The organism is Streptomyces sp. NPDC104106 (assembly GCF_055584345.1).
Map to the genome: position 1 here is coordinate 1 of NZ_JBVJMF010000018.1, position 55,446 is coordinate 55,446.

The following is a 55,446-nucleotide window of genomic DNA, read 5'->3' on the forward strand; positions in this document are numbered from 1 at the left end:
GGGGGGGGGGGGGGGGGGGGGGGTGGGGGGGGGGGGGGGGGGGCGGGGGGGGGGGGGGGGGGGGCGGGGGGGGGGGGGGGGGGGGGGGGGGGTGGGGGGGGGGGGGGGGGGGGGGGGGGGGGGGGGGGCCGGCGGCCCCCCCCCCCCCCCCCCCGCCGGCGATCAGGTCAGCGGCGGTGAATCCACTGGCGGACCAGCACAGACCCGTGAGCGGTCGTCAGAAAGAAGGCGATGATGGGCAGTACACGCGGTGGCAGAGCGCCCGGGATCGCGAGCAGGGGAAGGCAGATCGCGGCGATGGGCAGGCTCCCGCGGAGCATGACAGCCTTGACATGCCATTGCGGGGTTTGGACCGGGTAAGGCGGCGGGATGATACGGTCGCGACTCGTTTTCCACGCAAGCGCATGTGCGCCTGCAGGAAGACGGGTTCGGCGTCGGCGAAGTGGCATCAAGGGATCTCCCTCGCTTGGGCTGGCGTTGAGAGCGACAAGACCCCGGCGCGCGGGCTACCAACCATTGGTGCCGGGGTCTTGGCCGTCCGGCAGAAGGTGCCGGGAGCAGGACGCTACTACCTTGCGCAGCGATCCGGTGCCAGAAAGTAGCGTCGTGGGTATGGGTGCCCACCACCACGCGGATGGTCAGGCCCAGAAAACCACATGCACGAATGGCAACAACCGATCAAAACCGGTCGCCGGAACGGGACATGACGGGTGAATCGGCAAATCCGGGTGCGCCCGCGCGGACTTCCGCGTCCCTCGGTGCACCCGCCGCGCGCCCCCTGCCCGGCCCCTGAAGATCCACAAGCGTGTCAACAAAAACCAGGCGGATCCCGACGCGTGTGCGCCACCCCGAGCGTGCCGACGAGCTACGGATGGGGCGCCCTCGCCTTCTGTGGTCCGCGGGACGCCTACCCGGTCGGGTGAAGCCCAGCCCGATCAAGAACCTCTTCCGGCGCCGGAGCGTGGTGCCGGGCATGGGACCGATCAACGAGACACACGTGGCGGAGCCAGGACTGGCCGTGGTCGAGATCGCTGCGGCCGACGATGCGACGGCCTTCGCTCTCCAAGAGGCGATCGCCGCGCGGTGGGCCACCTCGCCGGCGGACCGTATGACACGGGAGCCCGGCGAACCTGGCGTACGGCTGCGCTGCTACCTCGACCTGCGCCAGGAACTCAGCTCATAGGAACTGCCACGCCTGTCGACGATCGTTGTCTCGGACGTGGCCTGTGATGGTGTCGAGTGCGGGGAGGCGGCCCCGATCTGTCAGCTGTGCTCTTGGTAGCGGTAGTTGTAGTAGTCCTTGCCGCCTACGAGGACAGAGGTGACGAACCTCGGCAGGCCGTCGGAGTCCCGCTCGACCTCCTGGGAGGTCTGCCGGGTGAAGCCCAGCGACACCCCGGGGATCACCGGGTACTCGGGCTGTGACCGGTCGACCGTCCAGCCCCGCTCTGCGGCACGGCGGAAGAGGTCCTCGGCAGGGGTGGTGAATACCTCGTCCCCCTCGAGCAGGACGCGTGTGGTGGACGTGCGGCCCTCACCGGGCCACCACAGCTCGATCGCGGTCACATGGACTCCGCCCTCGGCCAGGGCCTGGACGCCGACGTGGTCGAGGGTCCAGGACGCCTTTGCCGAGTTGCGGCTCGGGCGCCTGAGCACTTTGGGCTCGCCCCAGTCGGGCACCGCGGCGAGCGCTTCGTCGAGCGTCATGCCCAGAAGGATCGGCGCGACTCCGCGCGGCGGGTCGAGTACCAGATCCATCGCCATCCCTCAATCTTTCACGGCGTCGTCATTTCAGGATGTCGTAGTTTATCGTCCAGCCCTTCTTCGTCAGCATGGCCTGGAACTTCTTGTTGTTCTTCAGGCTGTCGACCATGTCCTTGATGTGGGTGTCGTACTTGTCGCCGTACAGCTCACGGATCTCGTCGATGTCCATCTTCATGGCCTGGTCCCAGCGCCCGGCGTCGATCAGCTTCCGCTGTCTCGCGCGCCACTCCTCGCTCTCCTTGCTGGAGCCCGTGCTCGTCAGTTCGCGGTGGTCCTCGGCGTCCATGCGGATCGCGGGTCCCATGCCGGCGCCGCCGCTCTTGCTTGTCCGGAACCCGGGCATGTCCAGGTGGGCGTAGGACGCCTTGGCGGGGATGTGGTTGATCTCCTGGTCGACGGGGTTGATGCGCTTTTTGTCGTCGTCCAGGAGGTTCGCGGGCTTCAACCCGCTGTACCAGCCGCCGTTTTCCGTGCATCCCTTGGCGATCAGGCCCTCGGGGTCCATCCGGGTGTGCGGGTTGGTGACGTACGCGACCGGGTTGGGCGCCGGCCCCAGGCCGAGCGGGTCAGGGCTTGCGTAGCGGGCGGTGTCGGGGTCGTAGTGGCGCTGGTAGTTGTAGTAGAAGCCGGTCTCGGCGTCGTCGTACTGGCCGGGAAGACGCAGTGGGGTGTAGGCCGCCGCGTCCCGGTTCCAGCTGGTGGTGCCCCAAACGGTGGATCGGCCGCGCCAGGCGATCGCGCCCTGTTCGTCGACGAGTTCGCTTGGTGCGCCCACCAGGTCTGTGACGATCGCGAAGAAGCGTGCGTCGACCTCACTCTGTGGATGGTGCCCGGGGCTGGTGCGGCGCTCGAGCTGGGTCAGCGGGCGGTGGCCTTCGTAGTCCCAGGTGGTGGTGATGTGGTGGGCTGTGTCCGTCTGCTCGGCCAGCCGCGTGCCGTCCCAGGCAAAGTGGATGGACTGCACGACGGTGCGCCCGTCGTCGGCCATGCGGTGCTTGGCCGTGCGCCGCCCGAGCGGGTCGTAGGAGTACGTCCACCGGGTGCCGTCGGGGGTGACGCAGGCGATGAGGCGGTTCTCCTCGTCCCAGGTGTAGCGCCAGGTGTCCGGCTTCTTCGACAGCCGTGTTTTCTGGCGCAGTGTGGTGCGTCCCGCTGCGTCGTACTCGTAGCGGATCCGTCCGGCGGTCAGGACGCGTGTGCCCTCGTAGGTGCGTTCTCCGCGGGCCTCGGTGCGCGCGGCCTGATCGGGCCACTGGGCATGGGCCTCGTTGCCGGCGCTGTCGTATGAGTACGCCTCGGACCAGTTCTGTGCTGTGACGCGCAGGGGGCGGCCGACCGAGTCGAGGTCGAAGCTGCGGCTCGTACCGCTCAGTTCGTCGAAGATCCGCTCCAGGCAGCCGTCGGCCCGGTAGTCGTAGGTCCGGGCCCGCAGGGTCCGGCCGCCGGCGGTCAGCAGCTGTGAGGTCAGCCGGCCCATGTCGTTCCACCCTGAGGTGAGGGTGACCGGTGCCTCGGCGGGTCCGAAGCTGCGGGTTAGCTCCTTGCCCCACGCATCGTAGGTGAAGGTCAGGGCATGGCCCTCGCTGAGCAGGCCCGTGCGGTTGCCCACCGCGTCATAGGTGGAGCGCGTCACGGCGCCGGTGGGCGTGGTGCGTGTGGTGCGCCGTCCGGCGGCGTCGTAGGCGAAGCGGGTGGTGCACCCGTCGACGGTCTCGGCGATGACCCTGCCCACGACGTCGCGCTCCAGGGTCAGCGTGGAGGTGGGCGATATCAGCGAGCTGACGCGGCCGGCCGCGTCGTAGGTGTAGCGGGTGTGCCGGCCTGCCACGTCCTTGGCGATGACGCGGCCCATCACGTCGTACTCGCTGGTGATCCGGGCGCCGAGTGGTGTCGTGCGTGCGGTGGGTCGGCCCACCGGGTCGAATTCGTATGTGACCGTGCGTCCGTCGAAGTCGGACTCGGAGGTCAGATTGCCGGCCGCGTCATAGGTGTAATTCCAGGTCATGCCCTGTGGGTTGAGGACTTTTGTCAGGCGCAGCTCGGTGTCGTAGGCGAATGAGTATCGGGCGCCGTCCGCGCCGGTGCGGGCGGAGAGAAGGTCGAAGTGCGTGTACTCGAAGCGGGTGACGGCACCGCTGGGTCCGGTGTGGGACGTGCAGTTGCCCTCGGCGTCCCAGGTCCAGCGTTCCTCGGACGCGTCGGGGGCCACGCGGCGGGCAAGCCAGCCCTGGGGCAGCCACTCCAGGAGGGTGGTGGCGCCACCGGGGGCGGTGGCACGGACGGGGCGGCCGAAGGCGTCGCGTTCCACGGACGCGGTGTGGCCGTAGGGGTCGGTGCGGGTCAGCACGAGGCCTGCCGCATCGTTGGTGAGGTGCTCGGTCGCGCCGGTCGGATCGGTCAGGGTGAGCAGTGCGCCGCGGGCGTCGTAGGAGAAGTGTGTCTCGGTGCCGTCCGGTGCCGTGATCCGGGTGCGGTTGCCGCGCTCGTCGAAGGACTGGTGCCAGGTCGTGCCGTCGGTCCCCGTGACCTGTTCTGGCAGGTTGAGTTCGTTGTAGCGGGTCGTCGCCTCGGTGCCGTCGGGGAACTGGATCCGGGTCAGGTTGCCCCGATCGTCCCAGGTGAAACAGGCGGTGTCACCGAGCTGGTCGGTGCGCTCCAGCAGGTTGTCGTGGCGGTCCCACACGAAGTGGACGGTGTGGCCGAGCGGGTCGGTCTCGGAGACGGTCTGCCCGAGGGCGTTGAGCCCGGTGACGGTGACCGCGCCGGTCGAGTCGGTGAACCGGGTGACGCGCTCGGCGGTGTCGTAGGCGAATTGTGAGGACAGCGTCCCGTCGGGACCGATCGTCTCCACGACCCGGCCCGCTGCGTCGTACACGTACGCGTAGGTGTGGCCGTTGCGGTCGGTCCACGACGTCACCCGGTGCTCGTTGTCGTAGGTGAAACGCAGTGGAACGGTGTCGGAGAAGGACGTGACCTCGCTCAGATCGCCGTCGTCGTAGCCGAAGGAGGCGACTTTGACCGGGCCGTTCGCGGTGCGCAGCTCCAGGGCCGCGACGCGGCCGCTCGCCCGGTCCCAGGTGGCCCGCACGTCGTAGCCTCCGTAGTGGACGACGGCGCTGGGCAAACCCTCGTCGTCGCGGACGATCTGTACGGTGTTGCCGTTGCGGTCCTCGATCTCGTTGAGCCAGTACAGACCGCCGGAGGTGTAGGGGCTGCCGACGAAGCGGCGTATGTAGCCCGAGTACGGGTCGGTGGTGGCGTAGGTGACCTCACCCAGCGCGTTGCGATCGGCATAGGTGAGTGGAACGCGCTCGCCTTCGACCGGCTCGACCGGATCGTCCAAGGAGGTCGGCACTCGGGGATAGACGAGAATCGAACCGTCCTCGCGAGCCCAGATCGCACCGGCGCCCGTCAGTTCCAGGCGCTCGTCGAGCGTCGAGGCCCAGCTCGGCCCGAAGCAATGCCCGTAGCGGTAACCGGAGATGTGGGTGCGCCGCAGCACCAAAGGCAGCACGCCCGGCAGACCCAGGTCGCTTTGGGACAGCACCATCTCGCCACTCGCGACATCGACGGGGTCGGTCTTGCAACGGCGCCGGGTCAGGGCAACGGCCTTCCCGCGCGCATTGGCCAGCGCGTCCTTGAGGGATCCGGGTCGGCGCTTGCCCAGGCCGGCCAGGCGGGTGCCTACGCCGTCATCTCCTGCGCCATTCCTGCCGCCGTTGATGGCGTTGATCCGGTCGCGGACATCGAGGTCTATGCCCTCGTGCAGGCGGGAAGTGGCCTTCACCCGGCCCGGAATGGTCTCGGTGATGTGCGTGGAGATCCTTTTCAGGGCCTTCTCCGAGCCCTTGATCGCACCGTGCAGTACGTCGTCGAAGACCCGTGTGAAGGGGTCGCGGCCTTTGCTACGGCCGAACGCCCCCCTGACCCGCCCCAAAGGTGAGGACGCGGCGGTGTGCATCTCGCTGCCGTGCAGGAATACCCTGCCCGCGCCGTGCTCGAACTCAACGTGGTCGATCTTGGTGGTGTCGCCCGCGTCACTGCCTGGGACACCCGCGCCGCCGGCCGAGGCGAGCTGCATCCCACCGTGCCCGCCCTTGCCACCATGCCCGGCGCCACTGCCTGCAGCGGGCGGCAGTGAGAAGGCATCCTTGGTCAGGTCGAGGACCATGTCCTCGACCATCGCCTCCAGTTTGGCGTTGACCGGCTCGGTGACCTTCGCGATCACCTCGTCGACGATTCGGCCCACCGCCTCGTCGAGGATCCGCTTGACGACCTGCCGCATCGCCGTGATCTCGGCCGCGCCGAGCACCGCCGACAGGCCGCCGGTTACCCACGCGAGCCCGATGGACAGACCCGCGGAACCGGCCATGAGTGCCAGCTCGGCCTCCGCCTTCGTCTTCATCCAGAAGATGATCTCGGCGAGGCCGTCGCACGCGTCCGCGAACAAGCGGGCCAGTTCGGGGAGTTTCTCCAGGTGACTGGCCTTGACCTGGTTCCAGTGCTTCTCCATCGCATCGACGGCCCAGCCCTGGGACGAGGACAGGATCCGGGACACAGCCCTGTGCGCGTCCGCGCCGTGGCCCTCGAACTTGTCCGCGAACTCCCTCATGGCATCGGCCATTTCGCGGTAGTCGTCCTCGTCCACGTTCGGGAACCTGATCCCGATGAAGTCCAGGACCTCATCGAGCCATCCCGGAATCGTGTAACCCATCCCCGTACCTCTCCCCCGTGTTCACTCCGAGTCCACGGGCATACAGCCACCGCGTTCGCGATCATGAACCCTAATGGACGACAGAGACAGCAAGACACCGCAAAGCAAGCCAGCCTTGGCGGGGCGTCCACGTCCACGCGCCTGCCGCCGCGGACTTCAACGGGGCCCGTTGCACAACTGCTCCCCCACACCGCACTTGCCAGAAGAGTGATCGCCCCGACGAGCCTGAGCGACCTGCGCCCGGAGCTGAAGGCGTGCCACGCCTTCCTCGACGCCGGCGACACCTCGTGGTCCCCTCGCTCGATCGCTACGGCCGCAGCCTCCAGGACCTCATCAACACGGTCGCCGAACTCCGCACACGCGAGATCGGCTTCACCTCGCTGCACGAGAACCTGGACACCCCCCGGCGGACGGCTCGTCTTCCACGTCTTCGCCGCCCTCGCGGAGTTCATCCGCGAACTCATCGTCCAAGGCACCCTCGAGGGCCTGAGCGTAGCGGTCGGTAAGGCCGGGGATCTCGGCGAACGCGTCGACACTGCGGACCTCAATGAGGTCGAGCGGCGGCCAGTTCCTCCTCCTCGACCACAGCGGTACGGGACGGCACGACGCCGGCCGCGGGGCGGACCTCGTCGCTCCAGCGCAAAGCGCTGAGTGCCAAGACGCCGTTCAGGGGGCGAAGCATGCCGAGCCGCTCACGGTCGCCCCGAACCGCGTACTTGACGATCGCGACCTGAGAACGGCGGGCGAGTGCCTGCACGAGCAGTACAGACGGCCGCACGGTAGCGGCCGACGCGGTGGACGCAGCGAGGTAGTACGAGGCGGCGCCGACCCGGAGCGGGTCGATCGCCTCGGTGGGGAGCGTGCCGAGCAGCTCGATCGCGTGGGCGGTGGCCAGTGGCAGATGGTCGAGGTCGGCGTCGGTGACCGGCACGATGCCGGCGGGCGTCTCGTAGCCACGGCCGATGTCCTGGTCGGCGACCACGCGGTCCTCCAGCTCACACACCTTCCGGCAGCGGATCCTGCCGTAGCAACCGCCGGAGACGTGGACCAGGTGCAGCGGCGTTCCGCCGCGCTTGACGGCGCTGACCAGGCTGACAGGCACCGTGAGCAAGCCGAACACGATGTGGCCGCTCCAGATGACGGGACCGGGCATACTCCTGCCCTCCCCCTCGTGACCTGCAATTTCATGCTAGGCGCGCGGTGCACGGGTGTCCTCCTGGAGGCGTGCACGTCCCTCGACCACCACGAGGGCCGGGCTGCCATTCCGTCCTTGTCCTCCCTCCTGGGCGGGCTGCTCGTGCCGTAGCCGACATACATGCGCTCGCGGTGCCGGGGCAGGGCGTCGCGCCGGTGCTCGGACTCTGCGGGATCAACGCGGCCGCGCCAGCAATCGCCGCGCACAGCACAGTTGCGACATCACGCCAACCCGCCCTGGAACGCGACCCGTTGGAGCCGACCGCGACCCGGAACTGTCCTCACTGCCAGCAGCCGGTCACCATCGTCGCGCTGCTGGCGACCCCGGAAGCCGCCCGCCCTTCTGTCCCCGCGGCCATCCCCGACATCGTTCCGCTGCGAAGGACTCCATGACGTCCACCGACGGTCACTGATCAATGGGCCCGCCGACCTGACGGTCGGCGGGCCCATACCGTCAGGCCATCAGCTGGTCCAGTTCACTGCCGATCGCATCCCTCAGCGCATCGTGCTGCGGGCCGAGCCTGAACCGCTCGTCACTCCACCGGTCACCCGGATACAGCCACACCGGCTTGCCTACCAGCTCAGCCGGCTCCCACTCGAACCGCGGCCAGACATGGGCATGCAAGAACGGGTCCGTGTTGCCGAGGATCTCCAGGTTGACCCGGCGGAACTCGGGGTCCAACCGCCGGCAGGCCCGCTCAACGGCTTCTCCCAGTTGGCCCATGCCGGACAGAAACGACAGCCTCTTAGCCTTGGGCAGGTCAGACAGCTGTTGAACACCCGGCTCGTCCACGAGGAGAACTGAGTACCCGGGCAGGAACTGAACGTCGCCGATCGCCGCGAAACCAGACTCAAGTTGCCGCAAGACAGTCGGATTCTCGCCCCGCAGAGCAGCCCCGATCCGGTCCTTCCGCCAGTCACTGGTCATGGCCTGAGCCTATCCGCCGGTGATCAAGACCTGCTCTTCGCTCCCCACCCTCCCCACTCACTTCAAGAACCAACCAAGCGAGGCGAAGAGCGGCCCCGGCTTACGCTGCGGCTTCCAGTTCGAGGTCACCGCCGAGGACAGCGTTCCGGCCGTGGCGGCGCTGTACCCGGCGGCTGAGCTGTCCCGGGTTTCGTAGAGTCCGGTGATCTTGTTTCAGGCGGGCTGCTGGGTGGCTTCCTGTTGTCGCCACCAGTCGCGTTCGTACTCGGCGGGCGGTACGTAGTCGAGGGCGGAGTGGAGCCGTTCCTCGTTGCACCAGGTGACCCACTGGAAGATCGTCCGCTCGACCTGGTCGACGTCTCGCCATGGTCCTTGCATCTCGATCAGCTCGGCCTTGAAGGTGCCGTTGAGCGCCTCGGCCATGTGGTGAGCGCCTACGAGTCCCTGACCTGCGGCGTTGTCGGCGGTAAGCAGCACTGGTCGCCGAGGCGACGCGGTGTTGTCATGGGTAGGGAGACAGGTGTGGACGAGCGGCCGCGAAGGCCGGGGCGCCGCGCCGTCGCGAAGCGGAGGAGGCCGATGCCATGCTGCACCGCCGCACGGTCGGTGACGTGATGACCGAAGAAGTCATCACTCTCCGCTCCGACACACCGTTGCACGAGATCGCCTCCCTGCTGGACGCTAACGACATCGCCGCGGCCCCGGTCATCGACGACGAGGGCGCCCCCATCGGCGTCGTGTCCGCGTCCGACGTGCTGCGGCACGAGACCGGCAGGCCCGATCCGCGGGGGCAGGACGGGAACGACGAGCGCGCGTGGGGCAAGGCCCGGGCCCGGACCGCGGGCGCGCTCATGAGCAGCCCTGTCTTCACCGCCCGAGCCGACTGGACGATCCCCCGGGCCGCGCGGGAACTCCGCAGGCGGCACGTCAAGCAACTGCCGGTCGTCGGGGACCAAGGGCTCCTGACCGGCATCGTCAGCCGCAGCGACCTGCTGAACGCCTTCATCCGCTCCGACGTCGAAATCCGCGACGAGGTCGAGCGGGACGTCCTGGGGCGCATCCTCGGCCTGGAAGAGGGCACTGTCACCGTCGAGGTCCGGGACGGTGCCGTCACTCTGCGGGGTCACGTCCCGGAACCGCGTCTCGTCCCGGCGGTCGTGGGCCTGTGCCAGGGCGTCGACGGTGTCGTCGCCGTGGACGCCCACCTCGCGGCCGCCCGGCCGGAGTAGTCGCCAGTGACTTCGCGCGTCGGAACGTGCACGTCGGGCTGTACGCCCGTGCTTGATCGCTCGACGTCCGGAGCTCGCTGAAGGCCCTGGAGCAGCCCACGGCCTGCGCTGCGCGGGCAAGGCCCGCCACGGCGAGCCCGTACTGTGCGACATCCCCTGGGTTCCCCTGGGCCCTGCTGAGGCCCTTGCCCCTGTGGCCAGGGCGTTCCGCCTCTTCCTGGGGGCTTGCCGTCGAGTGACGTGGCAACGGCCGCACGGCTGCGAAAGTTGAGAGGCGGTCCTGGGCCCGTGCGGCCAACACCCATCTCGCCCTGCCCGGCATCCGGCACCAACATCGGCTTTTCCGGGCGTCCCGGGCGGGGGCCGTCACTCGCCCCGCCCGGAACACCCGGAGCGTATGGGCAGGCCGACCTCGGTTCTGGATGCGAGGACCCGGCAGCGCCGGCACCACAGGGCGCAGGGCCTCGCAGCGGCCCGTTCGGCGGCGAGGCTCGGGAGCCTGCCGGGCCCACGATGACGGGATGTCCGGCAAGCCAGGTGCATGCGGCGGACCTGTCCGGGCTCCTGCCGGGATAGCTCACCACGTGTCGATGCGGCGCCCCGTGACTGCGGTGAGTTCGATTCGCATCCACAGGTCACGTACCCCTCCGGCCCACGGCTCGCTGTAGGCGCGCTCGGCGTAGCGGCGTACGGCGGCGGGGTCGGTCACGGCTTCGGCCGGCCCGCGTACCAGGACGCTCCAGCCCTGACTCAACGCGTCGTCCACGCGGTCGATTTCGAAGGCCACCTCGCGGCCGCGTCCCTGGGCGGGTACCGAGTCCGCCCGGGTCCGGAACACGACGGCGTCGTCGACGACGGAGTAGTTGACGGGGACGACGACCGGTGCTGCTTCGGTGGGCACCGCTAGGCGACCCACGCCATGCGCCGAGAGCAGTCTGCGGCACTCCTCCTCATTCAGTTCGGTGAGGCGAGGACTTCGAGCGGCGCGCCCGATACCGGGTGGCAGGTCGACGTTTCCGCCGCCGAGTTCCGTGGGAGTGGTTCGCAGGGCTCCGGCCAGCCAGAGCAGGGTGCTCGCCTCCGGTGCCGCCGTGCTGGACTGCTCCAGGTGCGCGACATAGCTGGGTGACATGTGGGTACGGAACGCGACTTCCTCACGGGTGATCCCAAGTTCCCTGCGCCGCCGCTCGATGCGCCGCCCGAGGTCGCCCTGCAGAGGTTGGTCCGTGACATCCGGCGGTGTCTGTTCGGCCATGCTCCCTCACTCCTCGTCGGAGCTTCCCCACAGCGGCCGGTCCCTGCCGCCGGGTCACCATGGCAAGGTCTCCGGTATCGCCTGTAGATCCAGCATGCACGGCCTCGTGGCGATCCGCTTGGGCCGGACGGCCCCTCCCCTGGGGCGTGCGGAAACGCCCTCACTCTTCCGGACACGCCACTGTGTGATCGACCCCGCCGCCTGCAGCTCAGCGCCGCCAAGCGCCCGCTGTCCCGTTACGCACACGAGATGGGAGCAGACATGAACGGCATCCTTCCGGGGCACATCAATGTCTCCATCAAACCCGGGGCGCTTCACCGTGCCTGGACAGGCGGTGACGTGCGCGGTCGGCGCTGGCGATCTCGATGGGAGCGGTGCCGGCGTACTGGGCGAAGACGCTGGGGGTCTGGAAGCGGTGGGGTTTCCGGTCCGGCCCAGGAGCCTGTTCGTCCCCTTGGCGATCTGGTGCGATGTGGGGATTCATCATTCCAGGGCTGCCCATGCCGGTGGGTGGATTCCCAGCATTCGGAGACCTTCCAGGCGGGCTGGTCGGCGATCTTGTGGTGCCGACTCCTGTCCAGCCGATTGCTAGCCAGCGGTATCAGTGGCTAGCTAAGGTGGTGGGTATGGCAAAGCAGACGAATGTCCGACTGGACGACGACGTGAGGGCGGCCGCTGAGGAGCGGGCTGCACGCCGCGGCCTGAGTCTTCAGGGATACGTGGCCGACCTGATCGAGGCGGACGTGAATCAGTCGCGCGCGGCTTTCATGGCCGGCGCCGCATCGTTCCTGGCCGCGTACACGGACGTGTTCGATGCGGAGGTCGGTGAGGACCGGTACCCCGGCCTCCCGGAGACCCCGGCAAAGACGGCACCGAAGGACGCCGCGTGAACCTCCGGATTGACCTCGCGTGGATCCTGGCAGTGGCGCAGCAGATTCCGGGAGACCCCCAGGTCGTCGACTACGGCGTCCCCGTAGCGGCGGAAGCACGTCACCGGGCGGAGATCCTTGACCACCAGGTCTACCCCGAACCCCATCACAAGGCCGCGGCGCTGCTGTGCGAGCTGGCGAGAAACCCGAGCCTGGAGATGCGGAACCTCCTCTTCGCGGCAACCGTGACCGCGGCCTACCTGTCGGCGTGCGGCCTTCCGGTGAGCCCTGGCCTGGACACCGTGCTCCCGCTGGCCCGCGCCGCCCGGGACGGGCTCCCGGTGCGCGAGGTCGCCGCTCAGATCAAGACCTGGACGAGCTGATCTAGCGGCCCCGGTCACGCGGCAGAGGGCGCCTGGCTGGCCTTCGAGCCGCCGACGAAATTGGTCACCAACGCGCGGGTCCGGGAGCGGAGCTCGGACCACTCTTCGCTGGTGCGGCACTCCGTCTCCATCTGCTCAAGCACCTTCTGGAAGGACAGCAACGCAACGCGGCCGCGACGACGGCCCAGCGCGGTCCGGGCCTCCTGCAGAAGGGGCTCCCTGGCCTCCGCGCCCTCGGCACGGCGGTGCAGAGCGGTGATCCGGGGAAGGAGGTTGACGTCGCCCAGGACTCGGACGAGCTGTCGATCCGCCCATCTGCCGAGCACGGCTCGTCGGCCCTTCCAGACCGCGAGCCCAACGCCGGCGATCCACGTCAGCAGCATCACGATGCGGACGGCCGGAGCCTCAGCCTGCGGGATCAGCCCGCTGACCAGGAGCATTGCGTACAGCCCCTGTGCCAGCGTGAAAACCACGAACCACTGCAGCAGAGCCGTGGGATACCAACGTAGGCGTCCGTCGGCGAGCACCACCATCGCACCGACCACCGCTAGACCGACCAGGAGCAGCCAAGCGGCCTCTGCACTCACAGCTGTCATGTCACGTACATGGGGACTGTAATGCCCGACACTGACAGAGGTGACCACGAGCGGGTGCGCTCGGCTTCGTCCCGGTCGCCGCCGGGCAGGATGCTGCGGTGGGGCGTCGGGACGCAGCCAGCTGCTCACGTCCACCGCGAGCACGATCCGCCCGTCGGCGGCACGCGGCAGCGGCGTGGAGGCCAGCAGCCTGCGCAGGCGGCGCGGCTCCAGCCAGCCGTGGTTGACCGCGTCGTACATCGCTCCGTGCCCACGCCGGTGCTCGGTCGTGAGGGTCAACTCGACCAGCGACGTCCCCGGCCCGTCTGACCACAGCACCGCGTCGGTGAGCTCGAAGAGCGCATCCGCCGGGGTGTAGAGGAAGTCGTAGAACTCGACACGAAAGTGGGACAGCACGCTCAGCGCGGCGTCAGCGGGACCTACAGAAGCCAGACTGTTCCCAGCGGCCGTTCCTTCACGCGACGTTGCTCGACACCTCGAAGCGTGAAGAACGGCCGCCCTGCTGTCTCACGAAACAGCCAAGATCAGCAGGTCAGGTGACCCGGCGAGGTTAAAGATCAAGCTAACAGGGGCAGAAAGCGATTCTCAGGGGGCGCCTGGTCAGGTGTTGTCCTGCCAGGTCAGGCGCAGCGCGAGATGGGCCCACACGGCCAGAACCATGAGGACGGCGGCGATCCCGCCGAGGGCCATGACCAGGGACGGGGAGCTGTGGTCGACGACGACTCCGCCAGCCAGTGCGCCCAGGGAGATGGTCGCCTGGAAGGAGGCGGTGAACAGCACCGACGCCTGTGGGGCTCGGAAAGTCATCGCTGCAGGTGGGGTCGTGTGCAAGGCGCAGGCTGGTGGTTGAGATGCTGCAGTGGTGATCGTCTCGATGGTGTACCGGATCACCCGCGCGTTGCTATCCGTGCCGGGCGTCCTGTTGCGCCGCAACACGGCCAAGGACGCCGAACTGCTGGTGCTACGGCACGAGAATGCTGTGCTGCGACGGCAACTTGGGGGCTCGGTCCGTTACGAGCCCGCGGACCGGTTCTGGTTGGCTGCGCTGTCGTCGCTGATACCGCGCTGCGACTGGAGGCGTGTCTTCCCGGTCACCCCGGGGACGCTGCCGGCGTGGCACCGCAGGGTGATCGCCAAGCAGTGGGACAACTCCGCCCGACGCCGCTGCACCGGCCGTCCACGGACGGCGGCCGTGCTCAAGAAGCTGGTCCTGCGTTTGGCACGTGAGAACCCGCGGTGGGGCCACCGGCGGATCCAGGGCGAGCTGGCCCGGTTGGGACATCCGATCGCGCCGTCCACGGTCTGGCAGATCCTGCACGCAGCCGGCATCGACCCGGCTCCGCGTCGCACCGGCCCGAGCTGGCGCGAATTCCTGACCACCCAGGCCGAGGGGATCATCGCGGCGGACTTCTTCCACGTCGACACCATCACTGGCAGGCGGCTGTACGCGCTGGCGTTCCTGGAACACGGCACCCGCAAGCGCCACGTCACCGGCGTTACCGCCCATCCCACCGCGCAATGGGCGACCCAGCAGGCCCGCAACCTCACCACCGACCTCGGCAGCCGCGTCGAGTCGCTTCGCTTCGTGCTCCGTGACCGCGACAGCAAGTACACCGACGCCTTCGACGCCGTCTTCAAGTCCGAAGGCCTGCAGGTGCTGCTCAGCGCGCCCCAGGCGCCGCGCATGAACGCCCACTGCGAGCGCGTCATCGGCACAATCCGACGCGAAGCGCTCGACCACGTTCTGATCATGAACGAGGCCCACGCCCGACGCGTCCTCGCGGAGTACCAGGAGCACTACAACCGACACCGGCCACACAGATCACGAGACCAACGGCCACCCCAAGGCACGGATAGGGAGCCGGTCCTGCCCGAGGGTGCGCCGTACAACCTCCTGCGCACCCGCATCCTCAGCGGAGTCATCAACCAGTACCAGTACGTGGCTTGACCTGCAGCGATGACTTTTCGAGCCCGACAGGGGGCGGTGGGGGGGGTGACGGGGCGGGGGTCGTGGCCGCGGGCTCGGTCGGCGATCTCTCGGCCGGTGGCTTTGCCGAGGAGACGCTGCAGGGTGAGTGACGGGGTGGCGGCGAGGGCGCCGATGGTGTGCAGGCCGTGCCGGGTCAGGAGGGTGGCGGTTGCGGGGCCGATGCCGGGCAAGGCGTGGACGGGGCGGGGGTTGAGGAAGGCGGCGATCGCGGCCGAGGTGGGGTCGACGATGGTGATGCGGCCGGGTGGGGTGGCGTCGGCGGCCATGGCGGCGATCAGGATGGAGTTGCCTCCGCCGATGGTCGTCTGGACGCCGTACAGCGCGGCAGCCCGGAGCGCGATGAGCTGGGCCAGGTCGCGGGGATGGCGGTCGATTCTCCAGGGCGCCGCGAGCGTGCGGTTCGAGTTCATGCAGCTCAGAAGCGGTTGGGACGACCATAGCGGTGCAACAGGTGTGGTGCACGCAGCCCAGCGCAAGATTCACCCGGGCGGGAGGCTGACGAGGGTCGGGCCGCCCGCTCAGGGACCGCACGGGCCAGGGGTTCCGGATCTCCGTACAGGGCGGCATGAAGCGCGGCGGCGAGCTCGCGGGCTCGTTCTTCGCTCCGCACCCCGTGCATCCTGAAGTAGATCGGTCCCGTGTAAGCGCCCCATTCGACCTCATGGCTTTGCACCAGCCGTGAGATTGCGCCTTGGACTTCTTCGTTGACTGCATCGGCGACTGCATGGCCGGAGCCGACGGTGAGCGTGTCTGCCTTCACGGCCCATCGCCGACGTCTTTCGGATTCGATGGCGACGAACACGGCGTTGTGCGCCATGGCATTCCGGTACGCATCATGGAAAGCGGCCGTGCCCGTGGCGTCCGGGATGAGGGCGGCGGGGCAGGGAATCGGCAGTGGCTGCACGCCGCGTTTCCATTCATTGAGCTGCGACACCTCCAGTTTCTCTTGATGTAGGAATTCTTCTTTCGCGACGGTATCGGGCAGGGAATCGTAGAATGAAAGGACGGCGTTTTTGTAATCGACGCTCAGTGTATTGGGGTCACGCGCAAGGAGGTTGATCGTACTTCCATTCTTTGCCTCTGCGAGCTGTACCTTGCTGAGTAGTCCATCCTCGATATTTGCCTCTTCCAGGTCAACTCCAGCAAAGGACACGTTTGCCAGGCCCTGGACTTTGATGAGGGTGGCTCTCCTTATCTCGGCGTTCTCTAGGGTTACTCCGTCCATGTGGGCCTTTGTCAAGTCGGCTCCCACGAGATTTGCGCCAGCGAGGTACGCTCGATCCAGGTGAGCGCCAGCGAGAAAGGAGCGGCGCAAAACGGCGTTACCGAGATTCGCACCTCTCAGTCTGGCGCCGCGAAGATCCGTGTCGCGCAAGTCGACTACGTCTGAGGCCCCTGATATGCTCGCCAGAACGGTTAGCGCCGCTTGGATTCGAAAGGACGGTTTAAAGTAGTCTCGTTCCGATTCGAGTGGCGGCCATGGTGTAGCCCCATCTGCTTCGCGCTTACCTCTGCGGCGAACGAATGCGGAGAGTACAGCGACGATGCCGTCCTCATCCTCTGGACTATCCTTCATAATCCGCCTCAGGGCGTAAATTCCGCCAATGGAGATGTCTGGATTATCGTCTCCGAGCTGCTCAACTGCTTTTGAATAGCGATCTGTGATCTGGGTTGTCCGGGTTAGCTTCAGGGTTTTGTTTGTGAAGTACGCCCAGCCGATACCAGATGCTCCTAGGAGCGCCAGGAATGCGACTAGCCCCGTTCGAACATCGGCTGCAGCCTTTTGCCGCTGTACGGGATCAGTGATGCGCGGATGTGCTGTCAACCGTACAGGAATGATCCATACCGCCCATAGCGCTACCGCGAAGAGCAGAACGAAGCACAGCGCTCCTGTAAGTCGGTCTCGGGTTACGGCGTTCGGAACCTTCATGCATTCAGCCTGGCATGTTGACTTTATTGGCTTGGTGCGACTTCCCGCGCATTAGCTCACGTGGTGCATCGGACGCGAACATCTGGGTGAATTTGCGTTCGATCGCACCACTAGTACTACAGCCGGTTGCTTTACGGTGAGTGAGCGCGGGCGGTCCGGGTGCGGTAGTGGCTGGCGCGGGCAGGGGTCTGGTGGCGGGTGCGCCAGTGGTGCCAGTGCATGGCGAGCCAGGTCTGGGCGGTGCGGCCGGGGGCGAGGACGATCCGGTCGTACAGGCGGCGAATCTCGTTCAGGCTCGGGGGCGGATGACGTCGGCCGGGTGCATATGTGCTGGCTCCGGACGGCGGCGACCGTGCGCCCGCCTGCATACTCGCGAGAATGACCACGCCCAGGGGCGCCCGCATGATCCTTGCGGCTGCCATATCCGCATCCGCGTCGGGGGCGAGCTGTACTACTTCGACCTCTCCGACTTCGGATGGTCGCTGCTATGCGACAGCAGCGCAGTCACGCAACCCGACGGGAGTAAAAGGTGGGCGAGTCCCGGAGAACTGCCAGTACGTGATCCTCTCGCGCATTCCGGTCAACTGGCGGAATCCATCATGAACGCCATCAAGAACAACTCCTGACCTCTGCGGCGAACACGGGCAGGCCGCGCCTTCGCCTTCTGGCCGCCGCCGTTCCGGCGGGCCTGCACCATCGCGGCCCGCAGCGCGATCCGGGCCAGGTCCCCCACCGGACGTCTCACCGCTGCTCATGCCTGCCCCCACGGGATGTAGCCGAGGTTCAGGTGCCCGAGGCCGGACATCTGCCGGACCTGGTCCACGAACCGTCCGGTGAACAGCCGCCGGGCCGACGTCTCGCCATACCGGTCGATGTGGTCGAACACCACCTGCGGGTCCTTCTGTCGACGGTCACACGTAATTCCCCACGGCTAACTTCACGTAATCCCCCAGGGCGTCGTCCCTCCGTTTGGGCACCGGCCTCGTCCGTCGGGAACTTGGACGATCGACTGATCGTCTTCTTGGGCATGCCCCGCGTTCTTATTCTTGGAATCGACCCGCGTGCAGTGCCCGGGATGGACGGAGACGCCATCCGAGCGGCCCTGGAGCAGGAGCTGGCCAGATTCGGCGAATACGCCATCGATGCGTCCATGACGCTGATCGAGCTGGATGAGTCGGCCGAGTCGACGATCGTTGCAGCGCTGTCCGAGCAGGCCTGGGACGTCGTCGTGATCGGGGGTGGGATCCGCAAGCCGGAGCCGCTCATGCCGCTCTTTGAGCAGGTCGTGAATCTGGTTCGACGGCATGCGCCGAAGGCGGCGATTGCGTTCAACACGAGCGGCGGCGACAGCGTCGAGGCCGCCCAGCGGTGGCTGTGAGCCTGGAGCCTGTCGACGGTAATTCCCCAGGGGCTGTGGCCACGCAACCGCCCAGCCCCTGAGGTGGGTTCGCCTACTTGGCCGGGGCTTGGTCGGGTCGGTGGGACCCTTCGGCCGATTGTTGGGTCGGTAGCTGGGGCCGTTCATGATGACCTGGTGGCTGGCGTTGATCAGCCGGTCGAGGAGAGACTCGGCGACGACCGGGTTGGGAAAGAGGGGATACCAGTCGCTGGGCGCCCGGTTGCTGGTGATGATCATTGAGGGTGAAGAGCGTCAGCGGATCGCTCCGCTGAGGTGGCACCAGCCTGGGTGGGCTGGTGTCTTCCCGTGGCCGCCCCGTCCAGCAAGGCAGCGCCCGGTGCCGGAGCGCCGGAGTCCGAGAGTTGATCACTCGACGACGTGCACGGTGACGTACAGGTCTCCTGGCGCACCGCCGTGCTTGCCGGGGCCACCGAGCTCGCGGATCCGGACCTTCTGGCCGTCCTTGATGCCCGCGGGGATGCGGACCTTGTGGGTGTGCTGCTCCCGGATGAGTCGGCCCTCTCCCTTGCAGGTCGTGCTGGCCCGCGCCGCGTTCGCGTCTGTCCTGGTGGCACAGGCGGGGCAGGGCTTGTGGGGCAGTGATCCGCAGGGGGATGATCGCGCCGTCGGTGGCTTCCGCCGGGGTGACGTCGATGTCGTGGGCGATGTCTTTGCCGCGGCTGGGCGGGGTGGATCCGAAGTACCGGTCGTTGATCTCTTTGAGAGTGGCCCACGCATCTGCAATGGCTGGCCTCTGGGCAGGGTCCTTGGCCAAGAGCCGGTCGACGAGCCGCTCCAGCTCTGCAGGGGCGTCCGGGCGCAGGGTGCGCAGCGGTGCCGGCTGTTCGGTGAGGTGCTGACTGACCAGGCGCCAGGAGGTGCCAGTGAAGGGCCGACCGACGACGTACGCACCGCGTACTTGGAAGGCCGCTCCATCGCCGCCCTCGCCCGTGACCACGGCGTCAGCCGCGGTGCGATCCGTACCGCCGTCGCCGACCTCCTGCCCGACCGCACCGCCATCGAGGAAGACGCGCCCGCCCCGGAGCTGCCGGTCACCCTCGACATGCCGGGCAAGGTCGCCGACTACCTCCGCACCGCCGAGCTGGAGCCCGCCGAGCGCGCCGCGCTCGACCAGGGGGCGACCGTACGGCGCGGCCAGGGCTACACCCTCCGCGTCAGCGCCGTCCCCGCCGTGCACCGAGGGCTCCTCGCCCGCTGCCAGCCGCTCGACGGCGGTCAGGGCCTCCCTGCGGTCCCGGCCCAGCGCAAGGCCCGCCGCGAGTACGAGAACAGGGTCAGCGCCCTCACACCCCGAACAAGATCGTTCTCACCGATAACCGCTGTACCGATGTTCCCCGAGGCCGTGGATCCTCGTGGGTTCAAGGAAACCGAGGACTGTTCAGCCTGAACCCACGGGTCCACCGGTCTGCTTGAGGTCGGCGCATCCGTGGGTTCGGCTTGAACACGAGGATGCTGTGCGAGCCACAGAGCTTCGGACGTGACATCGGCCAGCCTGTCCACCCGCCCCTCCCGCCGCCATTGCCCGTCTCACCTGACCGTCTAGGCGGACGCCCGCCCGGAGGCCGAGCGCGTCACGTCAACTCGGCTTATCGGCTCGGCAACCCTGAGTTCGAGGGCTGCGCCGTGCTGGTCGGCGACTTCACCGGCGGCGCATTCCCGGAATCCGCGGTAGCCGCACCCTCTGGGAGTCCCAGCACCGCGGCGAGGAGTGCACCGACGGCCGCCGCCGCACCGACGGCTTGGCCGAGGTCCCCCCGTTGCTGCGGGACCCCGGTCCCCGTCCGCCGCTGGGACCACCTGTAGACCACGACCCCAGCTGCCACTGCTGCCGCGATGACCCACAGTGCGGTTGTGCTCACCTATACCGTCATTTCAAGCCCCTCCGTGGGTTTCGGGGCCTACCCGTTCCGCATTCGGCAAGATCACGAACGGGTAGGCTCTGCCTGGTATGGAAGTACGCTGACGCGACCTGGTGGACTCCGCCGGCGCCGTTCGTGGGGTTAGGAGGCGGTGCGCCCCCCTGTAAACGGTCGCTTCTAGCAGTCGTCGATCGCATGCGTGCGCCCTTGTGCGCCCGAGTGCACTGGGGCGCATGAACAGGATGAACGGCTCCGAGTCTCGGAAGAAGTCGCAGCGGGCTGCGCAAGCACGCTCAAGGGGGCGCATGACTCATATGGTCAAAGCCCTACTCGCCGGTTACTCGTCCCCTGGTTCCCGAAGTAGGACCCCTGGGCGCAGATCCCCGCGAGTTCGCGGAAGTGCGGTCTCCCGGTTCTGAGGGATGGTCCCGTGGGTTCGCGGTCAACCCGCAGGGTCTGCCTCGGCCGTCTGCTCCAGCAGAGCCCGTGCGGAGTCCGCGTAGCGCATGGCGGTCTTTTCGTGAAGGCCGAACACTTCGGCGAGGTGGAGCGGGTCGGGGCCTCGAACCATGGCCTCTTCGAGCTGGCGGTCGACGCGGAGTCTCTCCAAAGTGGCGTCCTGACCGCGTAGAGGTGCGCTGATCCAGTGGTTGCTGACGCGACCGGTGCCCGTGGCGGTCTGGTTGTTGATCAACAGGTGCAGGTTGGCCGTGTTCGGCCACCGTTTCCGGCGGTGCTCCAGCCACTCCAGCAGCAGTTTCAGGGTGAGATCGTCGAGCGGGCGGACACGGCCGGCGATGGTCAGCCGGCGATTGCCGACGTCGGCGTCGTCGAGCATGAGGGTGCCGATCTGGGCGACTCTCGCGGCGTGCACTGCGGCCAGAGCGAGGATGAGACGCGCGGCTGGAGTGGTGGCTGCGGCGACGGAGCGCTCGATCTGGTCGGGTGCGAGCGGTTGGAGCACGCTGTACTCGTTCTGGCCGACCTTGATCCGGCTCGCCGGGTTGCGGAAGATCAGGCCAGATCGCTTGGCCCGCGCGAACAGCGAACGCAGTGCGACAAGTTGGTCTCCGCGGTGGTGACCGTGCAAGGTCTTGATGTGGGTAAGGACGTCCTGGCGGGTTACTTCCCGCAGGTGGTCGTAACGGTCCGACCAGGTCAGCAGGGCGGGGCGGACTCGGTTGAGGTAGAGCCAGACCGTTCCTTGTCGCCGGGGCAGGCTGCGGGGGCCGCCGTCACGCAGAACCCGGGTCCAGCTTTCGGCTTCTGCCGCGATGCCGGGGGCGAGACCCTCCAACCGCTCGGCGAGCCAGCGCTCGAAGGAAGGTTCGCTGTCGTCCAGGAAGATTCCCATCTCCTCAAGGACCGTGATGATGTGCCCGACCCGCAGGTCGAGGGCTCTGAGCGGGGTGAATATCTCGCTGTGTCGGATGACGTCGCCCTCGACGTAACCGGTGAGGACGACGGCCAGGCCACGGTTCACAGCGAAGCGGATGTTGCGTCCCCAGCCCCGGGCCTCGGCGAGTTGGTGGGCGAGATGTTTCGCCCAGGCCAGCCATGGGCTAGCCAGGTCGGCGGCCTCCGGGGCGAGCCGGCCATAGTCGCGCGGAACCTGCTCGAACAGCGGTAGTTGCCTCCAACCGGTGCTCGGCCGTGAGCACGACACGGGCGGCGCCTTGCGAAAGGTTTCTCGTGCCCTGGCGTGGTGCAGGGCAGTGAGAGCCGATCCTCTGCTGTAGTGCAGTCCCACGAAGAAGAGCTGGTGATGGCGGACGGCCCGGAGCCACGGGGTCATCACCTCGCCGCTGACGGTCGGCATGCCAGTGGCGGTCTTGGCGTTGAGCCGGGCCTGGCACCAGCACAGACGGCAGTACTCCCACTTCAGTGGCTGGACTCGCCGACAGCCGGTGCAGACGGCCGTCTCATGGCTGCGGCTGAACATGTAGCAGGTGTGACAGAGCCGTCTGCGGGCCACCGGGCGGAAGGTGTACTCGATCAACCCGATGGCGGTCGCCCGCTACCGTGAGCGTCACCGCGTCGCCCGGGCGAAGTCCGACCACGCCGATGCCATGGCGCTGGCCAACATCCTGCGCACGGCCGCCGCCGTCCACCGGCCGTTGCCCGCCGACTCCGAACTGGCCCAGGCCATTTCAGTCCTCGCCCGGGCCCAGCAGGACGCGGTGTGGAACCGGGCCCAGCTGAACAATCAGCTCCGCTCCCACCTCAAGCAGTACTTCCCGGCCGCCTTGATCGCCTTCCAGGTCCGGGGCATCGGACTTGACTCCCGGGAAGCGCGGGCTGTGCTCGCCGCTGCGCCGGACCCGGCGACGGCCGCCCGGCTGACCCGCACCCAGCTGCGGTCCCTGCTACGCAAGTCCGGACGGCAGCGAAGCATCGAGCCTGTGCTGCTACAAGCGATTGATCCGCCTCACCACATAGGACACGGTCTACCCCCCCCGTGGTGCAACCGGCAGTGTCGCGAACCGCTCCGATGGCTGTCACTTCCCGGTCGCGCCGGGCTCCCCGTGAATGGATTCCTGGTAGGCATCCGCGTAGGTGGGAGAGTCCTTGATCAGGTCGTCGCAGAACGCGGCGACGTCGGCACCGATGAGTTCCACAACTCCCTTGCCCGCGGCGACGCCCTCCTCGAAGAAGTCAACGATTCCAGAGAGGAGGGACCCGTCGGACAGGCTGACCGGTCCGACCTTGAACAGGTACTTCTGCATCTCCTTGTAAACGATTTGGTAGTCCGGCGGGAGTGCCTTGACCCGGGCCACGTGCGCCCGCCACTGTTTCTTGCCTTCGATGATGTCCTTGATGCTCACGTCAGCCTCCCAGCCGGCTCAGTTTCCTCGCGACGTTCCTGTTCAACTGCTCGCGCCACCGGTCGCGATAAGTCCGGGCTCCTTCTCCGCCGGCAAGCGCGGTGCAGAAGCCTTGGACGTCGTCGCCGAGCACCTCGTGGACGCTCTGCCCATCCGCCGCTGCTACTTCGAGCAGCCCCAGAGCGGCGTCGAGGATCGGCATCAGGTTGCGGCCGGTGAAATCCCCGTAGGGGAAGAGGTGGGCGATGATCTGTCCCCACGCCGCCCGGTAGTCGTCCGGCAGGGCCTCGGCCCGGACTTCGAACGCCTTCCATTCCCTGGTGAGATCGCTGCCTGTGACCTTCTCCCAGAAGTTCATCCCCCGCCCTCCTTGAGGCTGTCGATGCGTGATGAGAGGTACTGCCATTTCGTCCAGAACTTCGCGAGTTCCTCGCGTCCGGCGTCGTTGAGCGCATAGAACTTGCGCGGCGGACCGACCCCGGAGGGTCGTTTCGTCACCTGAACGAGCCCGTTCCTCTCCAGCCGCAGCAAGATGGTGTACACGGTCCCCTCGATGACGTCGGTGAAGCCGAGCTCGTTCAGTTGACGGGTGATGGCGTACCCGTAGGTTTCCTCCCTGTCGATGATTTCGAGCACGCACCCTTCGAGCGTGCCCTTCAACATCTCCGTCAGGTCGTCCATCGCGGGTGCTCCTCAGCCCTGTCGGTACTACGTGCTACCGAGTACCACTATACGGTATCACCGAGTAGTGGAAGACAAGGTCTCCGGTGGACGCAACCCCGGGACCGATCGCTGGGCGAGGGAGCTCCTGGGAGCCCGGTGGTCCCCGACTCAAGCAGTGGTTCAACCAGCGCATCGGGGTGCTGCGCTTGACCGAGGAGATGAGGCAGCTCGTCTTCGAGGGAAAGCTGGCAGCCTTCAGGGAGATGCGCCGCTACGCGGCTATGCCGCCCGAGGAACAGTACGCGGCGTGGGATCGTGTCCCTCGTCGTGGTGTTCGGGATCAGCGGGTGGGAGTGCGCGGGCGTCTGCCCGGGGCGCACTTCCACGGGTGAGTACCGCTCCCTGAACAGGGGATGGGCCACCGCGTAACTCTCCTTGGTGAACAGCCAGTTCAACCACGAGGAGTACACGATGGCCCTGTCCCAGTCTGAGCTGATACGGCTGCTTGAGTCACTACGCTCGACTGACGGAATCGAGCTGATCCGCGCCATCGCGGAGCGGATGGTGCAGGAGCTGATCGAGGCCGAAGCGAGTGCCCACATCGGCGCCGAGTGGAACGAGCACACACCGACGCGGACCAACATCCGAAACGGGCACCGTGAGAAGGTACTCACCACGCTCGCCGGCGACCTGGACCTGGAGATCCCCAAGGTCCGCACCGGCAGCTTCTTCCCCAGCCTCCTGGAACGCCGGCGCCGCATCGACCAGGCCCTCTACGCCGTCATCATGGAGGCATACGTGCACGGCGTCTCCACCCGCAGCGTCGATGACCTGGTGAAAGCACTGGGCGGGGACAGCGGGATCTCCAAGTCGGAGGTTTCACGGATCTGCGCGGCGCTGGACGAACCGCTGACCGCGTTCCGCACCCGCCCGCTGGACCATGTCCGCTTCCCCTACGTCTACCTGGACGCGACCTACTGCAAGGCGCGCGTCAACCACCAGATCGTCTCGCGGGCCGTCGTGGTCGCCACCGGCATCACTGAGGACGGCAACCGCGAGGTCCTCGGCCTGATGGTCGGAGACAGCGAGAGCGAGGCGTTCTGGAAGGAGTTCCTGCGCTCCCTGCGTGAACGCGGCCTGTCCGGGGTCCGCCTGGTCGTCACCGACCAGCACGCCGGGCTGGTCGCCGCGGTCCGCAAGGTCATGCTCGGCGCCGCCTGGCAGCGATGCAGGGTTCATTTCCTGCGCAACGTCTTCAGCGTGATCGACCGGGACTCCGGCAAGATGGTCGCCGCAACGATCCGCACGATCTTCACCCAGCCCACCGCGAAGCTCGTGCGCACCCAGCTCGACACCGTCGCCGACATGCTCGGCACCCAGTTCCCCAAGGTCAAAGCCATGCTGCTGGAGGCGAAGGAAGACCTGACCGCGTTCGCGGACTTCCCACCGAGGCACTGGAAGAAGATCCAGTCGACGAACCCGCTGGAACGGATCAACCGGGAGATCAAACGCCGCACCGACGTCGTCCAGGTCTTCCCCAACGACGACGCCCTGCAGCGGCTGGTCACCGCCGTGCTCTTCGAGATGCACGACGAATGGATCGCCTTCCCCCGTCGCTACCTCCCCGAAGGCAGCATGGACCAGCTCTACCCCGCCGAGCTCCCCGAAGGCGCCCCCAGCCAGGTCGATGAAGCCCACCAAAATCCCTCGAACGGCGTTGTCGCAGTCGGTAGAGTCCGGTGAGGCAGAATGCCCGGGGATCGTGCGGTCATCAACCACGCCGCGTCATCGCTCACAGGACCGCGAGCAGATCGGAGGCGGCGGATGCACAAGCACGTCATGACAGCTGAGTCGGCATTGTCAGTGATCGCGGAGCTTGATGCTCACGAAGTACGAGCCTGTGTCGGTGGCGGATGGGCCGTTGACGCGCTGTTGGGCCTGCAGACCCGCGAACATTCCGACCTCGACCTCTGGCTTCCAGCAGCTGACCTTGACCCGTTGATCGCCGCGTTTTCCCGGCTCGGCATCGACCGCGTGCTGCCTTGGGGCGGCGACAGACCGTGGAACTTCGTGCTACACGATGGTGAGCACCTGCGAGTCGATCTTCACTTGTACGAGGAGCTCGCCCACGGAGTCGTTCACTACGGGAGCGTCGTGAACGGACATCAGTTCACTACGGCCGACCTCGGTGGCGTAGGCCAGATCCTCGACACGGTCGTGCGCTGCGAGGCCCCGGAGTGGGCACTGCGATGCCACACCGGATATACCCCACGCGCAGTTGACTTCTCTGACGTGGCGCAGCTTTGCGCCCGATTCGGGCTTCCCGTGCCCAAGTCGTATCGCACCAGCTAGTCCAAGCGGTGAGCAGTCAACTTCGATGAGCCAGGAGTCGGAGCTTCAAAATGGGTCGCGCGCTCATCAAGGAGCGTCCAGTGGATTACAGGCACTCCGGGCGCCCAGTTACGCACAGCTACATCCAGCGCACCCCGGCGCACGCCCCGGGCTGATCGGCTACACCACGAGAAGGGACGCGATCCGGCGTGGAAGGCCGACCAGGAGCAGCCCCGGCCTCCGAGGCCGTCACCGCAACAGTCAGGGCATACGTCTCAGGCGTATACCGCGGTATACGCGGAGGTGGTCGAACCGACGCAGTCAGAAGTCTCCAGCCCCGGACCACAGCCCGAGCCGACGCCACAGCAGACGTATACCGCGGTATACGCTCCCGCTGCCGCGTCTGACCCAGCGCTGCCTGCAACGGCATCCGCCAATCGGCGAGACAGCATCCCGGAGCCTCGGGGACGCCCCGCCGCAGGCGCCAACAGAAAGGCCGACGCCGAAGCTGTTCCCGTACGACGACGGGTTGGCCGCGGCCCAGCTGCTGCTGCACAAAATGCCGGCGGTGGAACGCGCCAAGGTATACGACATCAAAGATCAGGAGACGCAGGCGGCCCGGCCCAACTGACTTCGACATGAGCGGCTCCGTTCCCTTGCTTATACCGAGGGGCGGGGCCGCTTTCTACGTTGTGCCTGGAACGGCAGGAGGTGGATTCGCCCGCAGTACGCAGCGGTGGCCCCTGGGACCGCTCGGGAGCGTCGGTCCGGGGCAACGGCTGGGGACCGCCGGCCCGCGACGGGGGCCGGGCCGGCGGGGTCTATCCCGCCGCGTGTGGCGGCGCGGCGACGAGGGCCAGGAGCACGGTCTTGGCACGGTGGGCGCGGCGAGTGGTCATGCGTCACGGTCTCAGGGGTGCGCCTCCAGCAGGGCCCAGACACGCTTTCCCCATGGTCGGGTGGTGTCGCCGAGGATGTCCCAGCCCCAGCGCAGGGCGTACGCGTCGACCAGGAGCAGACCGCGGCCGGCGGTCTCTGCGGGGCCCGGGGTACGTCGGGCGGGCAGGCGGCGTGGGGCGCGGTCGACGACGGCGACGTACACGCGGTCGGTGCCGGGGCGTTCCACGATGATCCGCAGCGTGTGCCCGGCTGCGTGCCGCACGGCGTTCGCTACCAGTTCGGCGACGATCAGCTCGGCCGTGTCGATGTCGGCCTGGTCCAAGCCCCACGCAGCCAGCGCCACACGGACCAGGCGCCGTGCTTCCTCGCCGCTTTGGGGGACCCGTTCGTGCAGGACGGTGTAGCCGGGGTGTCCCTGGCTGCGGGGCCGTGCTGCTGTGCGGGTCACCGTCGGCTCCCGTCCGTGCTGAGCTGCTGGTACAGGGTCAGCAGAGCGCGGCAGTGGGTTGCCATGTCCAACAGGCCTGCGTCGTCGCTCGGAGCTATGCCAGCTGCGGCGCGCCGGGCCTGGAGAGCGCGGCTCATGACGTGTACGACGGTGCGCTGCTCCTCGCCCTGGGCGCGGTGGACGAGGCCGGCCACTTCGGGCAACAGCAGGTTGATGTGCCCGAGCAGCAGCCCGCCCATGTCGCGTTCGCCTTCGGTGAGGCGGGGAGCCCACAAGATCGCTTCACAGGTGCGGCGGATCGTGTCGACGTCGACCATGGGGAACTGCCCGTTGATGCGGTCCGGTTCATGCCCGCTGGGGCGTGCTGGACGGCTCGCTTGGGTATCCGTCACGGTGCCCTCCCTGCCCTGTCGTCACGTGCTGCCTTCACGCAACCACCGGCGCGGCAGCGAGTGCGACGTCATCGCGATGCAAAAGCGATGTAAGAAGCCCCCTGGTGGGGTGGACTGACGCCGTTTGGGAGCAAGGGAATGGGTGGGAGCGGTACGGTCGCCGCGTCCCGTTTCCCTTCGGATGCCGCCCGGAGCCGGTATGGCTGACCGCCGCCAAGTCCCCAGTCCTCGGTTACGCGCCGTGCGCGAGGACCGATTCCAGATGAGCCGTGGGGAGTTCGCCAGCCTCGTCGTGAAGACAGGCGAGGAGATGGGCGAGCGGGTCGGCTGCACGGCGCGTCTGGTCGCTGCCTGGGAGGACGGGGAAGTCCGTCTGCCCCGGCCGGTCTACCAGCGCATCTTGACCCGGCTGACCGGTCTGGGCATGGGGCAGTTGGGGTTCGGCCGCCGCGTAGCTGCCGTGGTGTCGGGCACCGCGGCGCACACACCGGGCGAGGAGGCGGAACCAATGCACCGACGTGCGTTCCTGGCCGACGGCGCGGGCACGGCCCTGGCGCTGGTCTCCCTCGGCCCCGATCAGGGCCGCTCGTCGGGCCGCATCGGCGCGGCTAACGTCCAAGCTGTACACCGGGCTGTCGCCACGCTCTACACACACGATCACGACCACGGGTCCGCCGCGCTGCGGCGGGATGCCACCGAGGCGCTGCACCGCGCCTACGGGTGGCTCCAGGACGGCAGCTACAGCGAGCAGACAGGGCGCCGCCTGCGCTCAGCGGTCGGCGCGCTGTCGATCGCCGCCGGGTGGCTGTCGTACGACTCCGGCCGGGCGGGAGACGCCCACTCGCTGTACGGGGAGGCCTTGGCCGCGGCACGGATCGCCGGCGATGGCGAGCTGGAGGCGCACGCGTTCGGCTGCCTGTCGCTGCTGGCCCGCGCCTCGGGACGCCCCCGCGAGGCGGTCTCGGCCGCGCAGGGCGCGCAGGCCGCCGCCCGTGACTTGGGCTCGCCGCGGCTGCTGTCCCTGATGCACATGCGGGAAGCCGGTGGGTGGGCGCTGATGGGTGACGCCAGCGCGACGGACCGAGCGATCGTGAAGGCCCATCACCTCTACGCCCAAGGCCCCTCAGACGCCGACCCGGCATGGCTGGGCTTCTTCGTGCCGGGCGAACTGGCAGGACTGGAGGCACTGGCACGCGCCGACCTCGGCCAGCACGAACGGGCCGCCGCCGGCGCCGAGCAGGCCGTCCTGCTGCACGGAGACACGTTCGCCCGAAACCGCGCCCTGTACACGGCGGACGTTGCAATCCAGCATGCCGTCAGGGATCGTCCCGAGCCCGAAGCGGCTGCCGAGGCCGCCGGGAGGGTTCTGGCGTTCCTGCCCGACGTGCGCTCCGACCGGCTGCTGCAATCACTGCACAACGTCGCGGGCGCACTACAGCGGCACAACCGCGTCCCCGCGGTGGCCGACTGGATCGAGGAGTACCGCACCATCACCTCTACCGCAGGAGGACAGGCGTGACCGACAGCACCCGTGAGGACGTCGTGATCCGCACCTACGGCCCCGGACAGGTCGAGCCCCTGGCCGACACGCTCACCGAGCTGTGGGCCGACGCGCACCCCGAGATCGCCGGCACCCCGGGCGCCGCCGCCGATGGCTTGTCCGCGCCCGCGCTGCGCCGCCAGGTCCTCACCCACGCCCGCCGCCACCCTGAGGGGTTCACCCTCGTCGCCGCATACGCCCACGGGTCGATGGTCGGCTTCGGCTACGCCTTCCCCTGCACACCCGAGTACTGGTACGGCCCCGAGCTGCTACCCGAGATCCCCGAGCACGTGCGCGCCGGCCGGCTCATGGGGCTGTGCGAACTCGCCGTCATCCCGGCCTGGCAGGGGCAGGGCATCGGCTCCCGCCTCCATGCCGCCCTGCTGGAGGCGATCAACCCGGAGTACTCCTCCCTGCTCGTCCGCCCCGACAACAGCGACGGGCGACGACTGTACGAACGCCTCGGCTACCGCTACGCCGGTCCCTACCGCAACGAACCCGGCGGACCGGTGTACGACCTGCTACTGCTGCGCGTCCAAGCCCCGGCCACACAGCGGCCTGCCTCCTGACCGGGCTGCACTGGAGGTTCTAGACGAACAGCAGGCTTCAACGCAGGTCCAAAAACAGGAAAAGCGGCCCTTGCTGCCCAGACAGGTGTCCGGGCAGCAAGGGCCGCTACGTGCCTGTGCGAGAACCTTCCAATTGAGGTCAGGGTCAGCGGATGCCGTGGGCCACGCTGAATGCTCCGTTCACAGCAGGGTGCCGAGCGCGGCCAGGGCGAGGAGGGCGAGCGCGGCAAGGGTGCAGTCGATCGCGCGGCGCAGCTGCTCGTACTTGGCCACGGCGAGGACGGACAGGACCCGGATCCGGGCGGCGCGGGCGTCCTGGGCGAGGCATGCCTGGATCTGGTCCTCGGGCGCGCCCAGTGCGGGAAGGATGCCTGGTCGTCGCCGCGCAGGCGGGGGCGGACGACCAGGAGCAGCAGGACGGCCGCGATACCGAGGGTGAGGGCGGAGCGCGCCGCATGCCTTGGTACCTGTTTCTGATCCCTGCCCCGGTTACGGCGGGGTTCAGTTGGTCGCCCCAAGCACGGCTATGGCGGTCCCTGGACGGTCGACACCCTCGACCAGGCCCTACGCCAGAACGCTCCGCGCCGTGGGCTCTGGCTCGGCACCTCCCGTCAGACGCCTGACCAGACCGTGGACCAGATCCTCGCTGGCCTCGCCACGGCGCACGTCGCCGACCCCGTGCGCTCAGCGGCAGATCGCTGAGAACACCTCATTGACCAGGAGCCTCACGTGACCGCCCGGCTCAAGTGCGGCCGGATCCCAGCACCCAGACCCCGGCAACGAGAGCGACGATGCCAACTGCCACCCAGGCGCGTCGACGCACGGAGCCAGTTACTCTCCCACCGCTGTACGACAAGACGGTCGTCCTCTCTCGGGCTGATCCGGCAGACAGGACGCGAGGGCTCCCTCAGCGGTTTCAGGAGCCGGATGTCACTTCTGTTCGATTCCTGATCTGGGACAACAGCCCTTCGAGGCTTGGAACAGGTACTGAGCTCAGCGCCAGTCGAGCCCCAGCTCGGCGAGTCGGTCCAACTGATCGACCGTGAGTTTGGCGCGAAGGCTTTTGGTGTTGGAGCTCCAGACTCCCAGCTTCACGGGCCCGTCCTTGAGTTCCTCCGCATGGGCCCCTGGGCACGGTCACGGAGCCGGTCCGGGCCTTGTCGTGGGCTGCGGATGCTGAACGCAGGTCAACGCCCGGTGAGCACTGGCTTCGGAGCTGTCGGTCAGCGTCCGCCGGGCTCGGGCTGGTTGCCGACGGTTGATCCGTGCACGAGGTCTGTGCCGAGTCGGGTCGGGGCGTGGTGGACCGTTTGGCCGTTGCGGGCGGTGGCGATGAGGCCGGACTGGCGCAGGACGGAGGCGTGTCGCGAGGCGGCCGCTGCGGACACGCCCAGGGTCGCCGCAAGCCGTCCGGTGGTCAGTGCCGGCGTCCTGACAACGGTGACCAGCGCCGCGGCCCTTGTTGCCCCGAGCAGAGACACCAGGGCCTGGGCAGGAGCGTGGAGTTCGGGGTCGCGCGTGATGGTGCTGGTGGTAGCGGGGTAGATGACGGTCACTGAGTCGGCGAGCGGGTCGAACATGATGCGGCTGGCCAAGGCTGTGGGCTGGAAGATCAAAGGACGTCCTTCGAGGGACTCTTCGGCGTGGACGAGCGTGTTCAGGCGTAGTTCCCGGCCGGTCCAGCGGATCGACGGATGCAAGGAGTTCAGCAGGCCGTCGACGCCACCGATCGCGGCGCGAATTCCTGCCGTGGCTCCCGCCGTGGCGACAGCGGAGGTGATACGTCGTCGGTAGGGGTCCAAGGCCGCGAGGCGGAAGCCGGTGAGTATGCGGTTCAGGGCGCTCACCGCGCCCACGTGCCCATCGGCAAGGGATCGCGTGAACGGAGTCAGGGCGCCGGACCGAGCCAGGTCCCGCAGATGCGCGGTAGCCGGTGGAGAGGCGGGGTCTATCCCTGCAGGGGTCTCCTGAACGATCCCGTCGAAGAAGGCCGGAATGTACAGGCTCGAGTACAGATCGAAGAGTTTGTTGCCGAGATGCCAGCCACGGGCTACATCTAGGCGCCACGCCGCCAGCCTCCGGCTCGGGGCCCGACCAGCGAGCTGATCCCCACCCAGCGCGAGCTCGTACGCAAGGTCTGGCGTGTCGGCGACCTGCAACCGCTCCAGGTCGTCCGTCGACAGAGTGATCCGTATCAGTGTGGTTCCTCCCGAACCATGTGCTGGCGGACCTTTTGCATGCTCACGCAAAAGCCTAGCCGTTGGAGTACTGACAGTCGATCGTTGATTCGCCGGCAGGGACGAACAGCGGGAACGTCCAGCGGCACGCAAGGTCGTGGAGGGCACGCACCCGCCACGAGAACCAGGCCATCCAGGCCCCACGGAAATCCTCGGAGGTAGCACATGAAGATGCAGCTCACCCGGCGCGCCGCGACGATCCTGGCGGCAGCGGCGCTGACCGCCGGCACCGCCGTCGCCGCCACCCCGTCGAGCGCGTTCGCGTCCAGCTCCGACATGGGAATCCGCCTGAGCACCGGCCACAACGTGGGGGTGTACGGGTCCGACACGATCATCAACAACGGCACCAAGGTCGCCAACGACCTCATCTATGCCAACGGGGACGGGATCGAGACCGACTGCTACACCACCCAGGGGGCGGACCTGGGTTACGGAAAGATCTACTACCACACGATCAGCGAGTACTACAACAGCATCGGGGTAACCGAGCACGTCTACGCGTGGACCTATGCTCCCTACGTGGACGGCGACTACGCCGCGAACCACGGCCTTCAGAACTGCAACTACTAGGCCGTTTCGGTTGGATCAGTGGGCGGGGCAGAGGAAGACCGCGATGTGGAGTCTGGCCGGGTCGCCGGCGGGGGGCTTCTCATAGCGGATGGCGAGGCCCCGCCACGGGTCGGGTAGCCGGGCCGGGTCACGTTGTCGTGGCCCGGCCCCCTCAGAACCGGGCACGTCTGGTCGAGCATCTCGGCGCGCATTGCGGTGCGGCCGGCCGCTATGGGCGGGGTGAGCTTGGCATCAACACGCCAGCGCCCAGTGCCGCCCACAAGCACTCGCCGGTGTGTGCGTCAGCGCCAGTCGACTCCGGGTTCGGCGAGGCGGTCCGACTGATCGACAGCGGCGGCGTAGTACCGCCGGATGCGCTGCGCTGGCTTTGGCGCCCAGACGCAACTTGAGCAGATCGATCGGGGCCTCACGCCATTGGGCGTGCTGGGCCCAATGGCGCTGTCAGGACGTCGTGCTGGGGGTTGTGGAAAGGAGCCGGGCCGGTGTCCGGTGCGCACCTGGCACGGAGTGGTGACCACCACCGTGAGAACGATCAGTCGCGTTGGGCTTCGCGCGAGGGCGGCTGGCCGGCCCGGCGGGAGGACCGGCGGGTGATGCGCCTGGTCATGAGCGTGATCGCGGCCCAGGTGATGAGGGCTTCGGAGTGCTGGACGAGGCGTTCGTAGTCGCGGGCGTGTCGGCGGGCGTGCATGACCCAGGCGTGACTGCGTTCGACGACCCAGCGGCGGGGAAGGACCACGAACCCCTTCGCGTCCCTCGGCCTGCTCACCGTCTTGACGGTGAGGTTGAGGTACTTCTTCGCCCAGGTCACGAGCTGTCCGGCGTAGGCGGAGTCGGCCCAGACGATCGTGATCTCCGGGTGCATCAGCCGCAGCCGGAACAGCACTTCCTTCGCCGCGTCGCGGTCGGTCATGTCGGCGGGGGTGACCATGACGAACAGCGGCAGGCCTTTGGTGTCCACGACCAGGTGCCGCTTGCGGCCATTGATCTTCTTCGCCGCGTCGTAGCCGCGCGAGTCCCTGCCGACGGTCTCGGCGGCCTTCACGGACTGCGAGTCGATGACGGTAGCGACCGCGCCGGGTGCCCGCCCCATGTCCCGACGGACGCGCTCGCGCAGCTGGTCGCGAAGCCGGCCGACGACGCCGGCCGCGGCCCACCTGGCCATGAAGCCGTAGCACGTCCGCCAGGGCGGGTAGTCCCACGGGAGGGCTCTCCACTTGCAGCCGGTGTCGACGACGTAGCGGATCGCGTCGACGATCTCCCTGCGCGGGTGCTTCTCCGGGCGCCCGCCGCGCCTGGTCTGACAGGCCGGGACCGGCAGCAGCGGCTCAATCAACGCCCATTCGTCGTCGAAGGTGTCGGAGGGATAGCAGCGGCGCCGGGCCATTGTGCTTCTCCCTTCTCCAAGATGGTGCTTGTCCCGGCCGCTGTGCGGCCGGGGCCAGCGGTCAGGTGTCGCTGTATTCGGTGATCACGTCGAGCGTCGACTCGACGGAGTTGAGCTGGGTGTTCAGGTGCTTGATCCACTTGCCCTTCGGCTGCAGGACGGCGTGCGGGGCGACGACAGAGGTGATGAAGCGTCGGATCTCGGTGAGCTTCTCCCGGATCACGGAGACCTCGTAGGCCTGGAGCTCGGCCGGGTCCGAGCAGAACTGGTAGCCGTCCGCCCGGGTCCAGATCAGGGGCGGCCAGTCTCGTTCGGCGATCATGTCCCGCAGGCAGGCCAGCCCCGACCGGACCTGGCTGGTGCTCAGGCCCGATGACCTGGACAGCTGGTGGAAGAGCAGGCCGGCGGGCCTGGCCTCGAAGAACACGAAGCGGACGGTGTCGGCATGCCGCTCGGCCGCGGGCGACCGGCGCCGGGACGCGCGCGGCATCGCCTACTCGCCTTGCAGCAGGCGGGCCAGCTCACCGTCGACGTCGACCTGCCCGGTGTCGACCGCGGTCTCGATCCAGTCCAGCGTCGCGCGGACGCGGGCGACGTTCTCGTGGATGATCGTGCGCTCGTTGTCGCCGAGCTGTCGGTCGCGCAGGCCCGGGACCACCCGGCCCGAGGCGGCGACGAACGCGTGGCAGGCGGTGACCAGGTCCAAGAACTCCACCGACCGGTCGATCTGCCGGACCACCGGCGCGATCGGGCTGGTCTGGTCGAAGTGCTCGCGGGCCTGCCGGCCGCGCTCGACCTGCGCGGAGTTGACCTGATGACGGGCGGTGTCTCTGTTGACCGGACTACCAGGCGACACGCCGGGGCATCGGGCGAGTCGGGTACGGGCTGACCGGTAGACCTCACGCAGTACACGAGGAGGTCTGTGGGGGGTCGTTGGATGAGGTCGAGCGGGATCTCGGTTCAATCCGTCTGCCGCGTTGGGGCAAGGTGGTCCCGTCGGGCGGCATGGTGCCGTGGCTCGTGGTGGATCCCGATGGGGTGCCGGTCGAGCCCGTACGACGGTTCCTGCGGGACTTCGTCGCCCGCAACCGGCCAGGCTCGGTTCGCAGTTACGCGTACGCGCTGCTGCGGTGGTGGCGGTGGCTGCACGTCGCCCAGGTCGAGTGGGACAGGGCCACCTCGGCGGAGGTCCGGGACCTGGTGCTGTGGCTGATGCGCACGACCAAGCCGCGGAACTCGCCACGCACGAAGTCGGCAGCCACGGCGGGCACGGTCAACCCGATCACCCGCAAGCAGAACCCGGGAGACCAGTACCAGCCCCGGACGATCCGGCACAGCAACGCGGTCATCCGCAGCTTCTACGAGTTCTGGATCGAGACCGGTCAAGGCCCGCTGGTCAACCCCGTCCCGCTCGACCGCAGAGGCAGCCGGCCGCACGCCCACCACAACCCGCTGGACCTCTTCCGGCCCGAGGGGCGGATCCGCTACAACCCCAAGATCCCCAAGAGCAGGCCCCGCGAGATCCCAGACGAACGCTGGAACGACCTCTTCGCCGCCCTGCGCTCCAACCGCGACCGCGCGATCCTCTCCCTGGACATCAGCAACGCCGCCCGGGCCAGCGAGGTCCTCGGCATCCGCGGCCTCGACCTGGACTGGGGAGAGCAGCTGGTGCGAGTCAGCCGCAAGGGCAACGACGACGCGCAGTGGCTGCCGGCCAGCCCGGATGCCTTCGTCTGGATCCGCCTCTATCTGGCCGAGCTCAGCCCGCTGGAACCGGATGAACCGATCTGGTGGACCATCCGACGACGCGACCGCGGGAAAGGACTGCATCGCCAACCGCTCAACTACGAGGCCCTGCGCGCCGTCTTCCGCCGCTTCAACGCGGTGCTCGGCACCAACTACACGATGCACGACCTCAGGCACACCGCCGCTCTGCGCATGAGCCGGGACAAGAACCTGACCCTGCTCGATGTGCAGACCATCCTCGGTCACGCGCACCTGAGCACCACCGCGGACGTGTACCTCTTGGAAGACGAGGCACAGGTGATCCGTCGTGTCGCCGAGCACCTGGCCGAGCGTGAACTCCGTGCTCAGCAGGCCCCGCCACCGGTCGCCGTCGGATACGAGGCCGACGACCTGGCCGTGCTGTTCGGAGGACTTCCGCGATGACTGCGACCACGGACAGACAAGCGGATTCCGTACCTTCCCCGCGAGATGTCCCCGACCACCAGCGGATGCTTGCTGCCGACCGCGGTCCGTTCGATGGTCTCTCGGTCGAGGGCGTTCTGGAGCTGTTGCCGTCCCTGGCGACCTTTCCGCCGGCGACAAGCAAGCGCAGCCGGAGCAAGCGCGCGGATCGGACACGCGGGGCCGCCCGAATCCTCCACTGGTTGTTGTCCTTCCCCGGGGAAGGCTGGCAGGAACGGTGGCTCGTCTCCGGCGTTGACAGCGGTCTGCACTGGGACTGGATCGACCTCGTCACGGCCGAATACGGGTCCGCCGAAGCGCCCCGACGGGCAGTGACGACGGACGGTCTGGGCTGCCTGCTCCTGGCCAGGGTAGTGCGGCCGAGCTACGAATTCCTGCAGAGTTATCGGACCTCTGGGCTCTATCGCCACGCCAAGCAGGAGTTCGGCGCCGAGTCGTTCGGCAAGGTCCGCCAGGCAGGCGTCGCCCGGGGAATGATCCCCAGTCACCTGAAAACGGCCGAGAACTGCCTGGTGAAGGTCGCGTTCCGGACTGGCCGCGATCTGGACCGGCTCACCGCCGAGGACCTGATCGCCTACCACGAGTGGAGCAGAAGAACCTTCGCCAAGGCCCCGGCAGGGCTTCACGCCGCCTGGGACCTGATGCGCGACGCCAGCCTGCTGTCCGCGGCGTTGCCGTTGCGCCGGACCGTTGCACGGGGACAGCTTTCCACGGCGGCCATGGTGGACCGGTACAGCATCCAGTGCCGACCGGTGCGCGATGTGCTGGTCTCGCCGACACGATCCCTCTCGTCGCGCGCTACGACTACCACGAGCTGGTCACCGGCCCGCCGCTGCCCCACCTCTTCCAGCGCCGGATCGGCTGGAAACGCGACGTCATCAGCACGAACACCCTCTACCAGTTGCTCAACGACACCCTGGCCCGAGCTGCCCTCACCGACCAGACGGGCGAGCCCCTGCACTTCACGCCGCACGACTTCCGCAGGATCTTCGCGACCGAGGCCGTCGCTGGCGGACTGCCCGTCCATATCGCCGCTCGTTTGCTCGGCCATACCAGTACGAGCACCACGGAGGCGTACTTGGCCGTGTTCCGGGAGGACCTGATCCGCTCCTACCGGGCCTTTCTCGACCAGCGGCGAGCGACACGGCCCGCAGAGGAATATCGCGAACCCACGACGGACGAATGGCGCGAGTTCCAGGAACACTTCCACACCCGCAAGCTGGAGCTCGGCGACTGCGCAAGGCCCTATGGAACCCCGTGCCAGCATGAGCACTCGTGCCTGCGCTGCCCGATGCTACGGGTTTCCCCCAGGCAGCGGCCCCGGCTGATCGAGATCATCCGCAACCTGGCCGAGCGCATCGCAGAGGCGCGGACCAACGGTTGGCTCGGCGAAGTCCAAGGACTCCAAGTCAGCCTCACCAAGGCCAAGGAGAAGCTCGTTGCCCTCGACCGCACTCTGGAACGCAGCCGCAGCACCGGCCAGGGCGGTCCCACCGACCTCGGCATGCCCGTGATCACCAAGCCGCAGTGATGTCTCACCGAAGGCTGACACCCCGACTTCCCGGTTCCGGAAAGCAGCAGGTGGCGACCAGATTCGGGATTTCACTGTGGGCAAGGGGCGGCGCGCCGAAGCGCGCCAGGCAATGCCAGACCTTCTTGAGCGCCTGAGGGTCGTAACGGCCAGAGGAGGCGGCCTCGCCGATGATGCGAGGATCGAGGTTGCCGTTGGCCGCGATCTCGGCGCCCAGGTCGACGTACTCTTGTCCGCGGTAGTCCGGGTGGCGCCGCAGATGCTCCACGGTCAAGTGGTAGCCAGGGTGCCATTCGACAGGGCACGGAAGTCGGCGGGCATCGGCTTCTACAGGTGTCCCGCGATAGCTGGGATCCATGACCAGTGCCTCCACGTCACGGTCAAGCCTGACCGGCCCGTGGATCTGTGCCTCGATGTGACCGTCCAAGGCGTCCAGCGCGTCGGCCTCGGCCAAGTCGATCAGGGCAAACCGGCTCGCGACACCGAATGCCGAAGGATCGGTCGAGCTGTCCGGGTAGCAGAACGTCGCGCGTTCGAGGGTATGAGCAGCGAGCCTGAAGTGCGAGGAGCCGAACCGCGGCGCCCCGCCGACGGACGCGTGCCGGTAGTTCAACGCACCGTAGACCGGCCGCTCGTGAGCTGCGGCGCAGTCATAGACGCCACCGAAGATACGACTCTCCCAGCGCCACCGGTCACCCCCCGGAAACGCGGTCAGACCGCCGTTGCTGGTGCCGGTCACGAACTGCGACCGGTAGACGCCGTCCTCCGCCATCGTGAGAAGGATCGGACGCTCGCCCACCAAGCGGTCGGGATGGAAATTCATCGTCAACCGCAGCCGCGAATCGAGTGGGCGCCCGAGCGACAGGGACGCCACATGCCGCAGAGCCTTCTCCTGCAGCCACCAGGAACCCTCACTACCCATCCGCGCAGTGTGCACGAACGCCTTCCTGCACGGCACCCGGAATTTTGCGGCCTCACGCCACCAAGCCGTAGTCCGGATAATCGTCGGCCATGGCCTTCGAGGCGACCGCCGGGCGGCGCAGGAAGTCGGTGGCAACCCGCGCGGCCAGGGCTGAAAACGCATCTTGCAGAAGCGCTGGCGCAGGGGATGCCCGCCAAGGACGTCACTCGCCACTGCGAAGCTGCCCTGGCTGCCCTCAGCCCTCACACTCCGTCCGAGAACTGACAAGGACCTTGAAATGAGTGCCTTAACCGCGATCCAGTCCGCAGTGTCGATCTTCCTGGTCGCCGTGGCTTGGTGGATGCCCCGGGCCGTCAAACCCACGCTGCCCTTTGGCGTACGCATCCCCCACAGCCACGTCGACGACCCTGTCATCCCGCTGGAGACGCACCGCTACCAGCGCAGCGTCCTGGCCGGCGGAGGAGGCGTCGCCATCCTGGGGATCGCCCTCGCGCTCCTGCTGAAAACGCCCCTGTCCGTCACTTTGTCCACCATCGCCGTGCTCGCCGTGCTCGCAGGCTGCTACTACCGCTCCCACACCGCGCTGAGCAAGATCAAGGAAGAAGGCGACTGGTACGCCGACCGCACCCAGGGCGTCGTCGCCGACACCTCCTTGCGCACCGACCCCGTACGGCTGCGCGCGCGGTGGCTCGCTCCTGCCCTGGGCATCCTGGCCCTCACCGCCGTCGTCGGCATCCTGCGCTACCCTCACCTGCCCGCCCGCCTGACCACCCATTACGGCACCTCAGGCGCCGACCGCACCGATCCCACCTCGGCGGGCACGGCCTTTCAGACCGTCTACGTCCAGGCCGGCGTCACCGTCGTCGTCCTGCTGCTGACCCTGCTGGCCGCACAGGGCCGCCCCGAACTCGACGCGGCACAGCCCCGCACAACAGCCGAACAGCACCGCCTCTTCCTCACCCGAATGCTGCGCGGCACGGCACACTTCCTCACCGCGTTCAACCTCGGCATGCTCGCCTCGGCCCTGGCCCTGTGGGACCTCGCCCCCGCCGCCGTGATGCTCCCTCTGAGCCTGGTGCTGATCATCGCCGGAGCCGCCGTCCTCGTCATCTCCTGCCTGCGCGCCGGACAAGGCGGCACCCGCCTGCCCACCCACACCGCCGAGGCAGAGACCGAAACGACCCAGCGCGACGACGACCGTCACTGGAAAGCCGGCATGTTCTACGTCAACCCCAACGACAGCGCCGTACTCGTCCCCAAACGCTTCGGCATCGGCTGGACCCTCAACTTCGGCCGCCCCGCCGGCTGGGCAGCCCTGACCGCCGCGATCGCACTTCCCATAGGACTGCTGATCGCCTTCCGGCTGTAACCAGCTCCGAGGTGATGCTCACCCTCGCAGCCATTCCCCCCTGGGCGGTGCCGAGGATCTCGTCCCGGCCCTGACGGTGCACGGTGACTCTCCGGCCGCCCGTTCCTGCGGGCCGGTGCACGATGATCAATGCGCTGGTCACGCCTCCCAGCGTGTCCTTGACGCCATCGCGGGGCGAGCCGGCCGGGCCGGTCTGGGAGTGTCGCCGCCCCAGTCCCAGCGGGTCGGGTCGCCGGGGCGCGGGTCGTACAGCGTCCGCCCGTCGGGGCTGAACTGTCCCAGCTCGGTCTGGAGGGATACGCCAGTGTCGACTTCCGTCTGCGTCCAGCCAGTGATGTCGAGCAACAGGCCGTCCAGCGGGCCGCCGACCAGCTCGGCGTAGTGCCGGTCTGGCCGCGGGCCCGGGTGGTCGTAGTCGGCGCCGTAGACCCGGCGGCGCAGCAGCTGCTCGTCATCACGGTCCATGCGTTCAGCCTTGCAGCCACCACTGACAGCGCGGGCCTGTCCGTGTCAGCTGCGGAGGCGCGAGAGCCAGGTGCCGCCGGCCATCTGCTCGGGCACAGCCTGGTCCTGATGCTCGGGCTCGGTGCGCTCGGCTTGGCATTCGGTCGTGATGGCGCACTGCTTGCAGTCATCGCACAGGTGCGAACGAGTCCTCCCGAGGGTGCCCCACCCGGCGGACTCGATGACCTTCCACCGTTCGTCGGTGAACCTGGTGCCGCAGTCGGCGCATACGGGACGTCGGGCCTCCCGCTCGGCCCGCTGCTGCTCGGCCGCGCGGCGCAGCTGCTCCTTGTACTCTCGCTCGCGGACTTCGTACTCGGCCTGCTGGCGGGCGTCGTGGGCCTCGCGGCGCGGGTTGCCGATCGCCTCCAGGAGCGTCTGGTTGTGCGGGCGGCCGAAGCGCCGGAAGATCGCCCCGGCCGGGCTGTGCTCACGGGAGGTCCTGTGCCTGTGCTGCCATCATGGCTGACCGAACTGCTGTGGTGACGGCTGTGGTGTTGGCGGCATCCCGGCGGTGGCTGCGGGCGTCGGCGCGTCGTAGCTGGGAGTGGCTGCTCGAAGGGCGGCGGTCAGGTAGCGGTGAACGATCTCCAGTTCGCCGGGGGTGAAGTCCTCGGCCATCTGGACTAGGTTGGCGATGAGCGGGCCGAAGAAGGACCGACCCAGCTCCACGGCTTTCTGCTCCACCGTCAAGACGACGCGTCGTCGGTCGTTTTCATCGCGCCTGCGGCAGACGAGCCCCAGGCGCTCCAGCCGGTCGAGCAGGGCAGTGATGCCGGGCGAGTTGAGCCGCAGCGCCGCACCGAGTCGTCCCGGAGTGACGTCGGTGCCCGCCCGGTCGGCGTCGAGCAGATGGATGAGGGCCCGCAGATCGGTGGGGTGCAGGCCATTTCGCGCCGCGAACTCGGCGCCGCGCAGATCGAGTTCCACGGTCACTGCGCGCAGTAGATGGACCAGCCGCATCGCGGGGTTGATGTCATCACTCACCGGGTGAGTATCTCGCCGAGCGAGATACTTGGTCAACGAGACGATTCCCCGGGGGGTTCACCGTGTCCTCATCCCAAGAGTTCTTCGCCGCTTACGATGCACTGCTCGCCCGCTGGCCGACCGGTACCGCCGAGATCGACGTTCCCACCCCGTACGGGACCACCCGTGTCCACGCCTACGGCCCCGCTGACGCCATTCCGGTCCTCCTTCTACACGGCGGCGGTTCCACCGGCGCGGTCTGGTTCGCCAATGCCCCAGCTCTTGGCACGCACCACCGGGTGCTGGCCGTCGACATCCTGGGCGATGCCGGACACAGCATCCCCGGCGGGCGCCCGCTGCGCACAACCACCGACCTGATGGCCTGGTTGGACGCGCTGCTCGACGGCCTCGCCGTGTCCCGCACGCACCTACTGGGCCACTCCTACGGGGGCTGGATCGCCCTGACCTATGCCCTGCACGCCGCGCGGCGGGTCGATCGGCTGGTACTCCTCGACCCGACCCAGTGCTTCGCCAACTTCCGCCCGGGTTTCCTGCTGTGCTCGCTGCCGATACTGCTCCGCCCGACGCAAGCCCGCGCACGCGCCTACCTGGACCGCGAGACCCTGGGGACCGACACAGACTTGAGCTGGAAGCGGCTCTATGCCTTGGCGGTCTCGAGCTTCGCGAACCGGAAACTGGTCGTCGGCCGCCGCCCGGACCCCACAGCACTGAGCGTTCCGCTCCTCGTCCTTCTCGCCGGCCGCAGCAACGCCCACGACGCCGCCAAAGTCGCACCCTGCGCCCGCAAAGCCGTTCCGGACGCCCGGATCGAGATCCTCCCCGAACTCACCCACTTCGCCATGCCCACCGCCATGCCCACCCAGACGAACCACCGCATCACCGACTTCCTGGCAGACAAACAGAAGAGGTAAGCCGCCCCAGGGTGCGGTTTGATGGAGATCAAACGGTTCGGCCTGCGCTGAGGCCATTCAGCAGCTCGGTCCATACTGCGGGGGAAGGTGCGTGGTCGTTCACGGTCGGCGCCGGGGGCGTCCCAGATCGCTGTTACACCACTCGACGGGACACCATCCCATGCGAAGTAGGCCGAGCGCCGTTCCCCAGTGGGATCGAATCCTTGCCGGAGAGTGCTCGGCGCTGTCGCAGGGTGCTGTTTCGCCTGATCAGCGTGCTGCGGCGTTGTGCCCCATCCCGCTCATGACACCTCGTGTCGGACCGTCCGCTCACGCATCGCGCACGCATGGGAGGGGCCGAACTTGCTGCTGGGCCCCTTGGACCGTGCCCTGCACTCGCGCCGGGACCGGAAGGGAGGGGGGCGCGAATCCGGGAGCCGATTCGAGGTGTCTTGGCGTGACCTTCGTACTCGGGGGCGCTACGGAAGTGTGGTGCGGTGTCAGCCTTGCGATCAACATGGCCCTCCCGCACTCTGGGTAATGCTGGGCTGCATCGGCGCGGCTGACGCCGTCCCGTGCACGTCATCGCTGACGAGGTTGTTCGACTCCAGGCGCAGTCGCGCATTCCCCACCGCGGCCGACTTCACGTGCAGCATCACCTCTCACATTTGCTCACTTGCGCGATTGTGCAACTATTCGGGCCGCTTCTTCGTCTCACTGGTAGCAGTCGGGGCGACTCTCGGAACCAGCCGCGTCGCCCCGCGTCGAGATGAGCGAGAGCGAGCGTATGCGCCATCAGCAGGAACGCATCACCGGCGCCATCGGTGCGCAGGAGCGGCACAACACTGTGACGCACGGTCGGGTGATCCCGCGGGGCCGGGAGGGCGAGCGGACGCCGTCGGTCGGCGCTCCCGGTGCACGACGCTCGCAACGGGACGGGGGTGGCGCCCGCCCTGTGCGGGGGCCCGGGGCGGGCGCCATCGCGGCGATGCTGTTGGGGCCGTTGCTCCTGGGGGACGGTGTGGATGCCCTGGTCGGCCGGGGGCCCGGCTGGGGTGTGGCGGTCGGGGCGACGGCGGGGGCCCTGCTCGCGGCCTTGGCGGCGGTGCGCCGCCGCAGTCTGGGAATGGTGGCACCGCTGCCGGTCGTTGCCGTGGCCATTGTCACGGCGGGGGCGGTGCTGACGTCGCACGGTCCGCTGGCCACGCGGCTGGTGCGGTGGGCCGTGGCGGTGTTCCCGGCGATGGCCGCGGCGGAGTGTGCGGTGGCCGTGGTGGCGCTGGCGGCAGTCGGGCTCCGGTCCGGGATGAAGGGGAGGAGCCGTGCCTGAGAACAGGCGACACCGTCCGCGCCCGGCGGCCGTCCGGCGTGGGCGGCTGGCTCCCTGGCTTTTTGTGCTGCGTGCGGCGACGTGGCTGGTTTCGGCGGCTCTGCTGCTCGGCTGCGGTGCGACCTGGTACGCCTACAAGTCCCTTACGCATGGCCTCACCACCTCCGACGCGCTCGACGCGGTCCGCGGCAAGGCGCCCCGGCACCTGGACAACTCGGTCAACCTGCTGCTCGTAGGTCTCGACTCGCGCAAGGACATGAACGGCAACGACCTGCCACGGCAGTTCGTGCAGACCGAACTGCACGCCGGGTCGAGCGACATCGGCTACTACAACACCAACACCTTGATCCTCATGCACATCCCCGCGAATGGCGGCAAGGTGCAGGCGTTCTCCATCCCACGCGACGACTACGTGCAGACGCTGAACGGAGACGGCTCGGTCCAGGGCCACTTCAAGATCAAAGAGGCGTACGCCAACGCGTACACCACCGCGCACGACAAGTACGCCGCACAGGGCGTCAAGGGCGCGGACCTGGAAGCGAAGAGTCGCGAGGCCGGACGGGAGGCGACGCTCGCGACGGTGCAGCAGTTCACCGGTGTGGCCATCGACCACTTCGCCGAGGTGAATCTCCTCGGCTTCTACGACATCGCCAAGGTTCTGCAGCCCATCACGGTGTGCCTCAAGCACCCGGTCAAGGACCGTTATTCGGGTGCTGACTTCCCGGCCGGCGTGCAGCGGCTGAACGCCCGTCAGGCGCTGGCGTTCGTGCGGCAGCGGCACGGGCTGGACGCCGGGGACCTGGACCGTACGCGCCGGCAGCAGGCGTTCATCTCCACGGTCACACATCAGCTAAAGACCGAGGGCGTCTGGGGCAGCCCGTCCAAGCTTCAGGGGCTGTTCGATGTCGTGAAGAAGGACGTCGTTCTGGACAGCAGCTGGAACGTGCTCGACTTCGCCCAGCAGGCCCCTGACCTCACCGGCGGCAACGTCGTGTTCCACACCCTGCCCATCGAGGGCTTCGGCATCCGCAATCGCGAGGACGTCAACCTCGTGGATCCGGAGAAGATCAAGTCGATCGTGCAGCAGGCCTTCGGAGCGGCCGCTGCCCCGTCCCCCGCGGCCTCCGACACCACTGCGGCCGCACCCGCCACCGTGGATGTCCTCAACGGCAACGGCGGTCGGGGACTCGCTTCCGAGGCGCTGTCCTCTCTGGTCGAACTCGGCTACACGGCTGGTACGACGGGCAACACCGCCACGCAGCCTGCGACCACCGTCCGCTACGGCGCCGGAGCACAGCAGGCGGCCCAGCAGATCGCCGCCCGACTGCACGCCGGCACAGCCATTTCCAGTCCCGCAGCGCCTGCGGGCCACGTCGTCGTGACCCTCGGCGAGGCGTACACGCCCCCCGGCCAGGCAGCCCACACCTCGACGGCAAACGCTTCCGCGTCGAGCACGGCAACAGCGGACGACTCCGGCCCGGCCGTGAAGGCGGGCGGTGTGCCGTGCGTCAACTGACGCGGTCCACACCTCCACGCTAGACACATTCACAAATCAGGGCAGAAGTGTTTTTTCCGTGTCCCGGTGATGGCCGTTCTACTTGCGATAAGCGCGCAGCAGGACCACAGCGGCCACCGCGACACCTACCATCACGACGACGAGGACGATCCGGAGTCCTGCGCCCGCCAGGAGCGGCGCGGCGCGGCCATCTCGTGAAACTGGCTCATCGTAAGTACCTACAGCCTTTCAGGTCGCAGTGCACTGCTCGTGTTCTGTGTATGGCGGTTCGGGGTCAGGTCGCGTCGTCGTAGCCGTTCGTCCCGGCCGGGTCTGTGCTCGACGGGTGTGGCAGCGGGCGGCTTCTTGCCACCGGCTCCACCTCCCCGATGTCCTGCGGGGTCAGGTCCAGTTCGGACGCCTCGTCGTCATCCGGGCCCGCGGGCTCGCGTCGGGCCCGGCGGCGGTCGTTGAGCACGGAGAAGAGGACCGCGGCGAAGTACAGCAGCCAGATCGGCGCGGCGAGCGCCAGCATGGTGAGCGGGTCGGTGCTGGGCGTGGCGACGGCGGCGAAGACGGTGATGCCCACGATCATCCCGCGCGACCAGCCGAGCATGCGCCGGCCGGAGAGGATGCCGGTGAGGTTGAGCATGACCAGCAGCAGCGGCATCTCGAAGGCGATACCGAAGACGACGACCATGCGGGTGACCAGGTCCAGAAGCTCGTCGAGGGGCAGCAGGTTGTCGATGCCGTGCGGGGTGAAGTCGATGAAGACCTTGGCGGTCTTGGGCAGTACCTCGTACGCGAGGAAGGCGCCGCCCAGGAAGAGGGGGACGCCGGCTCCGACGAAGACGTAGGCGTATTTCCTCTCGTGCCGGTGCAGGCCGGGCGCGACGAAGGCCCAGAGCTGATAGAGCCAGATCGGCGCGGCAAGTACGACGCCGGCCATGAGGGAGACCTTCAGGGCCAGCGTGAAGGGGGCGAGGAGACCGCTACCGGGGTCCCAGTAGGAACGGAACAAAGAACCGGCGTAGCTGTCAAAACTTCTGACAAGGCGTGAGCGGGCCTGCCAGGGTGGGGCGTGTGAGCGACGACCCGACGATCGGCTTCCTGAAGGCGGACGTGGCGCGGTTCTGTGCCGGTCTGGATGAGCTGGCTCCGGCGATCCGGCTGCGGCTGGTCGTCCAGCTGCGTGCCGCGCTGGCCGAGGTGACGGATGCGGCTCTGGATGAGGGGATGGCCGCGGCGAAGGCGGAGGGGTGGGGGCTGCGGCAGATCGGTGCCCAGGTGGGTCTGTCACACGAGAAGGTCCGCTACCGGCTCGCCCAGCACGCGGGCAAGGACGAGCCGGCCGGAGACGCTCTCTAGATCGTGGTGGAGGCCGTTTCGGGCTTGGCCGTCGAGCGGAGCTGTCCGCTCTGGACCTCGACTGGCAGGGCGAAGCTGTAGCGGCCGTGGAAGTTGATGTGGGCGAACTTCAGCGGTGAGAGCCGGGCGACGTCCTCGTCACGGACGTGGATGCCCTCGGCGCGCATCTCTTCGATGATCTTCTGGAAGTAGACCGTGTTCCACAGGACGACGATGTTGAGCATCAGTCCCAGTGCTCCGAGCTGGTCTTCCTGGCCTTCCCTGTATGCCTGCCTGAGTTCGCCCTTCTGCCCGTGGAAGATCTTCCGGGCGAGTTCGTGGCGGGATTCCTGCCGGTTGAGCTGGGTGTTGACCCGGCGCCGCAGAAGTTCGTCGGTGAAGTAGGAGGACAGGTAGGCGCTGCGGTCGAGGCGGCCGAGTTCCATGACGGCCTTGCCGGTGGGGGTGGGCTTGCCGCCGGGGGCGAGGACGCGCAGGGCCTCGGAGGCTTTGATAGTGCCGGAGTGCAGGGAGCCGGCGAGGCGGAGCATTTCGTCCCAGTGGGTGGTGATCTGCTTGAGGTTGATCTTGTCTCGGGTGACGGGGTTGAGCGGGCCGTAGTCGGCATCGGGGTCGGCGCGATAGAGGGTGGCGCTGCCGACGTCGGCCAGGCGCGGGGAGAACTGGTAGCCCATGAGGCGGAAGAGGCCGAAGACGATCTCGCTGGCGCCGTGGGTGTCGGAGGTGATCTCGACCGGGCGGAGGGCGGTCTCCTGTTCAAGCAGGCCGTCGAGGATGTAGAAGGAGTCGCGCTGGGTGCCGGGGATCAGGATGCCGTGCAGGCCGCTGAACTGGTCCGAGAGGAAGTTGTAGAACGTCACCCCGCGCCGACGGGTGCCGAAGTATTTCGGGTTCGGTCCGGAGTTGAGGGTGCGGATCGGGGTGATGAAGCGCAGTCCGTCGGCGGAGGCCAGCTCGCCGCCGCCCCATGCCTGCACCAGGGGCAGGCGCATGTGGTATTCGACCAGGCGGGCGTTGGCCGCGGACAGGGTCTGGGCGCGTACGTAGTTCTGCTCGACCCAGAACAGCCGGTCGCGGCTGAGCGCGTCGACGCCGTCGTGGACGATCGGCTCGATGCCGACGTTGGTGGCCTCACTGGTGAGGACCGCTGCCACGGACAGCTCAAGGTCGTCCATGCGGGAATTGGCCTCGGAGACGTGGGTGAAGTCGGACAGGTAGGGCACCCAGGAGTTGACCTCCAGCACGATCTCGGGCAGGTCGACGGCGGGCATCCTGGCCTCGACCTCCTTGTTCAGCTCGACCAGGGAGGCGGGTTCGTCCAGGCGGTCCAGGCCGGTGAGGATGATGCGGTCACGGCCGCCTTGCTGCTCGATGCGTACGGCGGGGTTGGCGGCCAGGCCGTCGGCGAACTCCCGGTGGGCCTTGTCAAGCCGGTCGGTCCAGGTCTTGAGGATCTTGCCGGGGTTGGGGTCGAGGTCGAGTTCCTCGCAGACCCTGGTGCGGGCCGCCTCCCAGGCCGCGTCTTTCAGCAGGCGGGCGTTGGGATCGCCCCACTTGCGCAGGCCCGGCACGAACACCTCGTGCCGGTGCAGCGCGGACCGCAGGGCCTCGGTGGACGCGACGATCAGCGCGCGCTTCTCCACGCTGCCCACGGGCATCGGCGGGGGCGGGAAGACCAGGCGCCGCCAGGCGGAGGTGAGGACCTTGGCAGGGACCTCCCACGCCTGGATCGGGCGGCGCCGGCCCTTGAGAGACTTCACGAAGTCGATCGCTTCCAGGACCGGCTCGCCGGCCGGGCTCGCCTCGAACGTGAACGTCTTGAGCAGGCCGGGCAGGAAGCGGGCGATAGTGTTGTAGCGGGCGGCGAGCATCTGCTCGGCGCCGTCGTCGGGCTGCTGGGCCAGCAGCTTGACGGTGTCGGCCGCCGCGTGGACAGGGCCGACGTCCATGGCGTCGAGCGTGGCGCGCAGATCGCCCTCGGGGTCCGCGGCGGTGGCGCAGATGGCGAGCCAGGCTTTGCGCAGCTCGATCGCGGCGGCGTCCAGGTCCTTGAGGGTGCGCAGCCGCTGCTTGGTCATCTTGAAACGGTGCAGCCAGCGGCGCACCGTCTTCTGACCACACCGCAGCTCGTCGGCGATCTGCGGGACCAGCCACCCGTCCCAGCTCAGCTCCACCATCCGGCACCGCTCCACCACATCCTTCGGCGCCTTTCTGGCCGATGCCAGGCGGTGGACCACCGCTTGCTCGCCCTCGTCACGTCCCGGCCGTGCCCTTAGCACCATGACCCAGCACCCGCCCCCGAGCACCCGCAACTGCCCCGCTACCAGCAGCTATACCCACCGAAAGGGGAATCCAGCAGTAGTACAGGTAGTACCTATGTGCGGGTTGTAGATCCTTCCCCCTGAGGGCAGAGCTCGGCCCGGGACCAGCCGAGGGCCGCATGTGACGGGACGGCAGCGGCAAGGCGATCCGCGCCTCCGACTGTCCTCTGACAGGCGATCTTGACCGATTGCCAAGTGATCTCGACCGGTCGGAAGGAAGCTGGCGGCTCAGGTGTAGACGTTGCGGCCGTACTTCTCACGGCTCACTTGGAAGCCGTCCGGCCGCTCGCGGCGGAGCTCCTCGTACCGCACTCCGAAGAGGTCGATCGCCTCCTTGAGCGTGCAACCGGACGCATCCATGATCACCTTGAGTGCCAGGACGATCCGATGGTCGAGGATGTGGCGGTCCACGCTCTCGGGCAGCTCATTCATGGGCTGACCGTACCGAGAGGCATTCGACCCCGCCGGTCGATATCACCTGGCAAACGGTCAAGATCACCTGGCAGAGGACACCGACCATCCAAAGCGCTGAACGGCGCTGTGATCGCCGTTGCGGGCCTTGATCGTCGCCTTGGCAGCCCGGAGGGCCTCAGAACGCCGCAGACGGCCGTACGGGGCCGGGAAGGATCATGTACGCCGAACGCTCGCGGGTCGTTGTCACAGGCGAGTGCAGATGATCGGGCCCTGTCCTGCGAGCTCTGCTCTCAGGGGAAGGATCTACAACCCGCACATAGGTACTACCTGTCCTAACCACTATTGGGGTGCAAGACCGCCGTCGTGCCGTAGGCGCATGGCGAGCGTCTCGCAGCACGTCAGGGATGTCGTCGCCACCCCGAGGTCCGCGGCTTCTGCCCGTATCCCCGATGCTCAGCCTCCCCCCGAGCACGGGCTGCGGTAAGGCACGCCGGGGGCGTACTTGTTCCACTGAGAGGTGGTGATCGGCGTTCTCAACGTGAAGGAGCACAAGGTGTCGGCGACCTTGGCCGGCTCGGTGTCGTAGAAGGTGACAGAGTCGAATGCGGCGACCGCGATCGTGCTGCCCGATGGGGAGAACGTTGCGGTGAGCTGATCCCCTGTCGCATCCGTGGGTTCGAGGGTAGCCAGGAGCGTGGGAGGCGACGAGGGCTGGGTCCTCCACAACTGCACCTCTGGCTGCTCATTGCTTCCGTCGGCCAGCAGCCTGTCGTTTGCTGAGAAGACGAAGTTGCTGGTGCCGCGCAACGTACTGATAGTGCCGAGGACGCGCGGGTGCGCAGGGTCGTCGGCGTCCCAGACGGTGGCGGTGTTGTCGCTGGTGCCGGCGGCCACCAAGAGCCGGCCGTCGTCGCTGAGCCCCATGGTCGAGCTGACGGCTCCGGGAAGGGCGACGGTGCTGCGCGGGCGGCCGTCGACGAGGACGAACAGGGACAGCGGCGCTCCGGAGCCGACGACTCCGGGCGTGGCGGCGACCACTCCGGTTGCTGCCGCGATGAGGCTGCCTTTGTCCGCCCGCGGCAGAGCCGAAGTGGCACTGCGGACTGGGTGGTCGGGGTTGTTGACGTTCCACCAGCTGATGCCGGAGCCGGTGAGGATGCAGGCGGTGTGGTTGTTCACCAGTCCGGCTATGTCCGAGGTGGGGTCGGGCAGCGGGATCGAACCCGCTCGTTCGGCGTGCAGGGCGCTGGTGACACGCCACAGCACCAGCCGGTCGTGGCTCTGGACCGCGACGAGGCCGCCGGCTTGGTCGGTGGTGACGCCGGGCGTGAGGATGACGGGGCCCAGACCGGAGGGTTCGGTGGGGAAGTCGACGGAACCCAGCGATGCGGTTTCGGCCGGATGGTGCGTGTCGTGCAGGTCCCAGAGTTGCACCGCGCCGTTGTGTGCGACGGTCAGAAGTGCCTTCGGCGCGAGGAACGTCACCATCTGCGCGCGGTCCGACAGTTTGAGGATGGCGTCGAGGACGGGATCGCCCGCCGCGGAGGCGTCCCAGATGCCGAGCGGTGGCGGGGACGTACGAGAACCGGTGTCGCGCGGCGCCGCGATCAGATCCCCGTCGGGACTCATGCTCCACACATCACGGCCGGTGATCGCCATACCGGCCGCCTGCGCCAGAGGCCGGCGCCACAATCGGAGCTTGCCGTCCTGACCGCCGGAAAGGATCTCGCCGCCCGCGGTGTAGGCCACGGTGAAGGTGTCGAACCCCGTCGAAGCGCAGTCGGTCCGTACCGTGTCCTGGAGGTTGGCGGGGGTCAGTCTCACCTGGCACAGGGCGCTCTTGGGGTCGTCGGTGCCGACGCCGCCGTAGACGAGCCGGCTGCCGTCCGGGCTGAAGGCCACACTTTCGAGGTCACCTGGCGCGATCCCGGTAATGACCTCGACGGACTTCGGGTGGGCCGGATCGTCCATCTTCCACAGCCCGAGGCTGGCGTCTCCGGCGGCAGCCATCATGCGGCCGTCAGGGCTGAACGCCACGCTCTGGAAGCCGGGGGAGAGGGAGGCGAGCTTCTTCGGCCTGGTGGGGTCGGCGACGTTCCATACCTGCGTCGCGCCCCGCTGATTGGTCTGTGCCAGCAGGTGGCCCCGAGGGGCGAAGGCGACCCCCGCGAGGAGGGCCTCTGAAGCGGGATCGGGCAGGACGGCCCGTATCCGCGGGTGCGCTGGGTCGGCGATCGTCCACAGCAGCGTGAAGCCCTGCTCGGCCGCGGCCGCCAGCAGCGATCCGTCAGGGCTGACGGCCATGGCGGAGAGCTGCATCTTCCGGCCGGACAGCCGCGCGGGGACCGGCAGCTTCGCCCCCGCCCGAGGATGACGGGGATCCGTCAGGTCCCACAGACACAACGCCTTGCCGGTGGCGGCGCAGTGGCCGGCGAGCAGCCTCCCGCCGGGTGCGAGTGCGATGGCCGAGCCGCCGGCCGGGATGGTGGACTCAAGGACGGGCGCGCGGGGGTTGGCGAGATTCCAGATCCGTACCGACGCGTTCGCATCGCTGTCCGCGGCCAGAGGGCCGTCGGGCTGCGTGGCGATGCGCAGGACGGGGCTCCCACTGGCGAGCACGCCGTCCACGGGCGTGCCGAGTGAGCTGTAGAGCTGGTCGGTCGCCTCCCGCGTGGGAGCGGATCGGTAGGCTGCGACGGCGAGTTGGGCGGCCAACCCCGGATCGGTGGACCGGACCGCCTCGGCGTCGGCGGCGAGATTGGTGGAGTGCACCACGGCTGCCTTCCGCGCCGCCTGCTCTCCCTCCCGCACGGATCTCCGTTCGGCGATCACGCCCAGGACGGAGGCCAGCAGGGCGAAGACGACGAGCACTGAGGTGACCGCCCACAGGCTCCGGCGCTTGCGGCGGGCCGCCCGCTGATCCCGCAGACCCTGGTCCAGGAACGCGCGGGCGGCCGGGCCGAGGGCCTTTCCGGCACGCTCGTAGTCGCGTGCGGCACGGACGGCGGTCTCCAGACGGTGACCGCGGTAGAGATCGCTGGCCCTGCGCCCGGCCTGATCCCACGCGCGGGCGGCATCGGACAATTGCTGAAGGGCGAGCAGGCCGGCGCGGTCCTCGTCGATCCACGCACACAGGCGTGCCCACGCGTACAGGAGCGCCTCATGGGCGATCTCGACGCCCTCCTCATCCACCGTGACCAGCCGGGCCGCGGCCAGCGCGTGCAACACCCGTACGGCGGCGTCTCGTTCGCCGGGCTCGGCCAGGTCGTCGAGGGAGAGCCTGCGCCGGGTGTCCTCCACGCCCTCGCCGATGTGCACCATGCGCAGCAGCAGACCGCGCACCAGCGCCTGCTCCTCGGCGGGCATCGCCGTGTACGCCTTCTCCGCGGTGGTCGAGATCGCGTCGTCGATGCCGCCGGTGGCGCGGTATCCGGCAAGGGTGAGCAGCGTGCCGCTGCGTTGCTGCCAAGTGGCCAGCAACGCATGGGACAGCAGCGGCAGCACGGGAGAGCGCACACCCTGCCGCCGTACGCCGGCCTCGCGCAGCAGGGTGTCGGCCAGCCCCTCCTCCAGGCGCAGTCCCGCAACGCGGGCGGGCTGCTCGATCACCGCCAGCAGATCTTCCGCCCCGAGCGGGCCGACCACGACCTGTTGCTTCTCCAGCGCCGTCACGAGCGCGGGATAGCGGGTGCACGCTTCGTAGAAGTCGGCCCGTAGAGCGATCACGACGGTGGTCTGACCGTCGGCCAGAGCGGTGAGTTCGCGTACGAAGCGCTCCCGGTCCTCCTCCGTCGCGCCCGCGGTGAACATTTCTTCGAACTGGTCGACCAGCAGCACGGCCGACTCACCCTCCGTCAGCGCATCGGCGTACCGGGCGAGCGCACGCAGCGGATCGGCGCCGGGCTTCATGGCGGCGATGTGCCGATCACCGCCGAGTTCCTCGAGGGCGGGTACGACCCCGGCGCGCAGCAAGGACGTCTTGCCGCTGCCCGAGGCCCCGACCACGACGATCAGACCGCCACCATGGATGCGCGTGACCAGGTCCTTGACCACCTTGTGCCGCCCGAAGAAGTAGCGGGCGTCCTCGGGGCCGAACGCCTCCAGTCCCCGGAAGGGGCACGGTACGTCATCCGGCTCATCGGCTGCCGCGACGGACAGCTCCGCCGGCGCGGGCACGGAACGCGGACGGTAGGCGGGGTTGTGGGCGATGACCAGCTCGCCCGCCCGGTCACTGCTGTGCCGCCGGGGACGCGGAGCGCCTTCCTCGGGCAGGATCCGGGCCAGGTAGCGGTAGGCGTGGTCGAGCGTCAGCTCCTGCGGGCCGGCAGGGTCGCCGTCCCGCAGCAACTGGATCAGCCCGCCGGTGAACGCGGTGTACGCCGCCCCCGGACGGGCCAGCCCGAGTTCCTCGCGGGCGGTCGAGGTGAGCAGGAACCCTCCCCGCACCAGGCTCTGCTCGAAGACGGCGTCCAGCGCCGGAGGCCCCAGCGGGGTCAGCGCCCGGCCGGAGAAGCAGCAGTCCAGTAACACGGCGACGGAGCGCGCTCTGCTGGCGCGGATGGTCTCCCGTAACGCCTCGTACCGCAGCGCCTTCCAGGACAGGCCCTCCACCAGATCGTCGGTGGCACAGGTGGCCAGGCACAGCCCCTCGTCGCCGCCCACCAGCCCATGGCCGATGAAATGGACCAGCAGGGTGTCGTCCGCCTCCTGTGCCGCCTGCCGGACAGCGTTGCCGAACTCCAGCGGGCTCGGCGGATCCAGCAGGACGCGCAGATTGGCCTGCGGCACCCCGATTCGCTGGTGCAGGACGCCCGCCAGGTCCGTCAACGACGGTTCGACCGCGCGGATGCCGGGCACCCGCGCACCCTCCGGATACCGGCCCGTCCCGACGAGTAGGACACGTGAACCCGGCCGTGCCAGCGCCACGGGCCGTAACCCGCCCCCAGCGTCCTCAGTGCTCGGAAGCGTCATCAAGGACTCCGTCGCCCCGCACATCCCGCTCGGCCGCGTCGGGCCAAGCCGCCTCGGCCAACTGCGCCACCTGGGCGCGCAGCTGGTCCGCGTCCAACGCGCGCACACGGTCCGCGCGCAGCTCGATCCGGCTTCCGTCACGCCGCGACAGGCGGACCGTGACACTTCCCGTACGCCGACGCAGCCAGGCGACGAGCACGCTGGCCATGGCCGTCGCGACCCCGCCGGAGCCGAGGGTCACCACCAGGTGCTCCAACTCCCCGCCGAGGGCCCCTTCGGGGACCGGCCCGACCTCCCTGCGCACGCATCCGCGCAGGCCGTCCTCCTCGTCCATCCAGCGGGCGAGATCGGCCGCCGCCGTCACGTCCCCGTCCACGGACAACGTGACGATGCCCACCCTCGACCCACCGCACCGTACGGTCCTGGCCATGTCACCCGCCATGAAGGCACCCCCGTTCTCAACGTCCTTGGCCTTCCGATCACCCGCCCCGGAGACGCGGACGACCAGTGTGGGCGACGAGCCCCCAGCCTTCAAGGACCCCAACGAGCTACTCCTTCCGACCAGATGGCCGGGCTGGTGTTCGGCAATCGGTAGAAGGCGTGGGTGCTGTCCGCGCCGCTCCCGGTCCTGGAACACCGGCCCCAACGGACGAGCGGTGTAGTGCAGGGCCCCCACCTGGTGCAGGTCGCCGGCCTGACGGACCGCATGGTCAAGGGCCGCCAGGAGATGCCGGATGGACACGGCTTCAGCGTCTTCGACACGCGGGTCGAGGAGTATCACCGGGGGAGCGAAGATCATGCGTAGGCGCTCGGCCTCGTCCTGGACTGTGCGTTTCCCGCCAGGCGTGGCGCCAGCGGGAGCAGCAGGAGTGTGCTGTACGGCGAGCCAGCCTTGCTGCACGAGCAGCCCCTGTGTGCCGACCGAATCGTGCGAATGCTGCGCTGCCTTCGGAGCCACCATGCAGCAGCCGTGCAGCACGACCTGGAGCGCGAGCAGCAGGAGGGCAGCGGGCGGCTGCTACACCTCGATGAAGGCCACGACCACCACGGTGCGAAGCGCTGCGACCCAGTACAGGAGGCGTACGCGCTCGACGTCGTCGGCGTACTCGCGCAGCTGGGGGCCGGCGGTGTCGCCGGGGATCG

Annotated in this window: 51 protein-coding genes and 7 pseudogenes (1 of these 58 only partly in view); 23 read left to right on the forward strand and 35 right to left on the reverse strand. The window is 68.3% G+C overall.

Features of this window, described 5'->3' with window-relative positions; genetic code table 11:
• Positions 1–973 precede the first annotated feature (973 nt).
• Positions 974–1,183, forward strand: a complete 210-nt coding sequence (locus ACZ60X_RS32950; RefSeq protein ID WP_469606403.1) for a DUF6207 family protein — start codon at positions 974–976, stop codon at positions 1,181–1,183.
• An 80-nt stretch (positions 1,184–1,263) separates the two neighbouring features.
• Here ACZ60X_RS32950 and ACZ60X_RS32955 read toward each other — a convergent pair whose 3' ends face one another.
• The gene (locus ACZ60X_RS32955) at positions 1,264–1,707 is read right to left on the reverse strand and encodes a hypothetical protein (RefSeq protein ID WP_469606405.1); all 444 of its coding nucleotides are present in this window, start codon (positions 1,705–1,707) and stop codon (positions 1,264–1,266) included.
• Between the two features lie 79 nt (positions 1,708–1,786).
• Positions 1,787–6,478, reverse strand: coding sequence for a DUF6531 domain-containing protein (locus ACZ60X_RS32960; protein ID WP_469606407.1), 4,692 nt, complete (start codon positions 6,476–6,478; stop codon positions 1,787–1,789).
• 287 nt (positions 6,479–6,765) lie between these two features.
• Here ACZ60X_RS32960 and ACZ60X_RS32965 point away from each other — a divergent pair, with 287 nt between their 5' ends.
• Complete coding sequence (locus tag ACZ60X_RS32965; protein ID WP_469606793.1) at positions 6,766–6,984, forward strand: recombinase family protein; 219 nt, start codon at positions 6,766–6,768, stop codon at positions 6,982–6,984.
• 38 nt (positions 6,985–7,022) lie between these two features.
• On the opposite strand, the gene ACZ60X_RS32970 is transcribed toward ACZ60X_RS32965, so the two are convergent.
• The 3 genes from ACZ60X_RS32970 to ACZ60X_RS32980 all read right to left on the reverse strand — a co-directional run bounded on the left by ACZ60X_RS32970 (position 7,023) and on the right by ACZ60X_RS32980 (position 9,023).
• Positions 7,023–7,631, reverse strand: coding sequence for a Ku protein (locus tag ACZ60X_RS32970; protein ID WP_469606408.1), 609 nt, complete (start codon positions 7,629–7,631; stop codon positions 7,023–7,025).
• A gap of 495 nt (positions 7,632–8,126) precedes the next feature.
• Positions 8,127–8,600 (reverse strand): diadenosine tetraphosphate hydrolase, encoded by a 474-nt coding sequence (locus tag ACZ60X_RS32975; protein WP_469606410.1) that lies wholly within the window; start codon positions 8,598–8,600, stop codon positions 8,127–8,129.
• Positions 8,601–8,813: 213 nt separating this feature from the next.
• Positions 8,814–9,023, reverse strand: coding sequence for an integrase core domain-containing protein (locus ACZ60X_RS32980; RefSeq protein ID WP_469606412.1), 210 nt, complete (start codon positions 9,021–9,023; stop codon positions 8,814–8,816).
• 161 nt (positions 9,024–9,184) lie between these two features.
• On the opposite strand from ACZ60X_RS32980, the gene ACZ60X_RS32985 reads away from it, so the two are divergent.
• Complete coding sequence (locus ACZ60X_RS32985) at positions 9,185–9,829, forward strand: CBS domain-containing protein (protein WP_469606415.1); 645 nt, start codon at positions 9,185–9,187, stop codon at positions 9,827–9,829.
• 577 nt (positions 9,830–10,406) lie between these two features.
• On the opposite strand, the gene ACZ60X_RS32990 is transcribed toward ACZ60X_RS32985, so the two are convergent.
• Both ACZ60X_RS32990 and ACZ60X_RS32995 read right to left on the reverse strand, forming a co-directional pair.
• Entirely contained in the window at positions 10,407–11,084 is a 678-nt protein-coding gene (locus ACZ60X_RS32990; protein ID WP_469606417.1) for a pyridoxamine 5'-phosphate oxidase family protein, read from the reverse strand.
• 298 nt (positions 11,085–11,382) lie between these two features.
• On the reverse strand, positions 11,383–11,586 hold the full coding sequence (locus tag ACZ60X_RS32995) for a transposase (protein ID WP_469606419.1): 204 nt from the start codon (positions 11,584–11,586) through the stop codon (positions 11,383–11,385).
• 124 nt (positions 11,587–11,710) lie between these two features.
• Between ACZ60X_RS32995 and ACZ60X_RS33000 the strand changes: the two genes are divergently transcribed.
• Positions 11,711–11,974 (forward strand): hypothetical protein, encoded by a 264-nt coding sequence (locus ACZ60X_RS33000; protein ID WP_469606421.1) that lies wholly within the window; start codon positions 11,711–11,713, stop codon positions 11,972–11,974.
• The gene (locus tag ACZ60X_RS33005; protein ID WP_469606423.1) at positions 11,971–12,336 is read left to right on the forward strand and encodes a hypothetical protein; all 366 of its coding nucleotides are present in this window, start codon (positions 11,971–11,973) and stop codon (positions 12,334–12,336) included. The genes ACZ60X_RS33000 and ACZ60X_RS33005 overlap by 4 nt, the downstream gene beginning before the upstream one ends.
• Before the next feature lie 698 nt (positions 12,337–13,034).
• Here the strand turns inward: ACZ60X_RS33005 and ACZ60X_RS33010 are convergent.
• Positions 13,035–13,334: pseudogene (locus ACZ60X_RS33010) on the reverse strand (transposase); the annotation flags it as partial.
• 198 nt (positions 13,335–13,532) lie between these two features.
• Positions 13,533–13,727, reverse strand: a pseudogene (locus tag ACZ60X_RS33015) (MFS transporter); the annotation flags it as partial.
• 67 nt (positions 13,728–13,794) lie between these two features.
• On the opposite strand from ACZ60X_RS33015, the gene ACZ60X_RS33020 reads away from it, so the two are divergent.
• Positions 13,795–14,880, forward strand: coding sequence for an integrase core domain-containing protein (locus ACZ60X_RS33020; RefSeq protein ID WP_469606425.1), 1,086 nt, complete (start codon positions 13,795–13,797; stop codon positions 14,878–14,880).
• A 71-nt stretch (positions 14,881–14,951) separates the two neighbouring features.
• On the opposite strand, the pseudogene ACZ60X_RS33025 reads toward ACZ60X_RS33020, so the two are convergent.
• The 4 genes and pseudogenes from ACZ60X_RS33025 to ACZ60X_RS33040 form a co-directional block, all read right to left on the reverse strand.
• Positions 14,952–15,332, reverse strand: a pseudogene (locus tag ACZ60X_RS33025) (DNA polymerase Y family protein); the annotation flags it as partial.
• 5 nt (positions 15,333–15,337) lie between these two features.
• Entirely contained in the window at positions 15,338–16,852 is a 1,515-nt protein-coding gene (locus ACZ60X_RS33030) for a pentapeptide repeat-containing protein (RefSeq protein WP_469606427.1), read from the reverse strand.
• Positions 16,853–16,983: 131 nt separating this feature from the next.
• The gene (locus tag ACZ60X_RS33035) at positions 16,984–17,274 is read right to left on the reverse strand and encodes a hypothetical protein (RefSeq protein ID WP_469606429.1); all 291 of its coding nucleotides are present in this window, start codon (positions 17,272–17,274) and stop codon (positions 16,984–16,986) included.
• Between the two features lie 329 nt (positions 17,275–17,603).
• Positions 17,604–17,741 (reverse strand): hypothetical protein, encoded by a 138-nt coding sequence (locus ACZ60X_RS33040; protein WP_469606432.1) that lies wholly within the window; start codon positions 17,739–17,741, stop codon positions 17,604–17,606.
• Positions 17,742–17,879: 138 nt separating this feature from the next.
• On the opposite strand from ACZ60X_RS33040, the gene ACZ60X_RS33045 reads away from it, so the two are divergent.
• Positions 17,880–18,230 (forward strand): hypothetical protein, encoded by a 351-nt coding sequence (locus ACZ60X_RS33045; RefSeq protein ID WP_469606796.1) that lies wholly within the window; start codon positions 17,880–17,882, stop codon positions 18,228–18,230.
• Between the two features lie 96 nt (positions 18,231–18,326).
• Here ACZ60X_RS33045 and ACZ60X_RS33050 read toward each other — a convergent pair.
• A pseudogene (locus tag ACZ60X_RS33050) lies at positions 18,327–18,503 on the reverse strand (ATP-binding protein); the annotation flags it as partial.
• 114 nt (positions 18,504–18,617) lie between these two features.
• Complete coding sequence (locus tag ACZ60X_RS33055; RefSeq protein ID WP_469606798.1) at positions 18,618–19,271, reverse strand: DnaJ C-terminal domain-containing protein; 654 nt, start codon at positions 19,269–19,271, stop codon at positions 18,618–18,620.
• On the opposite strand from ACZ60X_RS33055, the gene ACZ60X_RS33060 reads away from it, so the two are divergent.
• Positions 19,171–19,659: a resolvase gene (locus ACZ60X_RS33060; RefSeq protein WP_469606815.1), complete on the forward strand. Its 489-nt coding sequence runs from the start codon at positions 19,171–19,173 to the stop codon at positions 19,657–19,659. The two genes, ACZ60X_RS33055 and ACZ60X_RS33060, sit on opposite strands and share 101 nt — an antisense overlap.
• A 914-nt stretch (positions 19,660–20,573) precedes the next feature.
• Here ACZ60X_RS33060 and ACZ60X_RS33065 read toward each other — a convergent pair.
• Positions 20,574–22,130, reverse strand: a complete 1,557-nt coding sequence (locus tag ACZ60X_RS33065) for a hypothetical protein (protein ID WP_469606434.1) — start codon at positions 22,128–22,130, stop codon at positions 20,574–20,576.
• On the opposite strand from ACZ60X_RS33065, the pseudogene ACZ60X_RS33070 reads away from it, so the two are divergent.
• Positions 22,096–22,524, forward strand: a pseudogene (locus ACZ60X_RS33070) (IS110 family transposase); the annotation flags it as partial. The gene ACZ60X_RS33065 and the pseudogene ACZ60X_RS33070 sit on opposite strands and share 35 nt — an antisense overlap.
• A gap of 105 nt (positions 22,525–22,629) precedes the next feature.
• On the opposite strand, the gene ACZ60X_RS33075 reads toward ACZ60X_RS33070, so the two are convergent.
• The 3 genes from ACZ60X_RS33075 to ACZ60X_RS33085 are packed head-to-tail and all read right to left on the reverse strand — an operon-like array spanning position 22,630 to position 23,637.
• The gene (locus ACZ60X_RS33075; protein WP_469606437.1) at positions 22,630–22,956 is read right to left on the reverse strand and encodes a DUF1048 domain-containing protein; all 327 of its coding nucleotides are present in this window, start codon (positions 22,954–22,956) and stop codon (positions 22,630–22,632) included.
• A gap of 1 nt (position 22,957) precedes the next feature.
• Positions 22,958–23,314 (reverse strand): DUF1048 domain-containing protein, encoded by a 357-nt coding sequence (locus ACZ60X_RS33080; protein WP_123544949.1) that lies wholly within the window; start codon positions 23,312–23,314, stop codon positions 22,958–22,960.
• Positions 23,311–23,637 (reverse strand): PadR family transcriptional regulator, encoded by a 327-nt coding sequence (locus ACZ60X_RS33085; protein WP_123544950.1) that lies wholly within the window; start codon positions 23,635–23,637, stop codon positions 23,311–23,313. Before ACZ60X_RS33085 ends, ACZ60X_RS33080 begins: the two co-directional genes overlap by 4 nt.
• A gap of 453 nt (positions 23,638–24,090) precedes the next feature.
• On the opposite strand from ACZ60X_RS33085, the gene ACZ60X_RS33090 reads away from it, so the two are divergent.
• On the forward strand, positions 24,091–25,362 hold the full coding sequence (locus ACZ60X_RS33090; protein ID WP_469606801.1) for an IS256 family transposase: 1,272 nt from the start codon (positions 24,091–24,093) through the stop codon (positions 25,360–25,362).
• Between the two features lie 81 nt (positions 25,363–25,443).
• Positions 25,444–25,971, forward strand: a complete 528-nt coding sequence (locus ACZ60X_RS33095) for a nucleotidyltransferase domain-containing protein (RefSeq protein WP_469606442.1) — start codon at positions 25,444–25,446, stop codon at positions 25,969–25,971.
• A gap of 889 nt (positions 25,972–26,860) precedes the next feature.
• Here the strand turns inward: ACZ60X_RS33095 and ACZ60X_RS33100 are convergent.
• Both ACZ60X_RS33100 and ACZ60X_RS33105 read right to left on the reverse strand, forming a co-directional pair.
• Positions 26,861–27,298, reverse strand: a complete 438-nt coding sequence (locus ACZ60X_RS33100; RefSeq protein ID WP_469606445.1) for an ATP-binding protein — start codon at positions 27,296–27,298, stop codon at positions 26,861–26,863.
• Complete coding sequence (locus ACZ60X_RS33105; protein ID WP_469606447.1) at positions 27,295–27,690, reverse strand: hypothetical protein; 396 nt, start codon at positions 27,688–27,690, stop codon at positions 27,295–27,297. Before ACZ60X_RS33105 ends, ACZ60X_RS33100 begins: the two co-directional genes overlap by 4 nt.
• Before the next feature lie 262 nt (positions 27,691–27,952).
• Between ACZ60X_RS33105 and ACZ60X_RS33110 the strand changes: the two genes are divergently transcribed.
• Together ACZ60X_RS33110 and ACZ60X_RS33115 are read left to right on the forward strand one after the other, a co-directional pair.
• The gene (locus ACZ60X_RS33110; RefSeq protein WP_469606449.1) at positions 27,953–29,209 is read left to right on the forward strand and encodes a hypothetical protein; all 1,257 of its coding nucleotides are present in this window, start codon (positions 27,953–27,955) and stop codon (positions 29,207–29,209) included.
• Positions 29,206–29,799: a GNAT family N-acetyltransferase gene (locus ACZ60X_RS33115; protein ID WP_469606452.1), complete on the forward strand. Its 594-nt coding sequence runs from the start codon at positions 29,206–29,208 to the stop codon at positions 29,797–29,799. Before ACZ60X_RS33110 ends, ACZ60X_RS33115 begins: the two co-directional genes overlap by 4 nt.
• A 180-nt stretch (positions 29,800–29,979) precedes the next feature.
• Here the strand turns inward: ACZ60X_RS33115 and ACZ60X_RS33120 are convergent, their stop codons facing one another.
• A complete protein-coding gene (locus ACZ60X_RS33120) occupies positions 29,980–30,072 on the reverse strand; it encodes a hypothetical protein (RefSeq protein WP_469606454.1) in 93 nt (30 codons plus the stop codon).
• Positions 30,073–31,022: 950 nt separating this feature from the next.
• Entirely contained in the window at positions 31,023–31,958 is a 936-nt protein-coding gene (locus ACZ60X_RS33125; protein ID WP_469606457.1) for a hypothetical protein, read from the reverse strand.
• 243 nt (positions 31,959–32,201) lie between these two features.
• Here ACZ60X_RS33125 and ACZ60X_RS33130 point away from each other — a divergent pair, with 243 nt between their 5' ends.
• Positions 32,202–32,606, forward strand: a complete 405-nt coding sequence (locus tag ACZ60X_RS33130) for a hypothetical protein (RefSeq protein ID WP_469606460.1) — start codon at positions 32,202–32,204, stop codon at positions 32,604–32,606.
• Between the two features lie 575 nt (positions 32,607–33,181).
• On the opposite strand, the pseudogene ACZ60X_RS33135 reads toward ACZ60X_RS33130, so the two are convergent.
• The 3 genes and pseudogenes from ACZ60X_RS33135 to ACZ60X_RS33145 form a co-directional block, all read right to left on the reverse strand.
• Positions 33,182–33,993: pseudogene (locus ACZ60X_RS33135) on the reverse strand (IS5 family transposase); the annotation flags it as partial.
• A gap of 61 nt (positions 33,994–34,054) precedes the next feature.
• Positions 34,055–34,483, reverse strand: a complete 429-nt coding sequence (locus ACZ60X_RS33140) for a RacP protein (protein ID WP_469606463.1) — start codon at positions 34,481–34,483, stop codon at positions 34,055–34,057.
• Between the two features lie 3 nt (positions 34,484–34,486).
• On the reverse strand, positions 34,487–34,957 hold the full coding sequence (locus ACZ60X_RS33145) for a DUF6192 family protein (RefSeq protein ID WP_469606465.1): 471 nt from the start codon (positions 34,955–34,957) through the stop codon (positions 34,487–34,489).
• 56 nt (positions 34,958–35,013) lie between these two features.
• Between ACZ60X_RS33145 and ACZ60X_RS33150 the strand changes: the two genes are divergently transcribed.
• A complete protein-coding gene (locus ACZ60X_RS33150) occupies positions 35,014–36,162 on the forward strand; it encodes a tyrosine-type recombinase/integrase (protein WP_469606467.1) in 1,149 nt (382 codons plus the stop codon).
• Positions 36,163–36,943: 781 nt separating this feature from the next.
• Entirely contained in the window at positions 36,944–37,732 is a 789-nt protein-coding gene (locus ACZ60X_RS33155) for a tyrosine-type recombinase/integrase (RefSeq protein ID WP_469606470.1), read from the forward strand.
• Positions 37,733–37,736: 4 nt separating this feature from the next.
• Here ACZ60X_RS33155 and ACZ60X_RS33160 read toward each other — a convergent pair whose 3' ends face one another.
• The gene (locus tag ACZ60X_RS33160; protein WP_469606473.1) at positions 37,737–38,654 is read right to left on the reverse strand and encodes a DUF3626 domain-containing protein; all 918 of its coding nucleotides are present in this window, start codon (positions 38,652–38,654) and stop codon (positions 37,737–37,739) included.
• A 277-nt stretch (positions 38,655–38,931) separates the two neighbouring features.
• Between ACZ60X_RS33160 and ACZ60X_RS33165 the strand changes: the two genes are divergently transcribed.
• Positions 38,932–40,023, forward strand: a complete 1,092-nt coding sequence (locus tag ACZ60X_RS33165; RefSeq protein ID WP_469606475.1) for a DUF1648 domain-containing protein — start codon at positions 38,932–38,934, stop codon at positions 40,021–40,023.
• A 138-nt stretch (positions 40,024–40,161) separates the two neighbouring features.
• On the opposite strand, the gene ACZ60X_RS33170 is transcribed toward ACZ60X_RS33165, so the two are convergent.
• A complete protein-coding gene (locus ACZ60X_RS33170; RefSeq protein ID WP_469606478.1) occupies positions 40,162–40,488 on the reverse strand; it encodes a hypothetical protein in 327 nt (108 codons plus the stop codon).
• 108 nt (positions 40,489–40,596) lie between these two features.
• Here ACZ60X_RS33170 and ACZ60X_RS33175 point away from each other — a divergent pair, with 108 nt between their 5' ends.
• Complete coding sequence (locus ACZ60X_RS33175; RefSeq protein ID WP_469606480.1) at positions 40,597–41,013, forward strand: hypothetical protein; 417 nt, start codon at positions 40,597–40,599, stop codon at positions 41,011–41,013.
• On the opposite strand, the gene ACZ60X_RS33180 is transcribed toward ACZ60X_RS33175, so the two are convergent.
• Positions 40,987–41,490, reverse strand: a complete 504-nt coding sequence (locus tag ACZ60X_RS33180) for a MarR family winged helix-turn-helix transcriptional regulator (protein WP_469606803.1) — start codon at positions 41,488–41,490, stop codon at positions 40,987–40,989. The two genes, ACZ60X_RS33175 and ACZ60X_RS33180, sit on opposite strands and share 27 nt — an antisense overlap.
• Before the next feature lie 86 nt (positions 41,491–41,576).
• Here ACZ60X_RS33180 and ACZ60X_RS33185 point away from each other — a divergent pair, with 86 nt between their 5' ends.
• The 4 genes from ACZ60X_RS33185 (at position 41,577) to ACZ60X_RS33200 (ending at position 45,448) form a co-directional block, all read left to right on the forward strand.
• Positions 41,577–42,425: an alpha/beta fold hydrolase gene (locus ACZ60X_RS33185; protein WP_469606482.1), complete on the forward strand. Its 849-nt coding sequence runs from the start codon at positions 41,577–41,579 to the stop codon at positions 42,423–42,425.
• 748 nt (positions 42,426–43,173) lie between these two features.
• Entirely contained in the window at positions 43,174–43,734 is a 561-nt protein-coding gene (locus tag ACZ60X_RS33190; protein WP_469606485.1) for a hypothetical protein, read from the forward strand.
• Positions 43,727–45,250: an LCP family protein gene (locus tag ACZ60X_RS33195; RefSeq protein ID WP_469606488.1), complete on the forward strand. Its 1,524-nt coding sequence runs from the start codon at positions 43,727–43,729 to the stop codon at positions 45,248–45,250. The genes ACZ60X_RS33190 and ACZ60X_RS33195 overlap by 8 nt, the downstream gene beginning before the upstream one ends.
• A 69-nt stretch (positions 45,251–45,319) precedes the next feature.
• Positions 45,320–45,448, forward strand: coding sequence for a hypothetical protein (locus tag ACZ60X_RS33200; protein WP_469606491.1), 129 nt, complete (start codon positions 45,320–45,322; stop codon positions 45,446–45,448).
• A 76-nt stretch (positions 45,449–45,524) separates the two neighbouring features.
• Here the strand turns inward: ACZ60X_RS33200 and tatC are convergent.
• Positions 45,525–46,223: pseudogene (gene tatC, locus ACZ60X_RS33205) on the reverse strand (twin-arginine translocase subunit TatC); the annotation flags it as partial.
• An 89-nt stretch (positions 46,224–46,312) separates the two neighbouring features.
• Here tatC and ACZ60X_RS33210 point away from each other — a divergent pair.
• The gene (locus ACZ60X_RS33210) at positions 46,313–46,597 is read left to right on the forward strand and encodes a hypothetical protein (protein ID WP_469606493.1); all 285 of its coding nucleotides are present in this window, start codon (positions 46,313–46,315) and stop codon (positions 46,595–46,597) included.
• Here the strand turns inward: ACZ60X_RS33210 and ACZ60X_RS33215 are convergent.
• From ACZ60X_RS33215 to ACZ60X_RS33235, 5 genes are all read right to left on the reverse strand, one after another.
• Entirely contained in the window at positions 46,594–48,879 is a 2,286-nt protein-coding gene (locus tag ACZ60X_RS33215) for a Tn3 family transposase (RefSeq protein WP_469606497.1), read from the reverse strand. The two genes, ACZ60X_RS33210 and ACZ60X_RS33215, sit on opposite strands and share 4 nt — an antisense overlap.
• A gap of 267 nt (positions 48,880–49,146) precedes the next feature.
• On the reverse strand, positions 49,147–49,350 hold the full coding sequence (locus ACZ60X_RS33220) for a hypothetical protein (RefSeq protein WP_469606499.1): 204 nt from the start codon (positions 49,348–49,350) through the stop codon (positions 49,147–49,149).
• Between the two features lie 435 nt (positions 49,351–49,785).
• Entirely contained in the window at positions 49,786–54,327 is a 4,542-nt protein-coding gene (locus tag ACZ60X_RS33225; protein ID WP_469606501.1) for a caspase, EACC1-associated type, read from the reverse strand.
• Complete coding sequence (locus ACZ60X_RS33230; protein WP_469606503.1) at positions 54,284–54,700, reverse strand: effector-associated constant component EACC1; 417 nt, start codon at positions 54,698–54,700, stop codon at positions 54,284–54,286. Before ACZ60X_RS33230 ends, ACZ60X_RS33225 begins: the two co-directional genes overlap by 44 nt.
• A gap of 621 nt (positions 54,701–55,321) precedes the next feature.
• Positions 55,322–55,446, reverse strand: partial view of a hypothetical protein gene (locus tag ACZ60X_RS33235; RefSeq protein ID WP_469606506.1) — the 3' end only. Its footprint extends 148 nt past the window's final position; 125 of the gene's 273 nt are visible here — the last part of the coding sequence; the start codon falls outside the window, past its right edge — the gene reads right to left on this strand; it ends in the stop codon at positions 55,322–55,324.

Coding starts and splice junctions, on each gene's coding strand:
- ACZ60X_RS33130 (WP_469606460.1), top strand. CDS start 32,202: ATGAAGATGCAGCTCACCCGGCGCGCCGCGACGATCCTGGCGGCAGCG.
- ACZ60X_RS32990 (WP_469606417.1), bottom strand. CDS start 11,084: ATGGCCGAACAGACACCGCCGGATGTCACGGACCAACCTCTGCAGGGC.
- ACZ60X_RS33095 (WP_469606442.1), top strand. CDS start 25,444: ATGCACAAGCACGTCATGACAGCTGAGTCGGCATTGTCAGTGATCGCG.
- ACZ60X_RS32995 (WP_469606419.1), bottom strand. CDS start 11,586: ATGGGCAGCCCTGGAATGATGAATCCCCACATCGCACCAGATCGCCAA.
- ACZ60X_RS33220 (WP_469606499.1), bottom strand. CDS start 49,350: ATGAATGAGCTGCCCGAGAGCGTGGACCGCCACATCCTCGACCATCGG.
- ACZ60X_RS32985 (WP_469606415.1), top strand. CDS start 9,185: ATGCTGCACCGCCGCACGGTCGGTGACGTGATGACCGAAGAAGTCATC.
- ACZ60X_RS32960 (WP_469606407.1), bottom strand. CDS start 6,478: ATGGGTTACACGATTCCGGGATGGCTCGATGAGGTCCTGGACTTCATC.
- ACZ60X_RS33035 (WP_469606429.1), bottom strand. CDS start 17,274: ATGGCAGCCGCAAGGATCATGCGGGCGCCCCTGGGCGTGGTCATTCTC.
- ACZ60X_RS33170 (WP_469606478.1), bottom strand. CDS start 40,488: ATGGACCGTGATGACGAGCAGCTGCTGCGCCGCCGGGTCTACGGCGCC.
- ACZ60X_RS33160 (WP_469606473.1), bottom strand. CDS start 38,654: ATGGGTAGTGAGGGTTCCTGGTGGCTGCAGGAGAAGGCTCTGCGGCAT.
- ACZ60X_RS33110 (WP_469606449.1), top strand. CDS start 27,953: ATGAGCCGTGGGGAGTTCGCCAGCCTCGTCGTGAAGACAGGCGAGGAG.
- ACZ60X_RS32980 (WP_469606412.1), bottom strand. CDS start 9,023: ATGGCCGAGGCGCTCAACGGCACCTTCAAGGCCGAGCTGATCGAGATG.
- ACZ60X_RS33180 (WP_469606803.1), bottom strand. CDS start 41,490: ATGCGGCTGGTCCATCTACTGCGCGCAGTGACCGTGGAACTCGATCTG.
- ACZ60X_RS33215 (WP_469606497.1), bottom strand. CDS start 48,879: ATGGTGCTAAGGGCACGGCCGGGACGTGACGAGGGCGAGCAAGCGGTG.
- ACZ60X_RS33030 (WP_469606427.1), bottom strand. CDS start 16,852: ATGAAGGTTCCGAACGCCGTAACCCGAGACCGACTTACAGGAGCGCTG.
- ACZ60X_RS33190 (WP_469606485.1), top strand. CDS start 43,174: ATGAGCGAGAGCGAGCGTATGCGCCATCAGCAGGAACGCATCACCGGC.
- ACZ60X_RS32955 (WP_469606405.1), bottom strand. CDS start 1,707: ATGACGCTCGACGAAGCGCTCGCCGCGGTGCCCGACTGGGGCGAGCCC.
- ACZ60X_RS33175 (WP_469606480.1), top strand. CDS start 40,597: ATGCTCGGGCTCGGTGCGCTCGGCTTGGCATTCGGTCGTGATGGCGCA.
- ACZ60X_RS33000 (WP_469606421.1), top strand. CDS start 11,711: ATGGCAAAGCAGACGAATGTCCGACTGGACGACGACGTGAGGGCGGCC.
- ACZ60X_RS33080 (WP_123544949.1), bottom strand. CDS start 23,314: ATGAACTTCTGGGAGAAGGTCACAGGCAGCGATCTCACCAGGGAATGG.
- ACZ60X_RS33090 (WP_469606801.1), top strand. CDS start 24,091: ATGGCCCTGTCCCAGTCTGAGCTGATACGGCTGCTTGAGTCACTACGC.
- ACZ60X_RS33140 (WP_469606463.1), bottom strand. CDS start 34,483: ATGCCGCGCGCGTCCCGGCGCCGGTCGCCCGCGGCCGAGCGGCATGCC.
- ACZ60X_RS32975 (WP_469606410.1), bottom strand. CDS start 8,600: ATGACCAGTGACTGGCGGAAGGACCGGATCGGGGCTGCTCTGCGGGGC.
- ACZ60X_RS33045 (WP_469606796.1), top strand. CDS start 17,880: ATGCCCCGCGTTCTTATTCTTGGAATCGACCCGCGTGCAGTGCCCGGG.
- ACZ60X_RS33225 (WP_469606501.1), bottom strand. CDS start 54,327: ATGTGCGGGGCGACGGAGTCCTTGATGACGCTTCCGAGCACTGAGGAC.
- ACZ60X_RS33085 (WP_123544950.1), bottom strand. CDS start 23,637: ATGGACGACCTGACGGAGATGTTGAAGGGCACGCTCGAAGGGTGCGTG.
- ACZ60X_RS32950 (WP_469606403.1), top strand. CDS start 974: ATGGGACCGATCAACGAGACACACGTGGCGGAGCCAGGACTGGCCGTG.
- ACZ60X_RS32970 (WP_469606408.1), bottom strand. CDS start 7,631: ATGCCCGGTCCCGTCATCTGGAGCGGCCACATCGTGTTCGGCTTGCTC.
- ACZ60X_RS33165 (WP_469606475.1), top strand. CDS start 38,932: ATGAGTGCCTTAACCGCGATCCAGTCCGCAGTGTCGATCTTCCTGGTC.
- ACZ60X_RS33055 (WP_469606798.1), bottom strand. CDS start 19,271: ATGGCGGTGCGGTCGGGCAGGAGGTCGGCGACGGCGGTACGGATCGCA.
- ACZ60X_RS33200 (WP_469606491.1), top strand. CDS start 45,320: ATGGCCGTTCTACTTGCGATAAGCGCGCAGCAGGACCACAGCGGCCAC.